Annotated in this window: 64 protein-coding genes (2 of these 64 cut by a window edge); 21 read left to right on the top strand and 43 right to left on the bottom strand. The window is 69.4% G+C overall.

All coding sequences use genetic code 11. The annotated features are described in order from the left end of the window. A protein-coding gene (locus OO70_RS20530; protein WP_043673211.1) for a methyltransferase domain-containing protein crosses the window boundary here: on the top strand, positions 1–45 show its final stretch. The gene continues 600 nt to the left of window position 1, outside the view; the window shows 45 of its 645 coding nt (coding positions 601–645); its start codon lies off the left edge, out of view; the stop codon is at positions 43–45. 1 nt (position 46) lies between these two features. Here OO70_RS20530 and OO70_RS20525 read toward each other — a convergent pair whose 3' ends face one another. The 4 genes from OO70_RS20525 to OO70_RS20510 form a co-directional block, all read right to left on the bottom strand. Further along, entirely contained in the window at positions 47–1,684 is a 1,638-nt protein-coding gene (locus OO70_RS20525) for a glycosyl hydrolase family 28-related protein (protein ID WP_043673208.1), read from the bottom strand. Between the two features lie 110 nt (positions 1,685–1,794). Beyond that, on the bottom strand, positions 1,795–2,307 hold the full coding sequence (locus tag OO70_RS20520; protein WP_043673205.1) for a type III secretion system chaperone family protein: 513 nt from the start codon (positions 2,305–2,307) through the stop codon (positions 1,795–1,797). Next, on the bottom strand, positions 2,300–3,637 hold the full coding sequence (gene mshA, locus OO70_RS20515) for a D-inositol-3-phosphate glycosyltransferase (protein WP_043673202.1): 1,338 nt from the start codon (positions 3,635–3,637) through the stop codon (positions 2,300–2,302). Before mshA ends, OO70_RS20520 begins: the two co-directional genes overlap by 8 nt. 176 nt (positions 3,638–3,813) lie before the next feature. Next, complete coding sequence (locus OO70_RS20510; RefSeq protein ID WP_043673199.1) at positions 3,814–4,338, bottom strand: hypothetical protein; 525 nt, start codon at positions 4,336–4,338, stop codon at positions 3,814–3,816. A gap of 131 nt (positions 4,339–4,469) precedes the next feature. On the opposite strand from OO70_RS20510, the gene OO70_RS20505 reads away from it, so the two are divergent. The 3 genes from OO70_RS20505 to OO70_RS20495 all read left to right on the top strand — a co-directional run bounded on the left by OO70_RS20505 (position 4,470) and on the right by OO70_RS20495 (position 8,289). After that, complete coding sequence (locus OO70_RS20505; protein ID WP_051741445.1) at positions 4,470–5,282, top strand: class I SAM-dependent methyltransferase; 813 nt, start codon at positions 4,470–4,472, stop codon at positions 5,280–5,282. Between the two features lie 243 nt (positions 5,283–5,525). After that, complete coding sequence (locus tag OO70_RS20500) at positions 5,526–6,617, top strand: C40 family peptidase (protein WP_043673193.1); 1,092 nt, start codon at positions 5,526–5,528, stop codon at positions 6,615–6,617. Positions 6,618–6,885: 268 nt separating this feature from the next. After that, on the top strand, positions 6,886–8,289 hold the full coding sequence (locus tag OO70_RS20495) for a PP2C family protein-serine/threonine phosphatase (protein ID WP_043673188.1): 1,404 nt from the start codon (positions 6,886–6,888) through the stop codon (positions 8,287–8,289). A 101-nt stretch (positions 8,290–8,390) separates the two neighbouring features. On the opposite strand, the gene OO70_RS20490 is transcribed toward OO70_RS20495, so the two are convergent. The 4 genes from OO70_RS20490 to OO70_RS20475 form a co-directional block, all read right to left on the bottom strand. Beyond that, positions 8,391–8,726 (bottom strand): DUF2516 family protein, encoded by a 336-nt coding sequence (locus tag OO70_RS20490; RefSeq protein ID WP_078651503.1) that lies wholly within the window; start codon positions 8,724–8,726, stop codon positions 8,391–8,393. A 131-nt stretch (positions 8,727–8,857) separates the two neighbouring features. Continuing rightward, positions 8,858–9,517, bottom strand: coding sequence for a hypothetical protein (locus OO70_RS20485; protein WP_043673184.1), 660 nt, complete (start codon positions 9,515–9,517; stop codon positions 8,858–8,860). Between the two features lie 92 nt (positions 9,518–9,609). Continuing rightward, the gene (locus OO70_RS20480; protein ID WP_043673181.1) at positions 9,610–10,050 is read right to left on the bottom strand and encodes a helix-turn-helix domain-containing protein; all 441 of its coding nucleotides are present in this window, start codon (positions 10,048–10,050) and stop codon (positions 9,610–9,612) included. 112 nt (positions 10,051–10,162) lie between these two features. Then, positions 10,163–11,353 (bottom strand): FAD-dependent oxidoreductase, encoded by a 1,191-nt coding sequence (locus OO70_RS20475; RefSeq protein ID WP_051741443.1) that lies wholly within the window; start codon positions 11,351–11,353, stop codon positions 10,163–10,165. 69 nt (positions 11,354–11,422) lie between these two features. Between OO70_RS20475 and OO70_RS20470 the strand changes: the two genes are divergently transcribed. Then, the gene (locus OO70_RS20470) at positions 11,423–12,115 is read left to right on the top strand and encodes a TetR/AcrR family transcriptional regulator (RefSeq protein WP_043673178.1); all 693 of its coding nucleotides are present in this window, start codon (positions 11,423–11,425) and stop codon (positions 12,113–12,115) included. Positions 12,116–12,128: 13 nt separating this feature from the next. Here OO70_RS20470 and OO70_RS20465 read toward each other — a convergent pair whose 3' ends face one another. Next, on the bottom strand, positions 12,129–12,680 hold the full coding sequence (locus tag OO70_RS20465; protein WP_043673175.1) for a DUF6817 domain-containing protein: 552 nt from the start codon (positions 12,678–12,680) through the stop codon (positions 12,129–12,131). A gap of 186 nt (positions 12,681–12,866) precedes the next feature. Here OO70_RS20465 and OO70_RS20460 point away from each other — a divergent pair, with 186 nt between their 5' ends. The 3 genes from OO70_RS20460 (at position 12,867) to OO70_RS20450 (ending at position 14,734) form a co-directional block, all read left to right on the top strand. Beyond that, positions 12,867–13,772 carry a LysR family transcriptional regulator gene (locus OO70_RS20460; RefSeq protein ID WP_043673173.1) on the top strand — a complete coding sequence of 302 codons (906 nt, stop codon included), beginning with the start codon at positions 12,867–12,869 and terminating at the stop codon, positions 13,770–13,772. A 33-nt stretch (positions 13,773–13,805) separates the two neighbouring features. Then, entirely contained in the window at positions 13,806–14,126 is a 321-nt protein-coding gene (locus OO70_RS20455) for a hypothetical protein (RefSeq protein ID WP_199827357.1), read from the top strand. Positions 14,127–14,212: 86 nt separating this feature from the next. After that, complete coding sequence (locus tag OO70_RS20450) at positions 14,213–14,734, top strand: ATP-binding protein (protein WP_043673172.1); 522 nt, start codon at positions 14,213–14,215, stop codon at positions 14,732–14,734. A gap of 49 nt (positions 14,735–14,783) precedes the next feature. Here the strand turns inward: OO70_RS20450 and OO70_RS20445 are convergent, their stop codons facing one another. Next, the gene (locus OO70_RS20445; RefSeq protein WP_043673170.1) at positions 14,784–15,398 is read right to left on the bottom strand and encodes a TetR/AcrR family transcriptional regulator; all 615 of its coding nucleotides are present in this window, start codon (positions 15,396–15,398) and stop codon (positions 14,784–14,786) included. 76 nt (positions 15,399–15,474) lie between these two features. Between OO70_RS20445 and OO70_RS20440 the strand changes: the two genes are divergently transcribed. Further along, positions 15,475–15,903, top strand: a complete 429-nt coding sequence (locus OO70_RS20440; protein ID WP_051741441.1) for a hypothetical protein — start codon at positions 15,475–15,477, stop codon at positions 15,901–15,903. 68 nt (positions 15,904–15,971) lie between these two features. Here OO70_RS20440 and OO70_RS20435 read toward each other — a convergent pair whose 3' ends face one another. The 5 genes from OO70_RS20435 to OO70_RS20415 form a co-directional block, all read right to left on the bottom strand. Then, on the bottom strand, positions 15,972–17,153 hold the full coding sequence (locus OO70_RS20435; RefSeq protein ID WP_267881224.1) for an NAD(P)/FAD-dependent oxidoreductase: 1,182 nt from the start codon (positions 17,151–17,153) through the stop codon (positions 15,972–15,974). A gap of 77 nt (positions 17,154–17,230) precedes the next feature. Beyond that, positions 17,231–18,124, bottom strand: a complete 894-nt coding sequence (gene sigJ, locus OO70_RS20430) for an RNA polymerase sigma factor SigJ (RefSeq protein WP_043673163.1) — start codon at positions 18,122–18,124, stop codon at positions 17,231–17,233. 89 nt (positions 18,125–18,213) lie between these two features. Beyond that, positions 18,214–19,038: an SDR family oxidoreductase gene (locus OO70_RS20425; RefSeq protein ID WP_234336891.1), complete on the bottom strand. Its 825-nt coding sequence runs from the start codon at positions 19,036–19,038 to the stop codon at positions 18,214–18,216. After that, on the bottom strand, positions 19,035–19,463 hold the full coding sequence (locus OO70_RS20420; RefSeq protein WP_043673160.1) for a hypothetical protein: 429 nt from the start codon (positions 19,461–19,463) through the stop codon (positions 19,035–19,037). Before OO70_RS20420 ends, OO70_RS20425 begins: the two co-directional genes overlap by 4 nt. A 114-nt stretch (positions 19,464–19,577) precedes the next feature. Then, positions 19,578–20,042, bottom strand: a complete 465-nt coding sequence (locus OO70_RS20415) for a GNAT family N-acetyltransferase (protein WP_043673951.1) — start codon at positions 20,040–20,042, stop codon at positions 19,578–19,580. A 63-nt stretch (positions 20,043–20,105) separates the two neighbouring features. Between OO70_RS20415 and OO70_RS20410 the strand changes: the two genes are divergently transcribed. Then, positions 20,106–21,167: a phosphotransferase gene (locus OO70_RS20410; RefSeq protein ID WP_106971717.1), complete on the top strand. Its 1,062-nt coding sequence runs from the start codon at positions 20,106–20,108 to the stop codon at positions 21,165–21,167. Positions 21,168–21,207: 40 nt separating this feature from the next. On the opposite strand, the gene OO70_RS20405 is transcribed toward OO70_RS20410, so the two are convergent. Both OO70_RS20405 and OO70_RS20400 read right to left on the bottom strand, forming a co-directional pair. Beyond that, complete coding sequence (locus tag OO70_RS20405; protein WP_043673157.1) at positions 21,208–21,696, bottom strand: HAD domain-containing protein; 489 nt, start codon at positions 21,694–21,696, stop codon at positions 21,208–21,210. A gap of 90 nt (positions 21,697–21,786) precedes the next feature. Beyond that, positions 21,787–22,434 carry an RraA family protein gene (locus OO70_RS20400; protein WP_051741439.1) on the bottom strand — a complete coding sequence of 216 codons (648 nt, stop codon included), beginning with the start codon at positions 22,432–22,434 and terminating at the stop codon, positions 21,787–21,789. A 216-nt stretch (positions 22,435–22,650) separates the two neighbouring features. On the opposite strand from OO70_RS20400, the gene OO70_RS20395 reads away from it, so the two are divergent. Together OO70_RS20395 and OO70_RS20390 are read left to right on the top strand one after the other, a co-directional pair. Then, complete coding sequence (locus tag OO70_RS20395; RefSeq protein ID WP_043673154.1) at positions 22,651–23,493, top strand: nitroreductase/quinone reductase family protein; 843 nt, start codon at positions 22,651–22,653, stop codon at positions 23,491–23,493. Positions 23,494–23,566: 73 nt separating this feature from the next. Continuing rightward, positions 23,567–24,529 carry a zinc-binding dehydrogenase gene (locus OO70_RS20390; RefSeq protein WP_043673152.1) on the top strand — a complete coding sequence of 321 codons (963 nt, stop codon included), beginning with the start codon at positions 23,567–23,569 and terminating at the stop codon, positions 24,527–24,529. 6 nt (positions 24,530–24,535) lie between these two features. Here the strand turns inward: OO70_RS20390 and OO70_RS20385 are convergent, their stop codons facing one another. The 3 genes from OO70_RS20385 to OO70_RS20375 form a co-directional block, all read right to left on the bottom strand. Next, positions 24,536–25,390, bottom strand: a complete 855-nt coding sequence (locus OO70_RS20385; RefSeq protein ID WP_234336890.1) for a hypothetical protein — start codon at positions 25,388–25,390, stop codon at positions 24,536–24,538. 75 nt (positions 25,391–25,465) lie between these two features. Then, a complete protein-coding gene (locus OO70_RS20380) occupies positions 25,466–27,688 on the bottom strand; it encodes a phosphotransferase family protein (protein WP_043673146.1) in 2,223 nt (740 codons plus the stop codon). Between the two features lie 159 nt (positions 27,689–27,847). Continuing rightward, positions 27,848–28,759 (bottom strand): GntR family transcriptional regulator, encoded by a 912-nt coding sequence (locus tag OO70_RS20375; protein ID WP_043673143.1) that lies wholly within the window; start codon positions 28,757–28,759, stop codon positions 27,848–27,850. A 244-nt stretch (positions 28,760–29,003) separates the two neighbouring features. Here OO70_RS20375 and OO70_RS20370 point away from each other — a divergent pair, with 244 nt between their 5' ends. Beyond that, entirely contained in the window at positions 29,004–29,156 is a 153-nt protein-coding gene (locus tag OO70_RS20370) for a hypothetical protein (protein ID WP_234336889.1), read from the top strand. Here OO70_RS20370 and OO70_RS20365 read toward each other — a convergent pair. Continuing rightward, positions 29,147–29,884, bottom strand: a complete 738-nt coding sequence (locus tag OO70_RS20365) for an HAD family hydrolase (protein ID WP_106971716.1) — start codon at positions 29,882–29,884, stop codon at positions 29,147–29,149. The genes OO70_RS20370 and OO70_RS20365 overlap by 10 nt on opposite strands. Then, complete coding sequence (locus tag OO70_RS20360; RefSeq protein WP_078651472.1) at positions 29,884–30,765, bottom strand: GntR family transcriptional regulator; 882 nt, start codon at positions 30,763–30,765, stop codon at positions 29,884–29,886. Before OO70_RS20360 ends, OO70_RS20365 begins: the two co-directional genes overlap by 1 nt. A gap of 179 nt (positions 30,766–30,944) precedes the next feature. Here OO70_RS20360 and OO70_RS20355 point away from each other — a divergent pair, with 179 nt between their 5' ends. Next, on the top strand, positions 30,945–31,133 hold the full coding sequence (locus OO70_RS20355) for a hypothetical protein (RefSeq protein WP_043673132.1): 189 nt from the start codon (positions 30,945–30,947) through the stop codon (positions 31,131–31,133). 40 nt (positions 31,134–31,173) lie between these two features. On the opposite strand, the gene OO70_RS20350 is transcribed toward OO70_RS20355, so the two are convergent. The 4 genes from OO70_RS20350 to OO70_RS20335 form a co-directional block, all read right to left on the bottom strand. After that, positions 31,174–32,082, bottom strand: a complete 909-nt coding sequence (locus tag OO70_RS20350) for a winged helix-turn-helix domain-containing protein (protein WP_043673130.1) — start codon at positions 32,080–32,082, stop codon at positions 31,174–31,176. 270 nt (positions 32,083–32,352) lie between these two features. Further along, positions 32,353–33,612, bottom strand: coding sequence for a GNAT family N-acetyltransferase (locus OO70_RS20345; RefSeq protein ID WP_043673127.1), 1,260 nt, complete (start codon positions 33,610–33,612; stop codon positions 32,353–32,355). Between the two features lie 170 nt (positions 33,613–33,782). After that, on the bottom strand, positions 33,783–34,718 hold the full coding sequence (locus OO70_RS20340; RefSeq protein WP_407702815.1) for an asparaginase: 936 nt from the start codon (positions 34,716–34,718) through the stop codon (positions 33,783–33,785). Between the two features lie 40 nt (positions 34,719–34,758). Continuing rightward, entirely contained in the window at positions 34,759–35,361 is a 603-nt protein-coding gene (locus OO70_RS20335; protein ID WP_043673117.1) for an RsiG family protein, read from the bottom strand. Between the two features lie 160 nt (positions 35,362–35,521). Between OO70_RS20335 and dtd the strand changes: the two genes are divergently transcribed. Next, positions 35,522–35,947 carry a D-aminoacyl-tRNA deacylase gene (gene dtd, locus OO70_RS20330; protein WP_043673114.1) on the top strand — a complete coding sequence of 142 codons (426 nt, stop codon included), beginning with the start codon at positions 35,522–35,524 and terminating at the stop codon, positions 35,945–35,947. 22 nt (positions 35,948–35,969) lie between these two features. Here the strand turns inward: dtd and ygfZ are convergent, their stop codons facing one another. Genes ygfZ through OO70_RS20315 form a run of 3 tightly spaced genes read right to left on the bottom strand, consistent with a single transcriptional unit; the run spans position 35,970 to position 38,047 of the window. Beyond that, entirely contained in the window at positions 35,970–36,935 is a 966-nt protein-coding gene (ygfZ, locus tag OO70_RS20325; protein ID WP_043673107.1) for a CAF17-like 4Fe-4S cluster assembly/insertion protein YgfZ, read from the bottom strand. Positions 36,936–36,945: 10 nt separating this feature from the next. Beyond that, positions 36,946–37,437, bottom strand: a complete 492-nt coding sequence (locus OO70_RS20320) for a Fur family transcriptional regulator (protein ID WP_043673104.1) — start codon at positions 37,435–37,437, stop codon at positions 36,946–36,948. Positions 37,438–37,471: 34 nt separating this feature from the next. Beyond that, positions 37,472–38,047, bottom strand: a complete 576-nt coding sequence (locus OO70_RS20315) for an FABP family protein (protein ID WP_043673101.1) — start codon at positions 38,045–38,047, stop codon at positions 37,472–37,474. Positions 38,048–38,307: 260 nt separating this feature from the next. Between OO70_RS20315 and OO70_RS20310 the strand changes: the two genes are divergently transcribed. Next, complete coding sequence (locus tag OO70_RS20310; RefSeq protein ID WP_234336888.1) at positions 38,308–39,885, top strand: transposase; 1,578 nt, start codon at positions 38,308–38,310, stop codon at positions 39,883–39,885. 217 nt (positions 39,886–40,102) lie between these two features. Here the strand turns inward: OO70_RS20310 and OO70_RS20300 are convergent, their stop codons facing one another. The 3 genes from OO70_RS20300 to OO70_RS20290 all read right to left on the bottom strand — a co-directional run bounded on the left by OO70_RS20300 (position 40,103) and on the right by OO70_RS20290 (position 42,800). Beyond that, on the bottom strand, positions 40,103–41,017 hold the full coding sequence (locus OO70_RS20300; RefSeq protein WP_078651500.1) for a hypothetical protein: 915 nt from the start codon (positions 41,015–41,017) through the stop codon (positions 40,103–40,105). Positions 41,018–41,181: 164 nt separating this feature from the next. Continuing rightward, on the bottom strand, positions 41,182–42,006 hold the full coding sequence (locus OO70_RS20295; RefSeq protein WP_234336887.1) for a hypothetical protein: 825 nt from the start codon (positions 42,004–42,006) through the stop codon (positions 41,182–41,184). Beyond that, a complete protein-coding gene (locus tag OO70_RS20290) occupies positions 42,003–42,800 on the bottom strand; it encodes a hypothetical protein (protein WP_234336886.1) in 798 nt (265 codons plus the stop codon). Before OO70_RS20290 ends, OO70_RS20295 begins: the two co-directional genes overlap by 4 nt. Before the next feature lie 99 nt (positions 42,801–42,899). On the opposite strand from OO70_RS20290, the gene OO70_RS20285 reads away from it, so the two are divergent. Next, positions 42,900–43,262: a DsrE family protein gene (locus OO70_RS20285; protein ID WP_043673093.1), complete on the top strand. Its 363-nt coding sequence runs from the start codon at positions 42,900–42,902 to the stop codon at positions 43,260–43,262. On the opposite strand, the gene OO70_RS20280 is transcribed toward OO70_RS20285, so the two are convergent. Together OO70_RS20280 and OO70_RS20275 are read right to left on the bottom strand one after the other, a co-directional pair. Continuing rightward, on the bottom strand, positions 43,256–43,450 hold the full coding sequence (locus OO70_RS20280; RefSeq protein WP_043673091.1) for a DUF397 domain-containing protein: 195 nt from the start codon (positions 43,448–43,450) through the stop codon (positions 43,256–43,258). The two genes, OO70_RS20285 and OO70_RS20280, sit on opposite strands and share 7 nt — an antisense overlap. Next, positions 43,432–44,274 carry a helix-turn-helix domain-containing protein gene (locus OO70_RS20275; protein ID WP_043673089.1) on the bottom strand — a complete coding sequence of 281 codons (843 nt, stop codon included), beginning with the start codon at positions 44,272–44,274 and terminating at the stop codon, positions 43,432–43,434. The genes OO70_RS20280 and OO70_RS20275 overlap by 19 nt, the downstream gene beginning before the upstream one ends. Before the next feature lie 169 nt (positions 44,275–44,443). Here OO70_RS20275 and OO70_RS20270 point away from each other — a divergent pair, with 169 nt between their 5' ends. Beyond that, positions 44,444–44,809: a hypothetical protein gene (locus OO70_RS20270; RefSeq protein WP_043673086.1), complete on the top strand. Its 366-nt coding sequence runs from the start codon at positions 44,444–44,446 to the stop codon at positions 44,807–44,809. A 93-nt stretch (positions 44,810–44,902) separates the two neighbouring features. Here OO70_RS20270 and OO70_RS20265 read toward each other — a convergent pair whose 3' ends face one another. From OO70_RS20265 to OO70_RS20230, 9 genes are all read right to left on the bottom strand, one after another. After that, the gene (locus tag OO70_RS20265) at positions 44,903–45,277 is read right to left on the bottom strand and encodes a VOC family protein (protein ID WP_043673071.1); all 375 of its coding nucleotides are present in this window, start codon (positions 45,275–45,277) and stop codon (positions 44,903–44,905) included. Positions 45,278–45,306: 29 nt separating this feature from the next. Beyond that, complete coding sequence (locus OO70_RS20260; protein ID WP_043673068.1) at positions 45,307–45,567, bottom strand: DUF3099 domain-containing protein; 261 nt, start codon at positions 45,565–45,567, stop codon at positions 45,307–45,309. A gap of 76 nt (positions 45,568–45,643) precedes the next feature. Further along, positions 45,644–45,931: a DUF1416 domain-containing protein gene (locus OO70_RS20255; protein ID WP_019064558.1), complete on the bottom strand. Its 288-nt coding sequence runs from the start codon at positions 45,929–45,931 to the stop codon at positions 45,644–45,646. Between the two features lie 47 nt (positions 45,932–45,978). Then, on the bottom strand, positions 45,979–46,818 hold the full coding sequence (locus tag OO70_RS20250) for a sulfurtransferase (protein WP_043673064.1): 840 nt from the start codon (positions 46,816–46,818) through the stop codon (positions 45,979–45,981). A gap of 113 nt (positions 46,819–46,931) precedes the next feature. Next, a complete protein-coding gene (locus OO70_RS57055) occupies positions 46,932–47,012 on the bottom strand; it encodes a putative leader peptide (RefSeq protein ID WP_353963781.1) in 81 nt (26 codons plus the stop codon). A gap of 210 nt (positions 47,013–47,222) precedes the next feature. Then, positions 47,223–47,963: an LmeA family phospholipid-binding protein gene (locus tag OO70_RS20245; RefSeq protein WP_043673061.1), complete on the bottom strand. Its 741-nt coding sequence runs from the start codon at positions 47,961–47,963 to the stop codon at positions 47,223–47,225. A gap of 243 nt (positions 47,964–48,206) precedes the next feature. Continuing rightward, on the bottom strand, positions 48,207–49,313 hold the full coding sequence (locus OO70_RS20240) for a hypothetical protein (protein WP_043673059.1): 1,107 nt from the start codon (positions 49,311–49,313) through the stop codon (positions 48,207–48,209). A gap of 8 nt (positions 49,314–49,321) precedes the next feature. Beyond that, positions 49,322–49,576, bottom strand: a complete 255-nt coding sequence (locus tag OO70_RS20235) for a MoaD/ThiS family protein (RefSeq protein ID WP_019064554.1) — start codon at positions 49,574–49,576, stop codon at positions 49,322–49,324. Positions 49,577–49,636: 60 nt separating this feature from the next. Then, the gene (locus tag OO70_RS20230) at positions 49,637–50,539 is read right to left on the bottom strand and encodes an alpha/beta hydrolase (protein ID WP_199827355.1); all 903 of its coding nucleotides are present in this window, start codon (positions 50,537–50,539) and stop codon (positions 49,637–49,639) included. A 204-nt stretch (positions 50,540–50,743) separates the two neighbouring features. On the opposite strand from OO70_RS20230, the gene OO70_RS20225 reads away from it, so the two are divergent. The 3 genes from OO70_RS20225 to OO70_RS20215 all read left to right on the top strand — a co-directional run. Then, the gene (locus tag OO70_RS20225) at positions 50,744–51,544 is read left to right on the top strand and encodes a winged helix-turn-helix transcriptional regulator (RefSeq protein ID WP_043673052.1); all 801 of its coding nucleotides are present in this window, start codon (positions 50,744–50,746) and stop codon (positions 51,542–51,544) included. 107 nt (positions 51,545–51,651) lie between these two features. Continuing rightward, positions 51,652–52,677, top strand: a complete 1,026-nt coding sequence (locus OO70_RS20220) for a LacI family DNA-binding transcriptional regulator (protein WP_043673049.1) — start codon at positions 51,652–51,654, stop codon at positions 52,675–52,677. A gap of 134 nt (positions 52,678–52,811) precedes the next feature. After that, positions 52,812–52,857, top strand: partial view of a S1C family serine protease gene (locus tag OO70_RS20215; protein ID WP_043673046.1) — the 5' portion only. 1,259 nt of this gene lie beyond the right edge of the window; only the first 46 of its 1,305 coding nucleotides appear in the window; it begins with the start codon at positions 52,812–52,814; its stop codon lies off the right edge, out of view.

Raw genomic sequence — 52,857 nt, 5'->3', positions numbered from 1 at the left:
CGCATGTTCGACTTCATCGGCTACGACACCCTGTGGCGCACCTGAGTCACAGCTCCCGCTGCGCCTCGTACAGATTCCGCGGCCGTACGACATCCGTCGTGCCGTAGAGCTCCAGCCGGGAGTGCAGGTCGCCGGTGAAGTCGGGGACGTCGATCTGGTCGGACTCGGTGACCGTGTTGACGCCCACCGTCGCGCTGTACGGCGCCAGTTGGTCGATCTTCATCAGGCCCGCGCGGCCGTTCGTGACGCGGATGTTCCAGTGGGTGAAGCGGGCGCCGAACAGCGGTCCGGCGCTCGCGTCGCCGCCGTGGCGGCCGTTGTTGTTCACCGTGATGTCGGTGCGGACGTCGGCGAAGGGCAGTCCGCGGTGGCTGTCGAAGGTGCCCATGCGCATGTCGCCGCGCGACCAGACGTTGTACGACGACAGGCCCTCGACGTTGATGCCGTGGAGCTGGGTGTTCGCCGGCGCCGGGACCGTGCGCTCCTCGATCGTGAAGTCCTCGATGAGGTTGTCGTGCGAACCCTCGCGACAGAAGTAGGGGTGGTGCGAGCCACGGCCCGACACCGTCGTACCGCGCAGGGTGCACGCCGAGGCCGCCACCAGGCCGAAGCCGTTGTCGACATGACGGACCGTCACGTCGTCCACCCAGCAGTCGTACGCGCATTGGAGGACGACGCCGTTGTAGCCCTTGTCGAGGAGGTGCGGTTGCTGGGGGGTCTCGACGGCCTCCAGGGTGAGCCCTTCCACTCCCGAGCCCATCAACTCCTCTACATGGGTGGTGAATTGGGGGTTCCACTCGGGGCGGAGGTCGAGGGGCAGCGGGCGTTCGAGAGTCACCCTGCGGCCATGGACGTGTGCGATGCGGACGGGCCATTCGTAGGGGACGTACGACAGCAGCTTCGTCTTGTCGTCCCAGTAGTACGCCTCGGGGCCGGGGCCGCCGCCCGCCATGTGCTGGAGGAGGGTGTGGCCGGTGTCGTCGGCGAGGCGGAGCAACACCAGTTCGCCCGGCCTCAGTTGCGAGGCGTCCGCGACCGTCACCGTCCAGGAGCCCTGGCGGGCCGGCTCGATGGTCGTCAACTGCCGCCATTCGTCACGCTTGTTGCCGGTCCAGCCCTCGAAGGGCCAGGCCTTCGCCCTGATCGCGGCGACCAGTGAGTCCCAACGGGCCGTCGGGGCAAGCCAGATGAGGCCGCCCGCCCAGGACCAGGCCGACTTGTCGCCGCCGTAGCGGGAGCCGTAGACGCCGATGAGTTCGGTGAGGTTCTTGGTCGCCCAGAGCTTCGTACGGTCGCTGCCGGCGCCCCTGACCACCACGTTCGAGTGGCCGACGCGGATCACGTCGTCGATGCGGAAGGTGCCGGGCGGGATGAGCACCGTGCCACCGCCGGCCCTGCCGGCAGCGGCGATGGCACGGTTGATCGCGGGGGCGGAGTCGGTCGTGCCGTCCGCGACGGCGCCGTAGCGACGGACGTCGAGCACCCGGGAGTGGCGGGGGTGGCGCTGTGCGCCCGCCCGGCCGATGTAGGGGATCTGCGGGTGGGTGAAGGGGGTGCGGGTGAACTCCCGCCAGAGGGACGGGACTTGATCTTTCGATCCTTGCGATCCCCGTTTCGGCAAGGGGACCGCCAAGGCCAGCGTGCTTCCGAGCAGGGTTCGTCTGGTGAGACGGGTGTGGCTCATGTACGTACGTCCTCCCACGCGGCTCTTCATGGATGTGAACGACGTTCAGAAATGTGCTGGCGGTGAGCATGCCACGACGCCCGGTGGCAACGAAAGGGGTTGGTGCTAGATCAGTCGGTCGGCCGCTGGGTCAGATTCGTGAACGCGTCCAGATTCCGCGTCGACTCCCCGCGCGACACCCGCCACGCGTACTCCTTGCGGATCGCGGAGGCGAAGCCCAGTTCCAGGAGGGTGTTGAAGCTGCCGTCGGCGGCCTCCAGGACCTGGCCGAGGAGGCGGTCGATCTCGGCCTCGGTGACGGCGGACAGCGGCAGCCGGCCGGTGACGTACACGTCACCGAGCTGGTCGACGGCGTAACTCACGCCGTACAGCTTGAGGTTGCGCTCCAGGAGCCAGCGGTGGACGGCCGTCTCGTTCTCGTCGGGGTGACGGATGACGAAGGCGTTGAGCGAGAGGGAGTGGCGGCCGACGAGGAGGGAGAGGGTCGTCGACAGCTTGCGGGTGCCGGGGAGTTTGACGACGAACGTGCCGAACTCCGGGCTCTCCCAGTCGAGTTCGGCGCCCTTGAGGAAACCCTCGATGACCTGCGCCGCCCGGTCCTGATCCGCCGCTGCCTCACCCATGGTGCGAGCGTACGTGACGGCGGTGGGCCTGCGCGGCGGCCGTGTAGACGTCGGCCGTGGCGGCGGCGGCCGTGTCCCAGCCGAAGGACTGGGCGTGCCGGGCGGCGGCCTCGCCCATGCGGGGCGCGAGGTGCGGGTCGTCGGCGAGACGGCGCAGGACGTGGGCGTAGGCGACGGGATCGTGGCCCTGCACCAGGAAGCCGGTCTCGCCGTCGCGCACGGCGACCGGGAGGCCGCCGACCGAGGCCGCGAGCACCGGCGTACCGGCCGCCTGCGCCTCTATGGCGACCAGCCCGAAGGACTCGCTGTACGACGGCATGACCAGCACGGACGCGGCCCGGAACCAGTCCGCGAGCTGCTCCTGGCCGACCGGCGGCCGGAACCGTACGACATCCGCGATGCCCAGCCGCGCGGCCAGCTTCTGCAGGCCCTCGGGCTTGGCGAGCCCGCTGCCGCTGGGGCCGCCGACGACGGGGACGACGATGTTCGAGCGCAGCTCGGGCCGCTCGTCGAGGAGCACGGCGACCGCGCGCAGCAGAACGTCCGGCGCCTTCAGGGGCTGGATGCGGCCGGCGAAGAGCGGGATCAGGGCGTCCTGGGGGAGGCCGAGGCGGGCGCGGGCCGCCGCTCGGCCGTCCGCCGGGCGGAAGCGTTCGAGGTTCACGCCGGGGTGGACCACGGCGACCTTGGCGGGGTCTGCCGCGTAGTGCCGTACGAGTTCGTCGGCCTCCTCCGCCGTGTTGGCGATGAGGCGGTCGGCGGCGGCGACGATCTGGGTCTCGCCGATGACGCGGGCGGCGGGCTCGGGGGTGTCGCCGTCGGCCAGGCTGGCGTTCTTGACCTTGGCCATGGTGTGCATGGCGTGCACGAGGGGGACGCCCCAGCGCTGGGCGGCGAGCCAGCCGACGTGGCCGGAGAGCCAGTAGTGCGAGTGGACGAGGTCGTAGTAGCCGGGGCGGTGGCCGGCCCATGCCTGCATCACGCCGTGCGTGAACGCGCAGAGCTGGGCGGGGAGTTCCTCCTTGGCGAGACCTTCGTACGGGCCCGCGTCGACGTGCCGGACGAGGACGCCGGGGGCGAGCTCGACGGTCGGAGGGAGGACCGCCGTGGTCGCGCGCGTGAAGATCTCCACCTCGATGTTGATCGCGGCGAGGCGCTGCGCGAGCTCCACGATGTAGACGTTCATACCGCCGGCGTCGCCCGTGCCGGGCTGGTGCAGCGGTGACGTGTGCACGGACAGCATGGCGACACGACGGGGCTTACGGTGCAGCCGCAGCCGGGCGGACGCGGCCGGGGAACGCCGTCCGAGCCTGCTGGCGTACTGGCTCACGTGGCGCTCCTCCTTGCTGCGGGCATGCCTCAGGGAGGGTGTGCGGAGCCCTCCAAGGGGGTGCAACATCGGGGGGCGGGATTCTCATTCCGGCGCATGGGGATTTTACCGAGGCATTACCCCGTGTCGCTCAACCGTTCGAGGTGAAGGTGCGTTGGCCACGTCCGTTCAGGGCGTCAGCCCACGGGCGCCGTGGCGAAGGCGTGCCAGTACGCGGCCGCGCCGCCGGTCTGCTTGAGCAGCCGGGCCGGCTCGGGCGCGGCGGGCCATATCTGCAGCAGATACCGGTCGTCGGTCGCGGGCTCGTCGTCCTCCCGCACGTTCTTGCTCCGGCCGGCGTCCATGGCGATGGCGGAGTACCGCACGCGGTAGTCGCGCTCCTCCAGTCCCAGCTCCCACGAGTTCTTCCAGTTCCACTGCCGCAGCTTCGTCTCCTGCGACACCGGCCGGAACGGGACCTCGACGATCTCCTCCCACGTCTCGTCCACCTCAGGCCGGCTGTCGTGCAGCTCGGCGGTGAAGTCGACGCCGCCGATGTGCAGACCGGTCAGCAGAAGCAGCGTCCCGGCCGTCCCGCCCCCGCAGAGCCCGACGCCCTCCTGCCCGGCGAAGGCGTCGTACAGGTCGCATTCGTCCCCGCCGCTCTCCACGAACATCTGGCCGTAGTCGACGTGGACTTCGTCCGTGACAAGCACCTTCATCGGTCCCACCCTCACCTCGGCGACTTGATCTCCGATCCTGCCAGGCGGCACTGACAACGGGACGGGAAGCGACAGCTTCGGCCGGTGCCCGGTGCGCCGCCCCTCGTCCCGCGCCGCCTACCCTCGTAGGTATGACAGCCCGCGCGACCACCCGCCCCGTAGGAACGGTGACCCGCGGCACCACCAACCCCAACCGCCTGCGCCGTATGGACCGCTGGATCGTGGCGACGCACGGCGCGGAGTTCCGCCGGGCGGAGGATCCCGTCGCCGTCGACCTCGGGTACGGTGCCGCGCCCTGGACGGCCGTGGAACTGCTGCAGCGCCTCCGTACCGTCGCCCCGCACGCGCGCGTGGTCGGTGTCGAGATCGAACCGGCCCGGGTCGCGGCGGCGAAACCGTACGAGCGGGAGGGGCTGGTCTTCCGGCACGGCGGGTTCGAGGTGCCCGTCGCGCGGCGGCCGGTGTTGATCCGCGCGGCGAACGTGCTGCGGCAGTACGACGAGGCGCAGGTCGCCGAGGTCTGGGCGCGGTTGTGCGGGCGGCTCGCCCCGGCGTCGGAGCGTTCGCGGGGCGGGCTGCTCGTCGAGGGGACCTGTGACGAGATCGGGCGACGGCACGTGTGGGTCGCGCTGGGGCCGGAGGGGCCGCGCACCGTCACCTTCGCGACCCGGCTCGGTTCCCTGGAACGGCCGTCCGATCTCGCCGAGCGCCTCCCGAAGGCACTCATCCACCGCAATGTGCCCGGCGAACCGGTGCACTCCTTCCTCCGCGACTTCGACCGCGCGTGGGCCGCCGCCGCGCCCTACGCCTCCTACGGCGCCCGACAGCGCTGGATGCGGGCCGTGCGGGACCTCGCGGCCGACTGGCCGGTGACGGACGGGCCGGTGCGGTGGCGGCAGGGCGAAGTGACCGTGGCGTGGGGGGCGTTGGCCCCGCGCGGGTGAACCTCGGCGCGCCCGCGCCCCGTGCCGGGCGGTCGGGGAACGATCTCCGGCGGCCGTTCGTCACAACGGGCGGGGAGATCGCCACGACAGGTCGTGCCAGGTCACGACAGGTCATGACCTGGAAGGAAAGGGAAGAAGTACGGGAAGTACTACCTCTGTCGTTTTGTGTCCGGGCATGGCACGATCCCCCAGGCGTCCGTAAGTTACTGACGGTCAATCAGATGTGGATGTGGGGGCAGGGGTATGGGAGCGGGCAGGCGAGCCCTGATCACGACGGCCATCACGGTCGTCTGCGCGGTCACCGTACTCGCGGCACCCGGCACCGCCTTCGCGAGCCCGACGCCGACGTCCACGCCGACATCGACCCCTTCGGCGACCGCGTCCCCGACTCCCGTGACCAACAAGGACCTTGAGGCCGTACGCGAGAAGCTCGACGCGCTGTACCACGACGCCGCCGTCGCCACGGACGCCTACAACGCGGCCGAGGAGCAGTCCCAGAAGCAGTCCGCCGAGATCGTCGAGCTGGCCAAGAAGATCGTCAAGGGCCAGGAGAAGCTGGACGAGTTGAAGGACCGCGCCGGTGCTGCGGCCCGCGCCCAGTACCGCACGGGCGGGCTCCCGGACGAGGCGCAGCTGATGCTGAGCGACAACCCGCAGGAGTTCCTCGACGGTGCCGGGCGGGTGCTCCAGGGCGAGCGCGCCACCAAGGGCCTGATCGCGGAACTGACCCGCGCCCAGCAGGACTTGCGGCAGTACACCGCCGACGCCTCCGCGCAGTGGCAGCAGTTGGAGAAGAACCGCCAGGCCAAGGCCGCCGCCAAGAAGAAGGTCACGACCCAGATCGCGGCGGCCGAGAAGCTGGAGTCCCAGCTGGAGAAGCAGGAGAAGGAGCGCCTGGCCAAGCTGGAGCAGCAGGCCGCGCTGAAGGCACAGACCGCCTGGCTCGACTCCGGCGTCGTCAAGGACATCAGCACCAAGGCCTCCACCGAGGGCAAGGCGGCGGTGGCCTACGCGACGGCCCAGCTCGGCAAGCCGTACGAGTGGGGCGCCGAGGGCCCGAAGTCGTACGACTGCTCGGGGCTGACCTCGCAGGCCTGGGCGAGCGCCGGCGACCCGATCCCGCGCACCTCGCAGGAGCAGTGGAAGCAGCTGAAGCACGTCGACGTGAAGGACATGCGCCCCGGCGACCTGATCATCTACTTCGACGACGCCAGCCATGTCGCGATGTACATCGGCGACGGCGCGATCATCCACGCCCCGCGGCCGGGGCGGACGGTGACGATCGCGGGGGCGGGTTCGATGCCGATATTGGGTGTTGTGCGGCCGGATGCGTGATATGCCCGTATCGAGTCGGCGCCCCCGACCGCGTGACCTGGCACACGCCCCGTCCGCGCGAAACGCCCTCCGGGCGTGACCTTCGTCATCCCCGGGTAGCGGGCACCCTGCCCAACTGCGGTACGGATCACGGCATATGACACTGGCCGCCTGCCAAGCGACCTGCCTCACACCATTCCTTTACGGCGCCGACTACCGCTATGGTCCCCGTCGGTGGGTTGAGGTCCCTCGCCCCGCCGCCCTCGGGGGGAGGGAAGGAATCAGGACGATGCCCGCACCCATACCGCGGCAGAGAGCGATCCCGGCCGTGGAGAGTGGTCAGGCGCAGGCCGCAGTCGACAGCCCCTCCGGAGTCACGGAGGCCCCGCGCACGCAGGACACGGTCAACGACGACACGGTCACCGAGAACGGCAACAAGGCCGCCGACGAGCCGACCGACGCCACGCCGCGCCCGGCCGAAGCCACGCCCCGCGCTGCCCACGGCACCCCGGCCGGTCACCTCACCCTGCTGATGATCGAGGACGACCCCGGCGGTTCGCCGATCGTGCCCGAGCTGCTCGACCCGACCGGCAAGCCGATCCGGGTCCGCACCGCCCGCAACCTCACCGAGGCCGAGCGGCTGCTCACCGACGACGTCCACTGCATCCTGCTCGACCTCGCGCTGCCCGCCCCCGGCCGGTCCGTGGACGGCGCCGACGACGAGCTGGCCGTACTGAAGCACGTCCTGAGGATCGCGCCCCACCACGCCGTCCTCGCCCTCACCGCGTCCGGCGACACCGAGCGCGGCGCGGAAGCGGTCCGGGTCGGCGCCCAGGACTACCTCTTCCGCGACGAGCTGGACGGCCGGCTGCTCAGCCGCGCGATCCGCTACGCCGTGGCGAGGAAACGTTCCGACAGGGCGGAGCGCAAGCTCACCGAGTCCAAGCTGCGCGCCCAGGAGAACGCCCGCCTCGAACGCGGCCTCCTGCCCACACCCCTCCTCGAAGGCTCCCCGCTGCGCTTCGCCGCCCGCTACCGCCCCGGCCGCTCCCGCGCGCTGCTCGGCGGCGACTTCTACGACACCGTGCGCACCCCCGACGGCACCGTGCACGCCATGATCGGCGACGTCTGCGGCCACGGCCCCGACGAGGCCGCGCTCGGCGTGGAACTGCGCATCGCCTGGCGCGCGCTCACCCTCGCGGGCCTGTGCGGCGACCAACTCCTCGGCACGCTGCAACAGGTCCTGGAGCACGAGCGCGCCGACGACGAGATCTTCGCGACGCTCTGCACGGTCGACATCGCCCCCGACGGCCGCCGCGCGGGTCTGTGCCTCGCCGGCCACCCGTCCCCGCTGCTCGCCTGCCCCGGCCGCCCGGCCGAACTTCTCCCCTACGACAACAACGGCCCCGCCCTCGGCCTGCTCCCCGGCGCCCGCTGGCCCCGGATGCAGGTGGAACTGGGCGCCGAGTGGAGCCTGATGCTCTACACCGACGGCCTGATCGAGGGCCGGACCGGCGCGGGCCGCCGCGAACGGCTCGGCCAGGACGGCATGGTGGCCATGATCCGCCGCCAGCTCGCCGAGGGCCTGCGGGGCGAGGAACTGCTCCGCGCGGCGGTGAACGAGGTCCGCGACCTCAACGGCGGCGAGCTGACGGACGACGTGGCGGTGCTGATGCTGGACCGGGCGCCGTAGCCGTAGCCGTAGCCGTTACGGGGAACGCGGGGCGCCGCCGTCGCCGTAGGACTGGCGCCGCAGCTCCTCATGCGGCGGGGCACCCCGCCTGTCGTACGAGGTCAGCGGCCGCCGTTGTACGGGCCGTAGGGGCCGTCGCTGCTGGAGCCGCCTCTGCGGCTGCGGCCGCCGCCGGGGAGGCCGCGGAGGGCCGGGCGCACGTCGACCATGTACACGATGGTCGCGACGAGGCCGATGATCGGCAGGAACGACAGGATGTTGAAGATCAGGTTCACCACGAAGGCGAGCCCGAGGACGATCAGCCAGAACGGCTTGGTCTTCTTGTCAGCCGCGCGATAGGCGTCCTCGCGGCGCGTGGCCGCGTCGACCAGCGCGAAGCCGCTGAAAACGATCAGGGCGGTACTCAACAACCACATGAACCCCGTGAAGCCCTGCATCAGCACTACGTCCACCACCCGACTCGACTCGTCCGTACGCGGTCACCGTACCCGCAACAGGATCCCCGCTACCCGAAGAACGGGCCGGGCACTCATGGAGTGCCCGGCCCGTCACTGATCACCCGTTCGTGTCACTTCGCGGGCGGCGTGGTCTTCTTCGCGGTGGTCTTGCGGGCCGGAGCCTTCTTCGCGACGGGCTTCTTCGCCGGCGCGGGCGCGGCAGCGGCGGGAGCCGGGGCGGGCTCGTCGGCCTTCACGACGACGGGCTCGGCAGCGGGCGCGGGGTCGGGCTCGACCGCGACGGCCAGTTCCTCGATCTCGTCGGCGGCCTCGCCGCGCCAGGTGCGCACGGCCTGCTCGCCGTGCTCGGCGACCTTCTCGTACGTCTCACGGGCCTTGACGGCGTACTCGGCGGCGACACCGACACCGCGCAGCGCGAAGTCCTGGGCGGACTCGCCGAACTTCTTCAGGTCGGCGTCGAACGTGCTGCCGAGCTTCTTGAGGTCGCCGTCGAGGCTGGTGATGAAGTCATTGACCTTGGTCTGGAAGGTCTCCTGCGCCTCCTTGGCCTTGGCACCGGCCTCCTTGGCACGGGCCGCGGCCTTCTCCTGCACGGCCTTCGGGTCGGTGCCGCGCACGGCGTCGATCCGGGCCGGAGCCTCGGCACGCAGCTGCTCGACCAGGCCGGGAACCTTCTTGGCCTGCTGGAGCGCGAGGTCGGCGGTACCGGCGGCGAAGTAGAGGGGGGTGGGGTCGCTCAGGGTCTTGCGCAGGTCATCGGTGATGGCCATGGTGATGGTCCTTCCCGGTTGCTATCAGCTGAGGGTTTTTGTTGCTTCCGCGATGAGCGGACAGGCGGTGTCGTCAACAGGCTGTGTCGTCGTCAACCGGCCGTCTGCTCCTGCGGGTCGGCGTCGCTGCCGTCGGCACCGTCGCTCACGTCAGGACCGCTCTCATCGCCCCCGTCGGCGATCTCGAATCCGTTCTCCTTGCGGAAGGACTCGTAGATCTGAAGCAGCACCTGCTTCTGCCGCTCGGTGAGCGTGGGATCGGCGAGGATGACCGCACGTGTCTCGACCTCGTCCCGGTCCCGCTCGGCGTCGAGGATGCCGGCCCGCACGTACAGCGTCTCGGCGGAGATCCGCAGCGCCTTGGCTACCTGCTGCAACACCTCCGCGCTCGGCTTGCGCAGCCCGCGCTCGATCTGGCTCAGATACGGATTCGACACCCCGGCGGCGTCGGCGAGCTGCCGCAGTGACAGCTGCGCGTTGCGCCGCTGTTCACGCAGATACTCACCGAGATTGCCGACGTTGAGCGTTGCCATGCCCCCACCTTGCACCACCCGCGCTAACTATTGCAAGCACCTGCTTGCAAAAGTGCGCCACGCCACTCGCTGTGACCGGGTGCGGACGGCAGAGGCTGCGGTCAGGTTGCGGTCAGGACGGCTGGACTTGGTCGAAGACGGCGAGGGCTTCGGCGGGGTCCGGGCTCACCAGGCGTTCCAGACCGGCCGTCGTGATCTCCGCCCACCTGCCGGCGCGTGCCCACATCCGTTCCTCGAAGGCGCGGACGGTCTCGTCGAGATCCCCTCCGGGACCGGTGGCGGTGGCGGTGGCGGCGATGGTGGCGATGGCCTCGGCGAGTTCGGCGCCTTCCAGCATCGCGAGGTTCGCGCCCACCCCCAGTGGGGGCATCAGGTGGGCGGCGTCGCCCAGGAGCGTCGCTCCGGAGACGTGGGGCCAGGTGTGGGACACGGGCAGGACGTGGAAGGGGCGGTGGACGAACGCGGTGCCGTGGCGGAGGAGGTCGAGGACGGGAGCGGCCCAGCCGTCGAACAGGGCCAGCAGACTCGATCGCACGGCCTCGGCGTCGGCCAGGTCCAGATGCGCGTGCCAGTCCAGCGGCGCGCGGAATTTCGTGTACACCTTCACGTGGCCGCCGCTGTTGCGCTGGGCGACGAGGCTTCGGTTCACGCCGTACACGGCCACGGAACCGTCGCCGATCAGCCGGGCGAGGTCGGGATGCCGGGTGTCGACGTCGTCGAGGGAGGTCTCGACCGAGGTGACGCCGGTGTAGTGCGGCACCACCGACGAGAGTGCCGGGCGGACCCGGGACCATGCGCCGTCCGCGCCGACCACGAGGTCGTACGTCTCCTGTCGCCCGTCCGCGAAATCGACCCGTACGCCGTCCCGGGCCCCCGGCACCACCCGCGTCACGCCCCGCCCCCACCGGACGTCGAGAGGGCCGAGCAGCAGGTCACGGAGTTGCCCGCGGTCGATCTCGGGATTGGCCCGGTCGTCCGGACGGGGTCGCCAGTCGCGCAGGACGGTCCCGTCCACGTCCAGGATGCGCATCGCCTGCCCCTCGGGGCGCGACAGCTCCTGGAACTCCGCCAGCAACCCCGCCTTGTCGAGGGCGAGTTGGCCCAGCCCTTCGCGCAGGTCCAGCGTGCCGCCCGGGGGACGGGCGTCGGGGCCGGGGTCGCGTTCGAGGACGGTGACGGGGTGGTCGTACCGGTGCAGGACGCGGGCGAAGGTCAGACCGGCAGGACCGCCCCCGACGACTGCGATGCGATGCCTGGCGACGTGAGGTTTGGCGATGCGATGGTTGGCGATGCGATGTCTCATGTCGATACATTGTATTTTCTCAATACGCTGTATCGCAACAGTGCGAGGGGACGATGCGACGATGAGGCCATGACTGTGTGGGACCGGCCGGAGCCGCCGACTCGCCCCGTGCCGCTCGACCGGGAGCGGATCGTCGCCGCCGCCGTCGCGCTGGCCGACGAGGGCGGGCTGGAGGCGGTGTCGTTGCGCAAGGTCGCCGCCCGGCTGGACGCCGGCCCGATGCGGCTGTACGGATACATCTCCACCAAGGAGGAGCTGTTCGACCTCATGGTGGACGAGGTCCAGGCCGAGATCCTCCCCGAGGAGCAACCCGGTGACTGGCGGGAGGCGCTGCGCGTCCTCGCCCACCGCACCAGGCAGGCAGCCCTCCGCCACGAATGGCTGGCCGACCTGCTCGGCGGCCGTCCGACCCTGGGCCCGAACGGCCTCGCCGTCACCGAGGCCACGCTGGCCGCGCTCGACGGCCTCGCCGACATCGACACCGTCATGCGCGCCGTGGAGACCGTCAGCGCCTACTTCACCGGCGCGATCAGACGCGAGATCGCGAACCTGCGCGCCGAGCGCGCCACGGGCCTGACCAAGCTCGACTGGCAGCGCGCCTCCGGCCCGCATGTGACGCGAATGCTGGCCACGGGCCGCTTCCCGGCGCTGGCCAAGGCGGTGTACGACGGCACGGACGTGGACGCCGAGACGTCCTTCGCGACCGGCCTGGACTGGGTCCTCGACGCCGTCGCCGCCAGACTCACCGGGCCGGCGGCCTGACGTTCGGCTCGGCTCAACCGGCCGCGAGCACCGCCCGGCAGTCCGACCAGGCGGGTTCGCTCAGCAAGGGCCGGAATCGGGTGAACAGGGCGAGGAGTTCGGGCCCCCGCTTCTCGCGGAAGGCGGGGTCGACGCGGGCGAGGTCGAGTTCGTTGGCGGCGGACAACTCGGCGAAGTCCCGGCGCAGTTGGGGCTCCGGGATACGGGCACGGCCGGTGAACCGGTCCTGGAAGGTGCCGTCGACATCCGCGAGGGTCGGATAGGTGGCCTTCCGGTCGCACGACGCGTAGACGTACACGAGGTCTTCCGCCTCGACGCCGATCACCGCCGCGAGTTCGTCACGGCGATCCAGGGACAGCAGAGCGACGGGGAAGCCGTCGGTGCCGTAGAACGCATGGCAGAGGCCCGCGAGTTGGAGGGCCGGGCGGGCGTCCCATGCGGCGAGTTGCTCTTGGACGCGCTGGAGGTGGGCGAGGAGTGTGCCGCCCGGGTGCGCGGTCTCCGCGGCGCCGAGCTCGCGCAGGAGCGCGACGGCCCGGCCGACGGCGGGAGGGGGAGCAGGCACGGGGCGAGGTCCTTACGTCGCTATGTCACTTGAGGTCGGCACCCGTCCGCGCCTTCGCCTGTGGTCCGGACACTGCGAAGGCGCGGACGGGTTGCCGCCGGGGCCCTGCACCGAGTCTTCCTGGACCTCGTAACCCCAGTCAATCCTATGGATTTCTAGCCAACTCCAAGCTGTAGCTTGGGGGTTATGACTTTGGAGGATCTACGCGTCTTCGTGGCCGTGTGCAGGGCGGGGAGCCTCAGTGCCGTCGCCCGGGAGTTGGGCTGCACGCAGTCGGCGGTGAGCCAGCATGTGAAGCGGTTGGAGCGGGAGGCAGGTGTGAGCCTCCTGGAGCGTCAGCCGCGAGGCGTCGTGCCGACAGACGCCGGGCGCGTCCTGCGCGATGCCGCCTCGGACAGCATCGCCGGACTGGATCTGGCACTACGGCGTCTCGGCGACCTCGTCAACGGCGACAGCGGCTCCGTCCGCGTCACCACAGGCGGAACGACCGTGCGGCACTTCATGTCCGAGGCCATCGTCGACTTCCGCCGGCGCCACCCGAAGGTCAGCCTGGAGTTTCGGACGGAGACCTCCAGCCGTGACTGCTTCGACGCCCTCACCGCCGGCAACCTGGACCTCGCCTGGGTCACGATCTCCGGCCCGGTGCGCGGTATCGAGCAGCGCCCCGTCGTCGCCCTGCCCTGGGTACTGGCCGTCCGCACCGACGATCCGCTCGCGACCCGGCCCCGCATCGACACGGCCGAACTCACCGACATCAGCCTCATCCGACTCCCCCAGAACTCCACCTCGGGCGCCCACCTCGACGCCGCGTTCGCCCAACTCGGTGTCCGGAGCAGCTCCGACACCAGCGTCGCCGACTGGGACACCGCCCTCCTGCTGGCAGAACTCGGCCTCGGCCACGCCGTCGTACCCGTCCTGCCCGGCCGGCAGATACCCGACGACGGCCCCCTGCGTCTCGTCCCCCTCCCCGACCTGCCCCCGCTCCCGGTCGGCTGGGCCGTCCGCCGCTGGGACGCCCTCACCCCACTCGCCCGGGCGTTCGCCGACACGGTCGCCCGCAGTTGTACGGGCGGTCGGGCGGGGCAGTCGTAGGGAGATGGCGGCGAACCGAGCAACGCAGCCCGCGTGTCAGACCGCCCCTCCACTCTCCCCTGCGGCACGCCCGGACACCCGGGTCTCATCGGGGTGATCAGCACCGATCACGCCTGGGGACCTGCCGAGATCAGCGGCAACGCCGTTCGCGATCTCGCGGCCCTCCACAAGCGGGAGATGCTGCCCTGGGACGAGTGGGGCCGGACGACCGAGGCCTACGAGGGCAGCACCGGCCCCGACTACGACCGGCTCAGCGACACCGTCGCCGACACCTGCGCCGGAGACGACCCGACGGCTCTGGCTCGGCTGTTCACCGACGAGGACTTGCTGGTCCCGCAGCACATGATCACCTGAGGTCCACGGCGTCCACCGCATCCACCCCTTCCCCTGTCCCCCGTTCCCGCTTCTCCACGACCCGCGCACCGCTAGCGTCGTATCCCATGATCGTATGGCTCAACGGCACGCACGGCGCGGGCAAGACGACGACCAGCGCACTCGTGCAGCAACTGATCCCGGATTCAAGGGTGTTCGATGCCGAGAAGGTCGGTGTGACGCTCATGGACATCACGCCACCTCTGCCGTCGACGGGCAACTTCCAGGACTGGCCGCCGTGGCGCCCGCTCGTCGTCGAGACCGCCCGCCGCGTGCTCGACTACACCGGCGGCACCCTGGTGATGCCGATGACCGTCCTGGTCGAGCAGTACTGGCGCGAGATCAGCGCGGGCCTGGCCCAACACTCCATCCCGGTACGGCACTTCGTCCTGCACGCCGACCAGGCCACCCTCCGCGGACGCATCGAGGGGGACACCGTCATGGGCCCCTCCTCATTCCGCCTCCGCTACCTCGAGCCCTACGCCGAGGCGGCCCGCACATGGCTGCACAGCGAGGCCGAGGTCGTCGACACCACCCACCTGACGCCTGCGCAGGCCGCCCTGCGGATCGCGGAAGCGGTCAAGAGCTGAGACCCGCCCCCACGTCGACCACGCCACCGACGCATCACAGACCAGCGCGTCATGCGGCGTGGTCGATGAGGGAAACGTCGGACGCCAGAGCCCGGGCGGTGTCGGCGAAGTACTGCTCGTCGGCATCAGGGGCGAGGCCCAGCGTGACGCCCTGGCTGAGGCCGACGAACAGTGCCCTGAGTGCGGTGGTCAGACGGTGCGCCTGATGTGACGTCACGACGCTCCCGTTGTGCGACCTGCCGGTGAACAGCGCGATCAGGTGGTCCTCCTGCGCCCGGACGGACGTGGCGAGTTGGGACCCCAGGTCCGGGTCGTGCAGAGCCATGTCCAGCAAGGTGATCTGGAGCGACAGGCGCGGCAGCGCGTCGGGGGCATCACAACTGCGCCTGTAGTGCCGAGCGAAGACATCGACCGCTTCCAACAGATCCAGTCCGGCTGGGACTTCCTTCTCGATCTCTTCGTAGTACGGCCGCAGATAGTCGGCGACCAAGGCGACCACCAGGCCGTTCTTGCTCCCGAACAGCGAGTAGACGGCGCCGGTGGTCAGTCCGGCGCGTTCGGCGATCTCGTCGAGCTTGGCCCGGTACCCGTCCCGGGACACGACCTGGAACGCGGCGTCCAGCAAGGCTCGGCGGTTGCGTTCCCTGGCCTCCGCTCTCGTCATTCTCATAGTTTGATTATTACCGTAATCTGATTACGGAACCAGCCGAACGTCCGGCGCACTTCAGGGAGGAACACGCATGACCCAGATCGCGGCACGGCCAGTGACACCCTGGACGGTGGGGATCATCGCCGACGGCGCCTTCAAGGTGTTGCTCGCCGCTGTCTACGTCGTCGGTTCCGCCCCGCTGGGCCGACTGCTCGGCGTGCCCGTCTGGCTGATGGTCGTCGCCGGCGTGACCCTGCTGATCGGGGGCGGGATCGAGATCGGATATGTGCGCAGCCGATCGATGCGCACCTACACGCGCCTCATGGTCGCTTACGACAGCGGCTGGGTACTGACGGCTCTCGCCGGCGTCCTGATGGCGTGGCAGGGTGGCACCGCCGGGGGTGAGGTGTGGATCGGGTACCAGGCAGCGGCCCCGGTCGTGTTCGCCGCGCTGCTGGCCGCCGCCACCTCCACGCAGACGGCCTCGGACCTGAAATCCCGTTCAGAATGCGCTGGTTGACCACTCCCAGCAGCACAGGGAGACGCGCGCCCGCCTGGTCGCCGTAGTGATCGCGCTCACCCGCACCATCACGAAAAAGGCAAGCGCTCCGGGCGAAAGTCCGCCAGCAGCTCGTCCCTCTCCCCGCTGAGGATCTCCGAAGCGAGCAGCCGTCCGATCACCGGCCCGAGCGTGATGCCGCTGTGGGAGACGGCCTCGTAGTAGCCGGGCACGGACGGCACCGCTCCCACCGAGGGGAATCCGTCGGCCGGGATCGGCCGGTTGACCACCCGTGTCTGTGCGATGCGGGAGGTGTCGAGCTCGGGGACGACGCGCCGCGCCAACTCGTGGAGCAGCCGCGCGAGTTGGGCCGGCTCGTCGCCGGCGTCGATGAGCGCACCTGGGTCGGTAAGGGCGCCCGCGTCGACGGGCGCGTCCGCGTCGATGAGCGCGTCGATCTCCCGGCTATGGAGAACCATCGAGGCGTCTCCGTCAGGCCGGATCTCTATGTGCGGTGCGTGCATGACCCGGTGAATCGGGACCCGCGCACAGTCGATCCGGGTGACGACCCCGGGTTCCCGGCGCATCGGCAGGTGTCGTCCGACGAGGCCGGCGACGTGGGAGGCGCTGGGGCCCGCCGCGTTCACGACGACGTCGACGTCGAGGCGGCTCCCGTCGGACAGGGCGACGGTCCGGATGCTTCCGTCGGAACCGGTGTCGATGCCAACGACACCGGTGCCGAACCGGAGTTGGGCCCCGAACGCGACGGCCTGGTCGACGAGACGGCCGACGAGATGACGTCCGTGCACCCAGGCTTCGTCGGGGTAGAACACGACGGGAGCCTCGTCGGGCAGCGTGAGGGCGGGTTCGAGGCGGCGGCGCACCTCGGCCCCCGTGTGCACCTCGACCCGGTAGTCCCAGCCGGCCAGCAGCTCGACCGTCTCCAGGAGCTTCGCTTCCGCCGCGGGATCGTCCGTCCAGCGCAGATGGCCGCTGGGATGCCACCAGGAATCCGGCCCGATGACGCCGGCGAGTTCGCGGTGCGCCGCCAGGCCCGCGACGTTCAGGTCGAAGTAGGCCTTGCTGACGGTCTTGTTGCTGGCGTTGGCCCACGAGAAGGACCAGTTGGTGACGCCTTCACCCGGCCGGCCCGCGTCGACGAGGACCACCTCGGCACCGCGCCGGGCCAGATTCCAGCCCACGCTCGCCCCAAGGACACCCACTCCGACGACAGCAACACGCCCAGGCCGCTTCCCGGACCCGATCCTCACGAACGCCCCCTGTCCCCACTCACCTGTCCCAGATCACCGGCCAACTCCCGCTTCCAGCATGCGAGTACGAGGGACGGTCAGGAAACCCCACCCCCGCTCCCCCCGTTCCACGCCCCCAACTTGTCCGGATTGACCACCAGCCACAGCTCGGTGATCAACCCGCCCCGCACCTCCATCGCCAGCACGGCGAGCGTCGTCCCGCCCATCCGCACCGCCACCCCGGGCATGCCGTTGACGTCGTCCTCGACGAGTTCCACCTCGGGTTCCCGGCGCATGAGGCCGAGGAAGAGGCGGGCCACCTTGTCGCGACCGACGACCGGTCGCAGAGCCGCCCGCACCTTGCCGCCGCCGTCGCTGCGCGACTCGACATCGGGGTCGAGGAGGGCGACGAGCGTGTCGAGGTCCCCGGTCTCGCAGGCCCCGCGGAACGCGGAGACGACACGGCCGTGCTCCTCCGCCGTAGCGCTGCCGGGTGCCCGGTGGGCCAGTCGTCGGCGTGCGGAGGAGGCGAGTTGGCGACAGGCGGCCGGCGTACGGCCCACCGTCTCGGCGATCTCCGTGAACGGCATGCCGAACACGTCGTGGAGGACGAAGGCGACGCGCTCCGCGGGAGTGATCGAGTCGAGCAGCACCAGCATCCCCATGCTGACCGACTCGTCGAGGGTGATCCGGTCGGCGGGATCGTCCGCGCCCGCACTCCCCGTACTGGTCCACCCGGCACCGTGCCGCACCGGCTCCGGCAGCCACTCCCCGGTGTACCGCTCCCGCCGGGCCCGCGCCGAGCCCAGCTGGTCGAGGCAGATCCGCGAGGCGACCCGGGTCAGCCACGCCATCGGCACGTCGATCGCCCGCTGCGCCTCCTCGGACAGGGCGTACCAACGGGCGTACGTCTCCTGTACGACGTCTTCGGCGTCCTGCACCGAACCGAGCATCCGGTAACCGAGGTTGAGTAGTCGGCGGCGCTCGGCCATGAGGGAACCGAGGGTGGGATCGCCGCCCGGTCCGGACGGTGGCGATGACGGTGGCGGTGACGGTGACGGGGGTGTGGGCACGCCGGCGATCATCCTCTCCGCCCGTCCCCGCCCGCGCTCCCGCCACTCACCCCATGCTGCACACGCTGCACATGCTGCGCGAGCCATGCGTCGAACGTCTGACCGCCCCGCGGCCCGACCGCCCCGGCGACCGGCAACTGCCCGTCCCCCGTCATCGCCGCCCCGACCGCCCCCGGCATCCGCACCGGCAGCACCAGCCGCCGCTCGTGCCGGGCCCGCAGCAACCGCCGCACCATGTCGACGAGTTGCTCGACGCGCGGCCCGGCGAGGTCCGGGGCCATTCCTTGAGCAGGGCCCAGCGCAAGCTTCACCAGATGCTGAGCGACCTCACCCGCCGCAACCGGCTGGGTCCGCATCCTCGGCACCACCGCGAGGGGTTTCGGCACCCGGTCGAGGGTCTGCTCCGCGAACTCGTGGAACTGCGTCGCGCGCAGCACCGACCACGGCACCGGGCCGCCCCTCACCACGTCCTCCTGGCGGAGTTTGCCCCGGTAGTAGCCGAGGCCGACCCGGTCGATGCCGACGATCGACAGCACCACGTGATGTCGTACGCCGGCCCGAGCGCCCGCGTCCAGCAGGTTGCGGCCGACGGCGTCGAAGAACGCGACCGCCTTCCGCGCGCTCGTGGTCGTCACGTTGCTCACGTCGACGACAGCGTCCACACCGTCCAGGGCCGCGTCGAGCCCGGCGCCGCCCGCGACGAGGTCCACGCCCCGCGACCGGCTCAGCACCACCGGTTCCTGCCCGGCCGCGACCAGCTCCTCGACCACGTACCGGCCGACCAGCCCGGTACCGCCCGCCACCGCCACCCGCATGCCGACCCTCTCCTTCATCGGGGATCACCGTGCCGACCGGACGAGCCGGACGAGGCCGACACCGGGACCAGCAGCCCCGCCGCCAGCAGCACGAGCACGGCCAGGAACACCACGTTCAGCACCTGGTCACGGGTCCCGTACATGTCGAGATGCTGCACGTGATAGCTGAAGTGCAGCACGTTGAAGACCAGCCACACCGCACCCGTCGTCTGCACCAGCCTGGTGTTCCGCACCTGGCGCAGCGCGACGAGCGTGAGGACGGCCAGCGCGAGGAACATCGCCCCCGCGTCCTTGGCGAGGTGCTCGTTGTAGGGCCCCAGTTGGGGCAGCCAACTCAGTCCGAGCCCGGGGAAGTTCGCGTACCACCCCGCCGGCGAGAAATAGGCCCAGCCACCCGTGTACAGCCCGACCACGGCCAGGAGACCGAGACTGCCGTATCGCATTCTTGTGCCCAGACCTGCCACACCTGCCACGCCCGCCGTCATGCCTGCATCTGTCGTACCCGTACCTGTACCTGTATCTGTCATACCTGTACGACGACACAGCCCCCGCGGATGTCAGGGCGAGCGTCGGGCGGGCGCCTCACGCACCATGAACACGTCCACCGGATCCTCGGCCTCGACGACGAACCCGTACCGCTCGTACAACCGCCGCGCCGGACTCCCCCGCAGCACATTCAGCCGTACGACGGCGACACCGTCCCGGTCGCACCGCTCCAGCAGCTCCCGCAGCACACCGGAACCGATCCCTCCGCCCTGAAGACGCGCGGCCAGATAGAAATGCTCCAGCCAGTGGCAACGGCCGTCCGCGTCCGGCCGTAGCGCCACGCACCCGGCGAACTCCCCGCCCACCTCGATCACCCACGTGCACGCCGGCTCGAACCCGTCACGCAACCGCTGCCGCACCCGTCGCGCGTCGTACCGCCCGAGCCGCTCCAGATCGCCCCGCAGCACGACGGCACGCAGCTCGGCGATCGCCTCGACGTCCGCCGCCGACGCGGGCCGCATCTCCCAGTCCGCCATGATCGGCACGCTACCGCGCGGAATTCGGTGGAACCCGGGCGCCCCCGCTGCTGGAATGAGGCGATGGAGGACGACGCATCGGCGATCCTGGACCGGGGCCAGTACGAGGACGCCAAAACGCCCTGGGATCAAGCGACTTGGCGGGACGCGGCCCTGGGCTGGGCCGGCCGCGAGCTCGCGTCGAGGGGCCTGCGCGAGGCAGGCAGACGGGGTGTGCGACTACGCCCGTGGTCGGTCCTGGTCCGAATCCCCGTGGAAGCCCCTGGCGCTTCCACCGCTTCCACCGCCCCAACTGCCGTATGGCTGAAGGCAAATCCGCCCGGGAGCGCCTTCGAGGCCCCGCTCACCGCCGCACTCGCCCGCTGGGTGCCGGAGTACGTCCTGGAACCTCTCGCCGTGGACGCCGACCGCGGCTGGTCGTTGCTCCCCGACGGCGGCGAACTCTTCTGGCAGGTCCTCAACCGCGGCCCCGCCGACCCCCGCGCCTGGGAAGAACCACTGCGCCAGTACGCCACGATGCAGCGCACGCTCGTCCCGTACACCAAGGACCTGGAACAACTCGGCGTTCCCAGCGCCCGCACCACGGCGCTCCCCGAAGTCTTCGACCGGACAGTGGAGTTCATCCGCTCCGTCCTCACGGACAACACCACGCCGCTACGACAGCCCGACCCCGCGCAGCTGTCCGCCCTACGCCCGCGCCTGCTCAACTGGTGCGAAGAACTTGCCGAGTTGGGCATCCCCGACTCGCTCGACCACTCCGACCTGCACGACGGCCAACTGTTCAACCCGGAGCCCGGTCGCTTCACCTTCTTCGACTGGGGCGACGCGGCCGTCTCGCACCCGTTCTGCAGCTTCCTGGTCCCCGCCGGCCGCATCACCGACCGCTACGGCCCCGAAGCGCTGCCCCGCCTCCGGGACGCCTACCTGGAACCCTGGACCGGAGACGGCCGCACCACCGCGGAACTGCGCCGCGCCCTGAGCCTCGCGGGACGGCTCGGCGCCATCGGCCGCGCGGTCTCCTGGGGCCGGCACTTCCCGGGCGCGTCCGACGCGACACGTGCGGCGGGCGCGACGGCGAGCGCGGAGTGGCTGCTGGAGCTGGCGTCCGACGAGCCCCCGTTCTGAAGGATCCCAAAAGAAGTCACCCTCAACTACCCACCCTCGCCTACCGGTTGACCGCCAACCACGCCTCCATGGCATCGAAGTCCGCACCCGTCACCCCGTACCGATGATCGACGCGCTGCAACAGAGCCCGCTCGGGATGATGGGCGGCCACCCAGTCGCGATCGGCGTCCCCGATCTCGTCGTCCACCCACACGAAGGCCCGCCCGGCGGCCCAGGCGACGAGCGGCCGGGTCTTCCAGTGCAGGCCACCCCCCAAGCCCCCCTCAGCGGGATCGGGCCAGTCCACCAAGGGGAGTTGGGGCAACCCGAGCCAGGGCGCGACGCACGTGTTCGCGTCGTCCATCCAGGTCGTCGCCCACACCAACTCGCACCGCAGCGCGGTGAGTCGAGGCCCGAGCGAGGGGTCGATCCGGGTCAGCAGCGGTGGGGCGGCGACCGTGGGCGGCGCGAAGCGCGGCGCGTACACCGGGTAGGACCGCGACGCGCCGAAGGGAATCAACGTCCCGTCGACATCGAGAAAGAGAAGCATCAGACCCCTTCGCCTACGCCACGCAGCTCCCGCAAGCCACGCGACTCGGGCGCGCCACGCGCGCCACACACGCCACACAACTCACGCACGTCACGCCTCGAACCCACCCGCACCCAGAAGCTCATCCACCCGAGCCCGATGTGCCGCCTCCCAGTCGTCAAGACTCTCGGCAGCCTCCTGGGCCAGCCGTACCCGCGCCCCGGCAAGCACCTCAGCCCGCCGCCCACCCGGCACCACCACGACCCCGTCCTCGTCGGCCACCACGACATCCCCGGCGTCGACGGCCACGCCCCCGCACCGCACCCGCTCGTTCAACGGCAGTACGGCCTTCTTGACGCCCGGGATCGGCACGACGCCCCGCGCGAACACGGGGAACCCCGCCTCCCGCACCTCCCCCACGTCACGGATCACCCCGTCGAGCACGAACCCGGCGATGCCGCGCCGCTGCGCGACGGCGCAGACGTTCCCGCCGGCCAGCGCGTACTGCGCGTCCCCGGACTCCACGACGACGACCGAGCCGGGCTCGGCGCGGTAGATGGCGGCGTGCAGCATGAGGTTGTCGCCGGGCGGGCACCGCACGGTGAAGGCCGGCCCGGCGAGACGCGGCATCGGACCCCACAGCGCCCGGATGCCGAGGTCCATGACCTGCTCGTGGCCGAGCAGATCGGCCAGGGTGGTCGTGGGGATGTCCTGGAACTCGAACTCGGAGATGTCCTGGAACTCGGTGGCGTCAGTCATACGACGGACGCTACCGTCCCTCCCATGACTGCCGGGTCGGCCTTGTGCCGTGAGCGAGTCGGGTACCCGGCCTCTGAGTGAGGCCGTGGCGGGCCAGGGGCCCGCCGTCTGTCACTGCGTCCAAGCCAAGTCGCCACACCAGCGCGATCGTCAGCACGATCGCCGGCGCCATCCACGGACCAGCAGCGACAGAGAACAGGGAGCCACCACCACCCCATGCCCCATGACTTCAACCAGCAGATCATCGACGAGTTCCGCGCCAACAGGGGCCGCATGAGCGGCTACTTCGAGGGCGCCCGCCTACTCCTCCTCACCACCACCGGCGCCCGCACCGGCACCCCGCACACCACCCCCGTCGGCTACCTCCCCGACGGCGGCGACCGGGTCCTCGTCATCGCCTCGGCAGGCGGCTCGGACCGGCACCCGGACTGGTTCCGCAACCTCGTCGCCCACCCCCAAGTCACCGTCGAGAGCGGCGTGTTCACTTACGAGGCACGAGCCGTGGTCCTCACCGGCGAGGAACGCGACGAGGTCTTCGCCCGAGCCGTGGAGGCGGACGCCGGCTGGGCGGCGTACCAGGAGAAGACCACCCGTGTCCTCCCGGTCGTGGCCCTCCACAGCCTGGCGCAGGGCGGCCCGGGGAACATCAACGCGACCTCCTTCGGCGAGGTCATCAAGGTGGTGCACGACGCGTTCCGCCGCGAACTGACCCTGATCCGGGCGGAATTGCGCACCGGCACCACAACACTCGGCGCCCAACTCCGCGTCAACTGCCTGACGTTCTGCCAGGGCCTGCACAACCACCACACCGGCGAAGACACCGCGATGTTCCCGCTCATCGCCGAGCACCACCCCCACTCCGCCCCGGCCCTGGCCCGCCTGCACGAGGAACACGAGCAGATCGCGGCGCTGGTGGACGACCTGCGCAGGGCACTCACCACCAACGACACGAACCCGGTAGCCGTCCGCGCCGATGTGGACCGCCTGACGACAGCCCTGGAAGCCCATCTCACTTACGAGGAAGAGGAGTTGATCCCCCTCTTCGACACCGCCTCTTGACCTCAAGTCCGCTAGAGGTCGAAGACTGCACGCACATCCCGATGTTGTTGTCCCGATGCGGTGGAGGTCGGCCATGCGTGCAGCGCAGGTACAGAAGTTCGGCGGCCCGGAGGTCCTGGTCCCGGTGGTCCTACCGGACCCGGTCCCCGGCCCCGGCGAGGTACTGATCGACGTCGCCTACATCGACACGATCTTCGTAGAGACCCAGGTCCGGACGGGTTGGGGCCGAGAGTTCTTCCCGGAGACACCGCCGTACGTCCCGGGCGGCGGTGTCTCCGGCGTGGTCGCGGCACTCGGCCCGGGGGTCCCGGAGGAGTGGCTGGGTCGCCGGGTGACGTCATTCGTCCGGGGCGGCTACGCGTCGCGAGCGGTGGCGGCGGTGGCGGCCCTGACGGTCGTACCGGACGGCCTTGACCTGCTCCCAGCGGCGGCCCTGGTCCACGACGGCGTCACGGCGGCCGGCCTCATCGAGTTGACCGCCGTGTCTCCCGGCGACCGCGTCCTGATCCTGGGCGCGTCGGGCGGCATGGGCACGGTCCTGGTCCAACTGGCCCGGGCGCGGGGTGCGTTGGCCGTAGGGCTGGCTCGGGGCGCCGAAAAGCTGGCCCTGGTGAAGGAGTTGGGCGCCGACGCAGCGGTGGACGTGTCGGCGGCCGACTGGCCGGAGCGTGCGCGTACCGCCCTGGGCGGCGCGGCCGACGTGGTCTTGGACGGCGTGGGCGGGCAACTAGGCGCCGCCGCCCTCCCGTTGACTGCGGAAGGTGGGCGCTTCTCGGCGCACGGCGCCCCGTCGGGCGGCTTCGCCACCCTCGACACGGAGGAGGCCGCCCGGCGTGGCATCAAGCTGTTCGGGATCGCCGATGTGCAGTTTCCTGCGGCGGAGTTGCGGCGGTTGACGTCGTACGCCTTTGAGGAGGCGGTGGTGGGGCGGGTGCGGGTGGTGATCGGGGAGGTGTTCGGGTTGGAGCGGGCCGCCGACGCGCATGCGGCGATTGAGGGGCGCGGGGTACTGGGGAAGGTGGTGCTCAAGAGCTGAGCGCGTTCAGGTCAGCGGCGCGCCTCGGCGCCAGGGTGGCTTTGCCGCCAACTCCCACAGGCCGTCGAAGTGCTTGTTCCAGGTCGCGACAGCGGCCCTGACGTCGTCGGTGTCCTCCCGCGACCAGATGTTGAGGTCGGTGCGATATCCCTGGGGGTCGTAGTAGTCCGGTTCCGGGCTGAAGCCCATGGTGCGGGCGGACACGTCGTAGAGGCCGTGGAGGACCAGTTCCCGGTTGAAGATGCAGATCTTGTCGCGCGGTATGCCCGGGTAGAAGCGGTACTCGCACGCAGCTGTCACCCGACCTACCGATGTCAGCCGTTGCGCGATGGCCGACAGTCTCTGGTCGAACTCCTTGCACTTGAGCTCCAGCCGCTTGCGGAACTCCTCGTCATCGACCGGCGCGCCCTCTTCACCCACCCTGGAGGGCACGGTCATAGGAGCACGGAAATCCGGGACCAGGAATCTGACCACCACGTGCCGCGTCGGACCAGGATCGTCCTTCAAGCCCTCCAGACGGTGATAGAGCTCGTTGTAGAGCGTCTCGCCGGTGTAGCCGAGGAAGCTGATCTCCACCGTCCGGGCACGGAATGCCTCGGTCACGAAGGTGCCCAACTCCCGTGACTTCACCTGGGCGCGGGACGGCAGCCGAAGTGATGCGTCGAGGTCGTTGACCTTGTCGTACAGCAGATATGCCACCACGCTGAGGAAGGCACTGCCGAGGAACACCTTGCCCTGGAGGGCGTCGCCCACCGGCTTCACGAACTGCGCGATCAGCCCGATGACGAAGACGGAGAGGAGCAGAATCCGCGTGACCGTCGGCTGGTACCGGGTCTGGAGACGCTTTACCCGCTCGCCCAAGGTGTTTTCGGGTATAGCGCTTCGGCCGCCGGACATCCCAGTCCCCTCCCCCGTCGCGCGACGCACAGCTGCGTGTCACATTTCTGCGGGGTACTCGTCCATCCACGCCTGTCCATGGTCGGCCCGGGGCAGCGCCAAAGCAAGATAGGGGTTGGCCGTAGATCTGTCCTTGAGCCCGAGTGACGCGGTCGCAGTCTTCAGGGTCATGGCATATGTATCCACCGCCCGGCGGACGTTGGGAGCTTCGAGGCTGTCTCCGGTGACCAGGCGGTCGAGGTCCACGTAAGCGGAACGCACGGATTCGATCCAACGGTAGACACGCCAGTCCTCGCGCCAGCCCTTGGTGTACTCCTCGGGCATCTTCTTGCCCCATCGGGCGAACAGGCGCTCGCGAATGTCCGGGAGTGTCGGGGTCAGATGCATGTGGCGGATCAGGTCATAGAGGGGATCGCCCACCATCGCCATTTCCCAGTCGATGAGGGTCAGCCCTGTGCCGTCCTCGCGGCGCACCATGTTCCAGGGGTTGAGGTCACCGTGCAGAAGGACGGAACGGCGCGGGGTCAGCATGTACCGGTCCAGGATCTCTCCCAGCCGGACGATTCCGGGCAGGCCCAACTCCCTGGCCAGAGCGAGTGTCTCCGCGGGGAGCACGGACACCATGCGCAGCAGTTCGAAGCGCAGTCCCCGGTAGAAATCCTGGCCCAGGGTGTCCGAGCCCAACTCCTCGCAGTCGACTTTCGTCAACTCACAGAGCTGGTCGACGAGATCGTCCGCCTCGTGCGGCAGCAGCCCCTCAGCAGGATGGTCAGGATGCCGGATCTCGCCCTTCGGCCCCTCGTACGAGTGGATGGTGAACTGGTCCTTCAGATGGGGACCGCTGGTGCCCAGTGCCAGCACCCGCGGGGCGCGGACCCTCACGCCAGATGCCTCGATCACCCCCAGAACGGCATGCTCGTTCAGGAACCTCTTCTCCCGCGGGTTCGCCGATCCCACCTTCCGCCGCACCATGACCGGGAGGGGGATGCCCCGTACCCGAACCGCCGTGCTGAGATGGGCCGTTCCCTTGAACACGTGGTCCGCGGGAGCCGCGCCCTCCGCGAACAGAGCGTCCCGCACCGCCCACGCCGGAAACTCCCGGTGTTCGGGAACCCTGGGATCCCGCCGCCAAGGGATGTGCAGCTTGATCTGGTCCTTGCTGTGCTGCTTTCCGTTGGACACGTTCCAGCGGAAGAGAATCCCCTCGATGGACTTCTCGTCCGGCACACTCTTGAGCCGCAGGGGAGCCTCGGCCAACAACAGGGCCCGGCGCACGGCGTGCGTCGCGGCATCCAGTTCTCGTTGGTCGAACTTGTCGCCGAGCGAAGTCACCGCGCGCATCACATCCGGGTAGACCGACTGGGCGCGTTCGAAGTCGACGTAGTGCTTCAGATCCCGCTCGGCGCCCTTGACCGCCTCGCCGCACCGCAGCTCCATGGCCGCACGCCAGGCATCCATCACCTCGGCCCACTGCTCAGCGGGGTAGTCCATCCGCACGAGATGGGTGGCGAGGTCGTGCACCGGGTCACCGAAGGTCGCCAGCTCCCAGTCGACGCAGATCAGGGGTGGGTCGCCGTGGTACGAGACGATCACGTTGTCGCGGTGCAGATCGGTGTGGAGAAGGCTGAAAGGGCGGCTGATCATCGCGGGAACCCGCTCGGCGAATCGCACCATGGCGTCCCCGGGGATACCCAATGTGGCGAACAGTCCGCCGAACTTCGGCCAGTTGCGCTTCCTGATCTGTTCCTCCGTTGCCATGGCCAGAGCCCGGAGAAACGCGCGGCTGTCCCGGTTGTGCCGTGGCCAGGACGGCGGCAGCGGAGGCAGATCCTTTCTGCGTACCTGTGTCATGTCTGCGAGCAGGCCGGCGAGGGCGGAAATCAGATCGGACTCCACCCGCTTGCCATTGGGGCAGACGATCGACAGCGGAACGCCCTGCACATAACTCAGAACGGTCATGTCCTCGCGCCTGACCAGGCACTGCGGCACATGGGGCAGAACGCCACGGACAGCGTCGAGGATCTCCGCCTCGTCCTGCCACGTCCTGATGACGACGGGCAGCGCATCACGGATCCGCCGGCGGATGGTGACCCGCTCATGTCCCCTCAGCGCAGGCAGCCGGACACCGACGGACTCCGGTGGTCGCACGACATAGTTCAGGTTGTGGTGGCCACGGCTGAACTCCCCCTCGCCCATGGCCCACGCCACGAGTTCGTCGAAAGCGCCGCCCGCGTCCCTCGCCCTGGGGGGAGTTCCGGGCATTGGTGGACCACCCAAGGTCACTCCTGAATAGCTGTACGTCGCCACCGATGTTCATGCAGCGAGTGTTGAGTGGGCACACCCTAGTGCCAATTGCCCAAGCGTGTGGGGCAACATCGCCAATACGCAACACACTTGATGACATGGCACTTGCCACTGGCCTCAGAACGTCCCGGCGAGATGCTCCCAGCAGGAGTCGAACCAGGTCTGCATGCTCTCCATGAACACGGATCCGGTGGAGTTGGGATCACCGTCGTCGTTGACATGCCGGGTCAGGGTCGACCCGAAGCCCAGGACGTCCAGGGCCTCTGTCTCCGTTCCGTCATCGAGCAGGATCGAGCGCTCCACGACCTCGTAGGGGCCGAACAACGCCTCGGTGCCCCGGCGGAGGTACAGCTTGAAGGACGGGACCAGGGGGACACTCCTGACCTCCACGGCCACGGACGGCACCAAGCCCTCCGTCTCCAGGTCCCGCAGGGCCGAGCGCAACGAGGTTGTGTGCCGACGAGTGATGTCCCTGAGCCGTTCCGACATCCGTTCCTGCAACCGGTCCAATTGACCGGATTCAGCGAGCTCCCCGACCGGCGTCTTCGCCCGGGGATACGGCAGTTCGAGCGAGTCGGAGGGCAACAGCATCCTCAGTTCGATGCGTTGAGGAGCATCGATCTCTCCGGTGCGGATCTTCTCGGCCTGCAACCGGACATGCGCGTCCAGGCTCTCGGACGTCAGCGTGAAGACATCCAGCCGTACCGTCGGCTGGGCGAAGGCCCGGGCGATGAACGGGCCGAGCGCCGCCCGCAGCCGTGGTGTCTCCTGTGGCTCCTTGCCCAGGTGTATCGGGCTTCTCACGACCTTCGACCCGCTGCCTTGACGGGTTTCGATCCACCCCTCGCTCTTCAGCTCGTTCAGGACGCGCTGGACGGTGTCGCGGGAGAGGCCGGCCTCTTCGGCGAGCAAGCGCTGCGGAGGCAGCAACCCGCCCACTGGATATGTCCCGTTGGCGATGCGAGCGCGCAGTTCCTCCAGAAGGGAGTTGAACTCCTTGCCGCCGCCCTCGCCACGTTCTGCGCTCACATCGCGACCGTACCTCTTCGACCGGGCGAGCAAACCACTTCCAGTCATATTGGCGGCCAGATTTGATGGTTCCCGCCGACAAATCCGTTGGCGACGTTAACGGATCAACCAGCCAGGGCACATCCAATTCAAGGCAAGCAGTCCAATTGGGCGGATTGTTGATCAGTTGTCAGGCAAGAACGCTGTCCGAGAGAAACAGAGGGGGTGGGGTCCCGTGGTCGTCGCCGAGTTACTGCGAGATGTCATGGCACTCGAAATCAAACAGCTGATGCAGTCGCGGTACGGGGCCCCCGGCCTCCTCTGCTTCTTCTTGCTCGCCGTAGGCCTCAAGGCCCGCAACGCCACCTGCATGTCCGCCGGAGCCGTCATCTTCGTGCTCCTGATGACTCAGGCCTGATCCCGCAACACCTGCAACACCGTGTCCAGGGAGCCGACCACATGCTCGGCTCCCGCGTCCCGCAGCACCTTCTCCTTGCGGTCATTACGCGCGTAGCCGAGGAACGACACACCGGCTCCTTCCGCCGCTTCGAGGTCCGTAGGCGTGTCGCCGATCATCAAGGTGGCCGACGGTGCCGCGCCCAGCCCGTTCAACGCCCGGATGAGGCAGTGCGGGTCGGGCTTGAGGAGGTGGAGGTCCTGGGTGCGGCCGTAGATGTGCGGGGCGAAGCAGGGGACGAGTCCGCGGCCGGCCAGGTAAGTGCGCACCACCCGGGGGGAGTTGTTGGTGGCGATGGCCAGTCGTGAGCCCACTGCGGACCAGGTGCGGATCAACGGGTCGGCGTAGGCCGTGGGCATCGCCGAGGACGTGGCCCGGAGTTCCTCCTGGGTGAGACGTTCCTCCAACTCCGCGACCAGGTCGCTGCCGGGGTGCCGGCGGTCGACGGCACGCAGGACCATGTGCGGGTCCAGGGAATCCCGTTCGCTCTCCGTCAACAGCCCGTGCAGTCCCCGCCCTTCGAGCCACTCGACCAGTTCGCCCGCCACCCGCTCCGCCGTGTGCCCCGCGAACAGCCGACAGATCGGGCCGTCGAAGTCGAACAGGACATGGCGGGCCTTGGTGATCAGTTCTCGCAGGTTCTCTGTCTCTACTGTCACCTGTTCAGTCTGCGCTGTATCAGGAGTCACTAGGAGAGTGTCAGGTCCGTCGTGATGGTTTCCCAGAGGGCGTTGAACCACTTCTGGGATTCCTCCACAAACGCCGCGTCGCGCTGGCCCGCCTGCTTGAGGAAGGCGAAGAGGACGGACTGGGAGCCGAGGGCGTCGTACATCTCCAGTGTCTGGCTCTCGTACTCCTCCTCTCGCTCGTCGAGCACGTAGTACCCGAGCAGCGCTTCCTTCTCATTGAGCAGGTACAGCTTGATCGGCGGTGTGAAGGGCAGCGCACGGAAGCTGATCTGGACGTCTATGCCGTGCGTGGACCGCAGGGACCCCAGGTTGTACTCGAGTACCTGCGCCTGGGCGTTGCGCATCTTCAGCCAGCGCTGGTGGACCGGGTCGTCGTCGCCTCGACCCTCAACCGAGACCGGGAAGGCGAGGGTGATCTTCCGAGAGGGAAGCAGCACACGGACGTTGATCGACTCGGGGCGGGCCCGCCCCTCGTGGATCAGCCGAACCGACTCTCCCATCGCCAGCATGAGGCTCTGAGCCGTCAGACAGGCCGCGTCGATCCGTACGTTCTGCTCCGCGAACGCCTCGGCCAGCCGCGGTGCCAACCCCACCATCGTCCGCTGAGGCTCATCCCGCCCAGGCCCCACCGGCTCCGCGATCCGCGGCGGACTCCCCTTGCTCACATTCGTCAGCAGTCCCGCCTCCTGAAGAACCCGCAGAGCCTGCCGCACCGCCCCCCGCTCCACCCCGAACTCCTCCGCCAGGTCGGCCTGGGTGGGCAGGCGGTCTCCTGCCCTGAGTTCGCCGGTGCGGATGCGGTCGCGCAGGGCGTCGGCGATCTCCTGGGGCGAGAAGCTTCTGCTGCCGTTCACTGCCACGTTCTCCTGGGTCACGACCAAACGGTATAACTCTGCCCCATCTTAGGGGAGTTGTTTGGAACTTGATTGTGAGTAGGTGTGAGTAGGTGCCAAGAGGGAACAACTTAAGCAGAGTTGGCAACCAACTTAGCTAAGTTGGCGGAAGGTTTGCTTCCTCACCCCCACGCCCGTCCGCCCGGAAGCCCGAAGGGGGAACCACCGTGCCTGCCATCGCCCTCCTCTCCGCCGTCTTCGTCGTCGGCTTCGAGCAGATCGTCCAGGTGAAGTACGGCGCCACCGGCATCGTCGGCCTGCTCCTGCTCAGCATCGGCATCAAGGCCAAGAGCCCGGCCATCAGCTCCATCGGGGCCGTGGTGCTGGCCCTCCTGGTCACCGGACCGGCTCTATGACCCGAAGGACTCCCTCCGGGTCGGCCACTGCGGGAGGCGATCAGCTCGTCAGCGTCAGCTCCGAACTGATCGTCTCCCACAGTGCGTTGAACCACAGTTGTGACTGCTCCACGAACGTCGTGTCCCGTAGCCCCGCCCCCTGCTCGAAGGCGAACAGCATCGACTGGGTGCCCTCCGCGTCGTACATCTCCACCTGCTCGTGGCCGATCTCCGCCTCGCGCTGGGTCAGCGTGTAGTAGGCGAAGAGCGCCTCCGAGCCGTTGAGCAGGTACAGCTTCACGGGTGGGGTGAAGGGGAGCGCGCGGAACGTGATGTGCACGTCGATGCCGTGCGTCGCGCGTAAAGCGAGCAGGTTGTGCTTCAGGACCTGGCCCTGGGCGTTGCGCTGGGCCAGCCAGCGGCGTTGCAGCAGGCCGTCGGCCGGGGCGTCCACGCGGGAGGGGAAGGCGAGTTCGATGTCGCTGCTCGGCAGCAGCACCCGGACGTCGACCTTGGCCGGTTTCAGACGTCCGGCGTGGATCTGGCGCAGCGGTTCGCCCATGGCCAGCGTGAGCGAGACGGCCGTCAGGCACAGGGCCTCGATCTCCACGTGCGGCTGTGCGAAGGCCTCCGCTATGCGCGGCGCGAGGCCCACCATCGTGGGCTGCGGCGGGGCTCCGGGGCCGGTCAGGGCCAGGGTGAGGTCGGGGGCCACGGTCGCCGGGCTGCCCTTGGTCACATTGGTGAGCAGACGCTCGGACTGCAGGATGCGCAGTGCCTGTCGTACGGCCCCGCGCTCGACGCCGAACTCGTCCGCCAGCTTGGCCTGGGTGGGCATGCGCTGGCCGGGCCGCAGCACACCGGACCTGATCCGGGTGCGCAACTCGTCGGCCAGCTCGTGGTGTGACCACTGTGGCCGTGGTGACCTCGTCCGCCCATTGACGGTGGCGTGTTCCTGGTCCACGACCAAACCCTACAACTTCCCGCCATCTTTGGGCACTTCAAGGAAAGGTGGTTATGAGACGTATCCAAGTGGAGATAAGTAGAGAAGAGTTGGTAACCAACTTGAGCAACATGGCCGACCTTTCCCAGGGTTGGCCCTACCGCTCGCACAGTCCGGCTGGCCGGGTCTCTCTCCTGGAGGGGAGCCGAGAGCCCGGTCAGTCAGCACCACCGGTTCAACAACCACAACTGAACAGCTACGGATGAGTCCATCAACAGGCACCAGCGGAAGGGTCGTTCAGAAGATGTCCGGGCACCAAGGCCGCCTGGACGTACGCAGCAGGGCGTCGGCCACTCGGGCGGCGCCCGCTCGTTCTTCCCGCACCCGGCCCAGCGCCGCGAGCCGCTCGGCCGACTCGTCGCCCAGCCACAGCGTCCCCAACTCCCGCACATCCAGCGTGAGTTCCGCGCTCTCCGTGGTCGGCACGCACGACGCCCCCTGCGCCGAAGCCGCCAACCGATAGCGCCCGCCCGCCAGTCCGGCCGCGTCGGCCACCTCGAACACCAACGTGCCCTCCCCCTCGTACGACCGCGCCTCCATGGCCCGTACGACATCCAGGACCCGCACCCACAACCAGTCCGCCTGTGTCGTGATCGTGGCCGCCCTCGGGTCCGGCAGGAGGAGCGGCAGCAGGTCGTCGGGGGCACGCCCGCCCGACTTCACCTTCGCCACCCAGTCGATCGAGCAGAGGTGGTACCACAGGGCGCGTTCGGCGGCCGGGGTGGTCGCGATCAGCCCCTTCACCGTGGCCGTGTCCTGCGGCTGCTTGGCGTCGGTCCACGTGTCGTCGCAGGTGTACGCGGCCAGGCCCTCGACCTCGCCGCCGGGCGCGCGGTAGACGGCGTAGAAGGGCTCGGTCCATGACGCGCGCGACAAGCTGATGGCACCCGTGTTGACCTGCCACCAGCGGTCGTCGCGGGTGATCGCGCCGGGCCGGGTGCGGCGGAGCCGCTCGTGCAGTTCGGGGCCGAGCTTGCGTACGTCCTCGCCGTCCACCAGGTCGATACGGCCGCCGTCCTCCGGGGCCGACCAGCGGGGGTCCAGGCCGGCCCGCGTGACGTCGATCTCCCACTCGGTGATCGAGGTGGCGGGGCCGAAGCCGTAGCGGCCGTAGATCCGGTACTCGGCGGCGATGAGGGTGGCTACGACGTCGCCCCGTTCCTTCGCCGCGGCCAGATCCTGGGCCATCATGCGGGTCAGGAGGCCTCGGCGGCGGTGGGTGGCCGTGACCGTGACGTTCGAGATGGCGTCTGCGGGGACGGGGGTGCCGCCCACCGCCGTGAGTTCCTGCGGGAAGGATCTGAAGGTTGCCACGCAGCGGCCCGCGTCGAAGGCGCCGAGGGTTCTGGACGGGTCGATGTAGGTGCTGCGGTCTGCGAGTTCCGCGTCGGAGACGGTCGGGGTGCGGAGGAAGCCCGTGTTCAGGGCGCGGATCCAGTCGGGGATCTCGGGGGTGGTGATGGGGCGGACGGGGAGGTCGGGTTCGCGGCGGGTCATGGGGTCACGGTAGGGCGGTGGGGGTGGGTGTCACCGGGATTTTTTTCGCCCCCGCCGCCCCTACCCGTCCCATCCCTGGGGGCTGCGCCCCCAGACCCCCCTTCGGCCTGGACGGCCTCGTCCTCAAACGCCGGACGGGCTGATTGTTGCCCCCCCTCGAACAGTCACCCTCAAAACACCGCCCGGATCTCCCCCACCTCGCGTCCCCCACCCAGGACCGCGACCCGCCCGATGCCCTCCGGCGTGTCCACGCCCATCAAATCCAGCGCCCGCCCCAGCACAGGCTTCAACGCCCGCCCCGCCCCGTCCTCCACCTTGAACGCCAGCGCCCGCCCGTCCGGCAGGGCCACCGCCTGTACCGCCTCCGCGCCCATCTTCGACAACAGACCCGGCACCGCCCGCATCAGCCACGTATCCGGGCGGCGCGTGCCGGCGACGTACTCGGGGTGGGTGCGCATGGCGTCGGCCACTCGGCGTTCCGGGGAACCCGGGGTGGCCAGGACGAAGGAGCGGAAGGCTCGGGCGAGGCCCGTCAGGCTGATCGCCAGGAGAGGGGCGCCGCAGCCGTCCGTGCCGACGGCGGTGACCGGCTCGCCCGCCGCTTCCTCCACAACCCTGTGGATGAGTTGGTGGAGTTCGTTTGCCGGGTCGAGGTAGGAATCCAGCGGCCAGCCTCGGCTCGCGCATGCCGCCAGCATTGCCGTGTGCTTGCCGGAGCAGTTCATGGCGACGCGGTCGCGTACGGCGCCCGACGCCAGGTACGTCTCCTGCTCGACCGGGTCCAGTGGGAGGTCCGGCGGGCACTGCAACTGGCCCGCGTCCAGGCCGTGTTCGGCGAGGAGGCGGCGTACGAGATCGCGGTGGAAGAGTTCGCCGGAGTGGCTCGCGGCGGCGATCGCGAGGCGTTCGCCGGTGAGGTCCAGGCCTGCGTGGAGGACTCCCGCCGCCTGCATCGGCTTGTTGGAGGAGCGGGGGAAGACGGGGGTCGTCGCGTCGCCCAGGGACAGTTCCACCGAACCGTCCGTCGCCAGTATCACCAGGCTTCCCCGATGTCGGCTCTCGACGAAGCCGGAGCGGACGACCTCCGCGAGCACCGGAGGGGACATATCGGCAATCCCCGCACCCTCAGCCGTCATGTCGGGCCCCTCACGTCAGCAGGTCGTCCACCTGTGCCTCTCCCTCACGGTACCTGCGGGCGATCTCCGCGCTGCAGCCGTCGGCCGTGTGTTGGAGGACCTGACGGCGCCGGGACACCTGTTGTTCGTAGCGCACCAGGCGGCCCATCGCGGTGGTCAGCTCCAGGTCGGTGCGTGCCTCCAGGTCCGAGAGTTCGACCTCGGCGAGCATCTCGGCGGCCAGCAGCCGGTACTCCTCGCTGTGCGGGGTGCCCAGCGTGACGTGCCGGGCCGACGAGCGGTGCCGGGCGGGTGCGTCGGTGAGGATCTCCGAGAGACGGTCCACCACCGAGGCCGCGCCCGCCGGGGAGCGGCGGGCCAGTTCCGCGCGCAGGATGTCGATCCGGCCCTGGAGCAGCCGTCGTACGTAACTCAGGTCGGCCTCGTCGCGCTGCGCGTCGCGGCGCAGCGCCCGCAGCTCCGGGAGCCGTAGCGCGGTCAGGTCGGGTGCGGTCGGTTCGGCGGGCAGCAGCGGGCTGTCGACGCGCTGCACGGGCGGGCGGCGGGTGGCCGGTCCTCCCGCGCGGATCAGCGAGACAGGCCCGGGGGACTGCCCGGTACTCGGTGTGCTCATGTGCCTCTACCCGTCCCCTCGACCGGCGTGTGGACAGCATCGTGCCACCCCAAGTGGCCGCTATGTGACCGAGTGCCCCCGAACGGCCCCAGATGGGGGGTTAAGGAGCAAAAATAGGCCCGCCGTCAGTCGTTCTCGCCCGCACGGCATCATGGAGCCCATGCGAGCAGTGGTGCAGCGGGTGGACGGCGCGAGCGTCGTCGTGGGCGGCGAGACGGTCGGGGCGATCGAGGGCGAGGGTCTGTGCGTCCTCGTCGGCGTCACGCACGAGGACACGAAGGAGAAAGCGGCCCAACTGGCCCGCAAACTCTGGTCGATCCGCATGCTGCACGACGAGAAGTCGTGCAGCGACATCGACGCCCCGCTCCTCGTCATCAGCCAGTTCACGCTCTACGGCGACGCCCGCAAGGGCCGCCGCCCCACCTGGAACGCGGCCGCCCCCGGCGATGTCGCGGAGCCGTTGGTCGACGAGGTGGTGGCCCAACTCCGCTCGCTGGGCGCGACGGTGGCGACGGGCCGCTTCGGCGCGCAGATGCGCGTCTCCCTGACGAACGACGGCCCGTTCACCGTGGTGATCGACCTCTAAAGGCTCCTGGGGGCCCAGGGGCCTAGGGTTCTACGACTACTTCCTGGGCCGCCGCCGTGCTGTCGGCCAGCAGGGGCGCGTCCAACGGCACGTTCCGCTTCACCAGAGCCAGGGCGATCGGCCCCAGCTCGTGGTGGCGTACCGAGGTGGTGATGAAGCCGATCTTCCGCCCTTCCTCCCCCTCCTCCGCGAGCCTCAACTCCGTGCCGTGGCCGGGGAGATGGACCTCGCTGCCGTCGAGGTGGAGGAAGACGAGCCGACGCGGCGGCTTGCCCAGGTTCTCCACTCGCGCCACCGTCTCCTGGCCCCGGTAGCAGCCCTTCTGCAGATGCACGGCCGTGCCGATCCAGCCCAACTCGTGCGGGATGGTGCGGTGGTCGGTCTCGAAGCCGAGGCGGGGGCGGTGGTGTTCGACGCGCAGCGCCTCGTAGGCGAGGATGCCGGCCGGCGGACCGGACTTCTCGGCGTACGACTCCAGGTCCACGCGCGGGAGGAAGAGGTCACGGCCGTACGGTGTCTCGCGTACGACGGCGCCGTCCGGGACCTCGGCGATGGAACCGGCGGGGACGTACACGACCGCGAACTCACTTGTGCGGTCGGTGACTTCGACCCGGTAGAAGAACTTCATCGACTCCAGGTAGGCGATCAACGCGTCCTGGGTGTCGGGTTCGGTGTGCATCCACACCGTGGTGCCGTCGTCGACGAGGTACAGGGCGTGCTCGATGTGGCCGTGCGCGGAGAGGATCAGCGCCTCGGTGGCCACGCCGACGGGCAGCTCGCTGACGTGCTGGGTGAGCAGGAGGTGCAGCCAGCTCAGCCGGTCGTCGCCGGTGACGGCGACCACACCGCGGTGCGAGAGGTCCACGAAACCGGTGCCGTCGGCGAGGGTGCGCTGCTCACGGAACAGATCGCCGTAGTGGGCGGCGACGCCTTCGTCCACTCCTTCGGCGGGGACGGCGCCGGGCAGGGACAACAGGGGGCTCTTCATACGGGTAAGCCTACGACTCGGTAATTGAAGACTCAGCCGACGTCTTGGCCGACGTCTCAGCCGACGTCTTACCGGTCGCTTTCTTGGCCGCGCAGTCCTTGCAGCGCCCGAAGATCGCGAAGTGCTTCATGTCCGTCTCGAAGCCGAAGGTGTCGCGCAGCTTGGCCCGGAACTCGGCCGCGACCTCGACATCGGCCTCGATGACGTTCGTGCAGTCACGGCAGACCAGGTGGATGTGGTGGTGCCGGTCGGCGAGGTGATACGTCGGTGCCCCGTGCCCGAGGTGGGCATGGCTGACCAGCCCGAGCTCCTCGAGAAGCTCCAGCGTTCGGTACACCGTGGAGATGTTGACCCCCGACGCGGTCTTCCTCACCTCGATGAGGATGTCGTCGGGGGTCGCGTGCTCCAGGGTGTCCACGGCTTCGAGCACGAGCTGCCGCTGCGGGGTCAGCCGGTAGCCGCGCTGCCGCAGATCGCTTTTCCAGTCGGTGCCTGGATCCATGCCTTGGGTGCTCACCACACCTCAGAGTCTAGGTCTACTTGAAGAAAGCGATCCCGTCGTCCGGCATGTCGTCCGGGAGGGCCTTCGCCCAGCGTTCGACGTCGTCCGGGGTGACGATCTTCTTCAGGTGGGCGGACATGTAGGGGCGGAGTTCGACCTCGGGGGTCTGCTTCTCGCCGACCCACATGAGGTCGCTCTTGACGTAGCCGTAGAGGCGCTTGCCGCCGGTGTAGGGGCCGGAGGCGGCCGTGCGGGCGACGGCGTCCGTGACGAGGTCGATCTGGGGCTTCTGCTTGGCCAGCTCGCCGTACCAGATCTCGACGACTCCGTCGTCGCGGGTCATCGTGACCTCGACCTTGCGGTCGGCGTCGATGCGCCAGAAGCCGGACTCGGTCTCCAGGGGGCGGACCTTGTTCCCGTCGTTGTCCAGGACCCAGGTGTGGGAGCGGTACTCGAGGAAGTCACGGCCGTCGTGGCTGAAGGTGACCTCCTGGCCGAAGTTGCACTTCTCGGAGCCCGGGAAGTCGTGCACCCCCGCGCCGGCCCAGTCGCCGAGCAGGAAGACGAGGGGGACCAGGTCCTTGTGGAGGTCGGACGGGATCTCGATCATGAGGTCGAAAGTTCCTTGACAAGGGTTGGGAACTGCTGGGGTTTAACTGAGTTTAAGTGTGTAAGTGAGCGTGGGGATCCCCACGGCTGGGTCCTGGGTGTCCCGGGAGGGGAATCAGAGTTCGTTCGTCGAACGTGTGACCTTTCCAGATGGTGCTCGTTGGGTGTGATGAGCAGGTTTTCGAGGGGCCGTATGGGGGGTGGAGAGTGGGCGGGTTGCGGATGCTTGCGGCGTCGTTTGTCGTGCCCGGGCCGTCGGGGGTGGCGGTCCGGACTCGTCTCAAGCAGCTCACGCCCGCCGATGAGAAGGTGCTCGCGCTGGTGGGTGCGCACCTCGGTGCGCTCGCCTCCCGGGACTTGAAGGTGCGGTGCGCGGAAGGTCTGGGACACTCCGCGGAGACGTGGGCGGCCCGAAAGCGGGGCCTGACGCCAGTGTCGTCGTCCCGGTGGGCCGGTTCGATCACCAAGGCCACGCATGATCAGTGGGCGCTCGCCCGCCGTGGCCAGCTTGCCCACATCCAGTCCTTGGAGACGGGCATCCGTACCATCGGGCACCGCCTGTCGCTGCCGATCGGGGCAAAGGGCTCGAAGCACGCTCCGGGCGGCTACCGAAGCAAGCGGGAGTGGCACGCCAAGACCCGCCGCCTGCACGTGCTTGAAGACCGGCTGGAGCGCGAGCGAGCCGACCGCGAGGCCGGGACCGTGCATGTGGTGCGGGGCGGGAAACGGCTGGCCCGCACCCGCCACCAACTGTCTGACGCGCAGCTCACCGAGGCCAAGTGGCGGGAGTGGTGGGAAGCGTCGCGCTGGTTCCTGCAGGCCGACGGCGAGTCCGGGAAGCGGTACGGCAATGAGACCCTCCGTATCAGCCCGGACGGCGAGGTGAGCATCAAGCTCCCGGCCCCGCTCGTCGGGCTGGCCAATGCCCCGCACGGCCGGTATTTCCTCGCCTGCCGGGTCGCCTTCCCGCACCGCGGGCAGGAGTGGGCGGACCGGGTAGCGGCGAACCGTGGGGTGGCCTACCGCATCCACCTCGACGTGGCACGGGGGCGCTGGTATGTGACGGCCTCCTGGCAGATCCCGGTCTCCCGGACCATCCCGGTCACCGCCGCCCTCGCGCACGGCGTGATCGGCGTCGACATGAACGCCGATCACCTCGCCGCCTGGCGCCTCGACGCCCACGGCAACCCGACCGGCAACCCGCACCGGTTCTTCTACAACCTCACGGGCATGGCACAGCACCGCGACGCCCAGGTTCGCCACGCCCTGACCCGACTGCTGCACTGGGCGAAGACCTGCGGGGTGAAGGCCATCGCGGTCGAGAACCTGGACTTCGGCGCGGAGAAGACCCGCGAGAAACACGGCCACCGCAAGCGGTTCCGGCAGCTGATTTCCGGCATACCCACCGGCAAGCTCCGCGCCCGGCTGACCTCGATGGCCGACCAGACGGGCATCACGATCATTGCCGTAGACCCGGCCTACACCTCGAAGTGGGGCGCCCAGCACTGGCAGAAGCCCCTCACCCACGAAAACAGGAAGACGACTCGCCACGACGCTGCCGCCGTGGCGATCGGACGGCGCGCCCAAGGACACCCGATCCGGCGACGGACGACACCGCCCCGTGCACACCAGAGCGATGTGCATGGGCATCGGACCGTCCAGGCCGACCGGCGTGCCCCCGGGCGCGAGGAACCCCGCCCTCTCCTTCCCGGACCACGGACACGATCCGTGCCGCCGGATCGCGGAGCGAACGCGGGCAACCAGAACGCCCAACACCGTTCGGGGCGTTCGGCTGAGAATGAATCCTGGCAACAGGACTCACTCCCGCTCAGTCTCTAGGAACGGTCAGCGCTGGCCCTGGTACAGCTTCTTCACGGTCAGTCCGGCGAAGGCGAGGACGCCGACGCAGACCAGGACCAGCAGGGTTTCGAAGAAGATCTCCAACACGGGTGCTCCTCGGATGAGCGTGGTGCGATGCGTGTACATGTACGTAAGGCCGGGCCCCAGCTTAGTCGGCCGGGGCCCGGTGCTCTCCGCGAGGTACGGCAGGCGGATGTCAGGCGAGCAGCTGGCTCTGCAGGGTCACCGTCTGCTGGAACGGGACGGCCTCCGCCTCGCCCTTCCTCGACTGCACGATCACCGCGACGGTGTCGCCGGCCGTGACGAACGCCTGCCGGACCTGTTCGGCGCCGTACGGCTTCGTCTCGGCGTACGCGCGGAGCGAGATGTTCGTGACCTTGGCCGCGTCCGGGAAGTCCTCGTCCTCCTCGTAGCTGTCGGCGCCGCGTACCGGGTACGTGGGGGCCGCGTATCCGGTCAGGTTCCCCGAGGCCAGGCCGTCGGCGACCGTGGCCGTGTCGAACTGGAGCAGGTAGATCCGGGTGTGCGTGCCGTCCGGGGTGGTCCAGCCGCGCGCGGCGATGTGCCGCAGGCCGTCGTCGGTCAGCTTCTGCGCGAGCTCGGTCCGGTCGTCGCCGGACGAGAACTCGGCGAGGAACACCTTCGTGGCCAGCCAGCCGTCACTGCCGTCGAGTGCCTTGTCGCCCGCGGCTCCCTCGGGCGCTGGCAGCACCAGCGCCCGCAGGTCCGCGGCGTGGACCCCCGCCGGGTTCGCCGAGGCGAACGGTCCCGGGCTGCCCGCCGGCAGCGGCGGCTTGCTGAGCACGGGATACGCCCACCGCCCGTCCGACTCCGTCCCGAGCCCGGGCACGTCCGACCGCTTCATATCGGTGATCCCGTACGCCGTCCCGGCCCCGACCACCGCGAACACCACGACGGCGGCAGTCCAACGGAGGACTGCGCGCAGGGCACGGCGGTCATTCTTGGCGGGGGTGAGCGGTGCGGTGGTGGGCGGGAGGAGCGGGGGTTCGGGGGTGCCGGGGGTGAGTGACGGTTCGGGGGTGGCGTGGGTGAGCGGGGGTTCCGTGGCCGCCGGGGAGACCGGAAGCTCGGCGGCAGCCGGACGCTCCACCGCCGCTGGGGTGGCCGCAGGCTCGGAGGCGGCCGGGGCCGTCAGGTGGTCTGTGGACGTCGGAGCGGTCGAGGGTTCGGAGGCATCCGGGACGACCGGAAGCTCGGAGGCGGCCGGGGTGGCCGGGGTGGGTGTCGGTGCCGTGTTCTCCTGCTGCTGGTCGGTCATACCGCCTCCCCCGGGTCCTTGATGCGGTCGAGTTGTTCCTGGAGCAGACGGCCGATGGCGTACGTCTGCATCGGCCTGACGGACTGCGCCGTGAGGGTGACCAGGACTTCCCCCTGGTAGGCGGAGCAGTAGATCGTGTCGAGCTTTTCGTCGGCGCTCTTCGGGGACAGGAAGCACTTGGCGTCCTTGTAACCGGTGATCGCCGGGCCGGGCCGGTAGACGCCGAGGCCGTCGAGGAGCTCGTTCTGGTAGCGGGACGCGCGCCGTACCGCCGCCTTGTCCGCGATCTGGGCCAGCACGATGCTCACCGTCGACGCCTTGTTCGTGTAGACGGACGTCTGCGCGTCGGTGCTGACATAGCTGCGCATCACCAGGCCCTTGGTGTGCTGCTTGTCGATGGCCTTCTCCAACGACTTGCGCTGCTTGAGCGGCAGCTCCTTCAACGCCTCCTTGCGCAGCGCCGTCGCCTGCGCCCCGGTGAAGGCCACGTCATGGCCGTACTCCGCGATGTCCGGCCCCTGGCTCCAGCCGTCCGCGCCGTACGGCACGAGCGCCGCGGAGAGCTGGGTCGCCGTCCTGGCCGTGCCCTCCGCCTTCTCCGCGGACACCTTCGGGAACTTCCATACGGCGTCGCCCGCGTCCCGGTCCGCGCCGTTCACGGTCACGACGGTGTACCCGACCCCGCCGACCTCGGCGACGACGAGCAGCACGGCTCCGGCGACCGCGGCGATACGGCCCTTGCGCACCGGCTTCTTGACGATGCCAACAGCGGGGGTCAACTCCTCGGAACTGCCGACCAGTTCAGGGTCCTCAATGGTCACAGCCGCTCCATCTGCCGCTTGGCCAGATCCATGATCTTCTTCTTGGAGACGGGCTTCGCGGACGAGACCCAGACCTGCATCTCGACGTCACCGCGCCAGGCATGCGCCTCGGCGTTGTAGACGTCCGTGTAACCGGTCTTGCGGTCCGGCGAGTTGTGGACATACGCCATCCCGTCGCCCGTGCCCGGGATGGGCCAGCTGTCGGTGTGCGCCTTCTTCTCGGCCCAGTAGTAGGCGTCGTCCGCGTCGTCGGCGACCACGAGCTCGTCGTCCTGGCGGAACTGCACGAGCCGGATCTCCACGAAGAGCGAGCTGCCCTCCCGCCAGTTGACGACAGCCGCGCGGCGGAAGTCTTCGGCGACGAGGTCGCCGAAGGCGTCGGCCGGCTTCTCGAACGTCTCCGCGTACTCGGCCAGGTCCATCCACCCGTCCGTCCCGACGGCGTAGCCCGCGTCCCGCGCCCCGCTCGGCTTCTTCAGCAGCAGCTTGCGCAGGTCGCCGTCCGTCTTGACCCTGCGGTCCTGGGCGGCGGACAGCGGCTCGGGAGCGGGACCCTTCGCCTGCGTCAGCGTGGCCTGCGAGAGCGACGGCAGCGCGTCGGGTGCGCGGTCGGCCTGGACGACGAAACCCGTGCAGGTACCGGCGACGACACCGAGTACGGCTGCGACGGCGATCAGGAGTGTGGTGCGGCCACGGCGGCGCGGGCGGGACTCGGGCCCCGGCTCCGGCTCCGGTGCCTCTTCAACTGTCTCTTCGGTTGGTTCTTTTTCGGTTGGTTCTTCGGGTACTTCCACAACGTCCCCCACGGAACATGGCATGCGCATTCCATATGCGCGCACAGAAGACCCATGGCTAATGCAGGGAGTTGTAAGGGAGTTGATTACGATTCGGTCATGTCGAAGAAGCTCGTGATCAAGGTGACCGCGGGGGCCGACGCCCCCGAACGCTGCTCACAGGCGTTTACGGTGGCCGCAGTCGCCGTTGCCAGCGGGGTCGACGTCTCCCTGTGGCTGACCGGCGAGTCCGCGTGGTTCGCGTTGCCGGGTCGCGCCGCCGAGTTCCAACTCCCGCATGCCGCACCGCTGCCCGACCTGCTCGACTCGATCCTCGCGGCCGGCCGCGTCACCCTGTGCACGCAGTGCGCGGCGCGGCGGGACATCACGGAGAAGGACGTCATCGAGGGCGTCCGCATCGCCGGGGCGCAGCTGTTCGTGCAGGAAGCGATGGCCGACGAGACGCAGGCCCTCGTCTACTGACCCTTGACCGAGCCTACGAACTCCGACCAGGCGTCGGTGCCGAAGATCAGGGTGCCGTGGGTGGGGTTCTTGCTGTCGCGGACGGGGACGAGGGAGAGGTCGGGGGCGATCTCGATGCAGTCGCCGCCACTCGTGTTGCTGTAGCTGCTCTTGCGCCACGTCACACCGCTCAAGTCGAGGGCTCGCACGGGACTTCCTCCAACATCCGCAGGATGAACTTTCGTGACTCGGCCGGGGACAGCGCCTGGTCACGCACCGAATCGTACCTACGTTGCAGTTCCTCAACTGAGGCGTTTTCTTCGATCAGTTCACCGCGCAGATCGTTCTCGGTGTAGGCGACCGTGCGACCGTCCAGCAGCCGGAGGAACTTCACGGCGGTGTTCATCAGGCCGTGCGGGCCAACGCTGAACGGCAGCACCTGGATGGTGATGTTCGGGCGTTTCGGCATCTCCGCCAAGTGCTCCAACTGTTCCCGCCACGCCCGCACATCGCGTAGGGGCGTCCGCAGTACCGCCTCGGAGAGGACGGCTCGGAACGAGGGCGCATCCTCCCCTTCCAGCAACTTTCTCCGTCCTCCGCGTGCCTCGACCTGCTGGTCCAGCTCGTGGCTCTTGATCCAGCCCACCGCGAGCGCTTCACGCACGTACCCGTCCGTCTGGAGCAGACCGGGCGGCGCGCTCACCGAGTAGTGCCACAGGCTCACCGCCTCGGCCTCCAACATCATGTACCGCCGGTACTGCTCCTTGAACTGCGTCGGATCACCAACTGCCAACTCCCACAAGGTGAGCAACAACGGCCCCGTCCCGTAATGCTGGTCCAACGCCTGTACCACCTCGGGCCCGCCCAGCGTCCCCCCGCTCTCCATCTTGCTGAACAGGGACGAGTCCCACCCCACCTCCCTCTCCAACTCACGCAGGCTCAGGCCACGTTCGCCCCTCAGACGCCGTAGCTCCTCGGCGAATCGCTTCCTGGGCTCGTGACTGCGCTCCGTGATCACCAGCCGTTGCGGCATCCCGCTCTCCTGTTGAATTTGTTGAATTTGGCGTGCCCGGCGTTGAAGTTGAGCCCGTCGGCGCTGTATTCGCCTCCGACCTGGGTCATCCTCGTAACACCCAGGAATGCACAGAGTATTTCAACTGTCGCATTCTGTATGGAAGTTGCACAAAAAGGAGGACGAGCCGATGGAACCCGGAACGCTGCTCTACGACCCCGCCACCAGCAAGGTCGGCGAGTACCAGGACACGGCGGGCCCCTACGCCCTGTTGCGCCCGGTCGGCGGTGGGCGCGAATGGCAGGCCGACCCCGAGTCGTTGCGGCCCGCGACGGACCAGGAACGTCTCAGCGCCGGGGTCCGCGCGGCGAACAACCGCGCGCGGACCGACGCCCCGTTCCTCGTCACCGTCCCGCCCCAGCCGGCCCCCGACTGCGCGACCTGCGCCGAACTCGCCGGACTCCGGACCACCGCGCAGAACGAACGCGACCACAGCGCCGAGACCGACGCGAACGTGCTGCTGCGCAAGCACCGGAGTGAGGCACACCCCGCATGAATGGCCCGCGCCCCCATCAGCCGTACCGGCTCTCGTACCCGCACCGGCCCCCCTGCCCGTACCCGCGCCGCGAGCGACCCCAGGCGATCATCGCTACGACCTGACCCACAGGCAGAAGGGATGGCCGGAGGGGTCCAGCAGGACCCGTACGTCGTCCTGCGGCTGGTGGGCGTGGAGCGTGGCCCCCTCGCGCACGGCCCTCTCGACCTCGCCCTCCAGGTCGTCGACCTCGATGTCGAGGTGCAGCATCATCTGCTGCTCGCCGGGGTTGCGGGTGGGCCACACCGGCGGGACGTACTCCGGCTCGGTCTGGAAGGAGAGGCCGGTGCCGCCGTCGGGTGGGCCGATGAGGACCCAGTCGGGTTCCTCGGCCCGGATCTCGTAGCCGAGGAGGCGGAGGTAGAAGCCGGCCAGCTCGTGCGCGTCCCGCGCGTCGAGCACCACGGTGGACAGTCTCGTAGGCGACATGCCCGCCCTCTACCCGCTCGCCGCCGCCCCTACGGCCTGCGCTTCTTGCCGTCCAGCTCGTCCCACCACTCGTCGGACTTGGGGTCGCCGGACGGGTCGTCCCACCAGCGGTCGTCGGGGCCCCGGCGGTTGGCGACCATCGCGGCGACCGGGGGGATCAGCATCGCGACCACACACATGCCGACGGCCGCGGGCACGGACCAGATCCGCACGACTCCCCAGGCCAGGACGAAGAGTCCGATGCAGATGCCCATCATGACGAAGTACGTGCGACGGCGACGTGCCAGCATGCTTCAAGGGTAGGCCTGGGCACGCGAAAGGGCCGCACCCGGGAAAAGGTGCGGCCCTTCGGCAGTGAATCGGCGATCAGACCGCGATCGCCACCTCCGCCAGCCCGCCCGTCTGGGCGACGACCGTGCGGTCGGCGGTGGCGCCCGGAACGAGGGCTCGGACGGTCCAGGTGCCCTCGGCCGCGTAGAAGCGGAACTGGCCCGTGGCGGAGGTCGGGACCTCCGCGGTGAACTCGCCGGTCGAGTCCAGGAGACGGACGTAGCCCGTCACCGGCTCGCCGTTGCGGGTCACCTGGCCCTGGATGGTGGTCTCACCGGGCTTGATCGTCGAGGCGTCGGGGCCGCCGGCCTTCGCTCCACACATGGTCTGTCCTTACGGGTTAGGGCTTGGGGCTTGGGCTTGGTCGGGGCTTACTTGTTGGCGCCGAGCTCGATCGGAACGCCGACCAGGGAGCCGTACTCGGTCCAGGAACCGTCGTAGTTCTTGACGTTCTCGACACCGAGCAGCTCGTGCAGCACGAACCAGGTCAGGGCCGAGCGCTCGCCGATACGGCAGTACGCGATGGTGTCCTTCGCCAGGTCGACCTGCTCCTCGGCGTAGAGCTCCTTGAGCTCGTCGTCCGACTTGAAGGTGCCGTCGTCGTTGGCGTTCTTCGACCACGGGATGTTGCGCGCGGACGGGACGTGGCCCGGACGCTGCGACTGCTCCTGCGGAAGGTGCGCCGGCGCGAGCAGCTTGCCGCTGAACTCGTCGGGCGAACGGACGTCGACCAGGTTCTGCGCACCGATGGCCGCCACGACGTCGTCGCGGAACGCGCGGATCGCGGTGTTCTGCGGCTTCGCCTTGTAGTCGGTGGTGGGGCGCGAGGGCACCTCTTCCACCAGCTCGCGGGCGTCCAGCTCCCACTTCTTGCGGCCACCGTCGAGGAGCTTGACGTTGTCGTGGCCGTACAGCTTGAAGTACCAGTAGGCGTACGAGGCGAACCAGTTGTTGTTGCCGCCGTAGAGGATCACCAGCGTGTCGTTGGCGATGCCCTTGCCGGACAGGAGCTTCTCGAAGCCCTCCTGGTCGACGAAGTCACGGCGTACCGGGTCCTGGAGGTCCTTGGTCCAGTCGATCCGGATCGCGTTCTTGATGTGGTTCTTCTCGTACGCGGACGTGTCCTCGTCGACCTCGACGACGGCCACGCTCGGGTTGTCGAGGTTTGCCTCGACCCAGTCGGCGTCGACCAGGACGTCGCTGCGGCTCATGCTTTTCTCCTCCGGGGCAGTTACGGCGGTGCGGTGCGTGAGAGAGGGGTGCGCGCTCGGGCGCGGGTGCCCTGATCAAGGGCACGGGGAAAGACGGAAGCCTGCGCTTCCGCTCAGAAAGTGCGACAGAGCATGGCGGCGACGCGGCACAGGTCCACTGCCCGCCGCTTCGTGAGATCCGCCTGTTGCCTCATAGGGTCGATCGTAGGGACGGACAGCCGGACATGTCACCGGTGTGTCGTATTTTGAGACGCGATCGTCCGTGATGTGAGACGAGAAAGCCACCCGAGGCCCTACGACAGGGGATCCGGGCCCTCGCGGCCGTTAACTTCCCTGCCGCACGGACACCGCCGTCTCGCCCCTCGGACACTCACCGTCCACCCGGAACGGCACCGCCCCTCGTCCTACCCGGCCAGCCGGACGTTCGAACCCTTCACCTTGATCTCCACACCGCTCTGCGCGGCCTGCACACTGTCCAGCTTCACGCCGCCCGGCAGTTCGTCGATCGTCTGCTGGAAGTCGGTGATCGAGCGGATCCGGGAGTCGGCGAGGTCGACGACCAGCTTGGGGAGGTTGTCGGCGTGCACCTTCACGGTGTCGCCGTCGACCGTGACCGTGCTGAGCACCGGGTACGTCGTCACCTGGCCGGCGACCGAGATCTTGACGTCGACCTTGATCTTGCCGTCACCGCCGTCGGAGAGGTCGACGACCTGGGCCGTGACCCCGGTGAAGATGTCCGTCGGCTCGGACTTGGCGGCCTTGAGCAGCTGGTCGTAGGAGATGCTCGCGGAGCCGGTCGCGGTGGCCGCCGTCGCGGAGCTGTAGTCGCCGGAGAACTTGACGTCCTTCATGTCGGCCTTGAGGTCGTCGATACGGACCGTGGAGGCGCCGGCGCCGCCCGTGTTGCCCGTGGGCGCCTCGTAGGTCTTGATGTTCAGCTCGACGTCGTCCAGCTCACCGGAGGCGACCTGGGTGAGGAAGGGGAAGCCCTTGATGGAGACGTCGGGGGTGGTGGCCAGGTTCTCGGTGGTCTTCACCTTGGACGCCGCCTCGTCCTCCGCGAAGTAGACCGCGACCCGGTCCACGACCACGAACAGGATGCCCAGCACCACCACGACGACCAGAAGTATTCGTAGCCCACGCATGAACGGAGTTCCCCCACCTGGTGATCGTCGACAACTGCGGTACGACTACCGGGTAGCCGCCGAGCGCGAGCGTAGTCCTGCGAGATGCGCGCGGCGGAGGATTGTCGATCACCTGTGACAAGGCGGGCGGTGTTGGTGTGGGCGTCTTCTGGGGGCTGCGCCCCCAGGCCCCCGCGTCGGCCCCGAAAGGGCCTCGTCCTCAAACGCCGGACGGGCTGAGTGCAGCCACCCCGCGTCCAGAAGTCACCCCAGCGCCCTGCCCAGCACGTACACCACCGGGGCCGCCGCCGCGAGCGGCAGGGCCACACCGGCCGTGAAGTGGACGAAGCGGGACGGGTAGTCGTAGCTCGCCACACGGTGGCCGATGAGGGCGCAGACAGCCGCGCCCGCGCCGAGCAACGCGCCCTTCGCGCCCATGCCGGTCATCCCGCCGACCGCGATGCCCGCACCGGCGGCGGCGAGCAGCGAGACGACGACCGACGCCACGGTCGGCAGCGGAAGCGCGCGGGCCAGGATCGCGACCGCGACCGCCGCCGCGCCCACGGTGACCGCGTCCGGGTCGGCCGCGAGGTGGCCGGCCGCGACGATGGCCAGGGCCGCCGAGGCGACCGTCGCCATCAGGCTCGTGATCCGGGTGTCCGGGTCGGCGTGCGAACGCAGCTGCATGACGAGGGAGAGCAGGACCCAGACTCCCAGGGTGCCGAGGATCGCGGCGGGGCCGTTCTCCCGGCCGGCCGCGAGCAGTGCCACGTCCGCGACGAGCGCGCCCGCGAAGGCCAGCGCGATGCCCTGCCGGGCGGGCCACATCCCGTTCAGCCGGAACCAGCCCGCGGCCGTGACCGCCTGCAGCACGACGAGCGGTACGACGAGGGCGTACGACCCGACCTGCGCGGTGACGGCGAGCAGGAGTGCCAGTACGGCGGTGAGGCCGGCGGGCTGCATCCCGGGTTCGATGATCGGCGAACGGCCTTCGAGGCGGGCCCGCTGAGCGTCGGTGATGCGGGCGTTGCCGGCGAGGGAGGGGGGGCCGTAGCCCTCTTCGGCGGAGGGAGCGGCGGGGGGCGCGGTCATGGGAGCCTGCGCGTGGGGGTCGTAACTCGGCGTCGGCGCTTGGTAGTTCTGCGGCGGGAAGTACGCCAGGTCGGACGCGGAGGGTCTCGACTGCTGGACCTGGGTGTCCCAGGTCTGGCCCTGCCACTGCTGGGTGTACTGCTGCGCGGCCTGCGGGTCGTCGTACGCCTGCTGCTGCCCGGGCCAGACCTGCGGTTGCGGTTCCTGTGCCTGCTGCGGCTGCTGCTGGGCGTAGGGGGTGTAACCCTCGCCGTAGCCCTCGTACGGTTGGTTGCTCATCGCTTCGCTCATCCTCCTGCGAACGGCGGGAGCACCTCGACCGTGCCGCCCTCGGCCAGCCGTACCGTCTCATGTCCACGCGTGCCCACGGGGTCACCGTCGACGAGGAACGAGCATCGCAGCAGTACGCGGGCGAGTTCCCCGGGGTGTCGCTCGCGCACCGCGGTGAGGGCTTCGGCGAGGGTGGCCGCGTCGTACGGCTCCTCGGCGATCCCGGCCGCGGCCTTCGCGGCGGCCCAGTAGCGCACCGTGACCTTTGGCATGTGCTTCCTCGGTCGAGACGGTCGGTCGATCGGTTTCTGATCGGTTTTGCAAGCGCCAGGCTAGCTCTCCTGTGAACTGCCCCAGTGCCCGATGCGGGCCAGCAGGTCGTCGGCGGAGGCGTGCTCGGCGTGGCCCATGCCCGGCTCCAGCCAGAGTTCGGCGTGGTCACCGGCGGCGTCCGCCAGCATGCGGGGATGGTCCACGGGGAAGTAGCCGTCGCGGTCGCCGTGGACTATGAGGAGGGGCGTGGGCGCGATGCGCGGGACCGCCTGGACCGGGGAGAGCGGGACCGGGTCCCAACCGCCGCGCTCGATACGGGTGTTGAGGCCGTAGCGGCCGACGAGCCGGCCCTCGGGGCGGGTCACCAGCCAGTGGACCTTCCGCATCGGGGCGGTGCCCCGGTAGTACCAGCGGGCCGGCGCACTCACTGAAACCACCGCGTCCGTGTGCGCTTCCGTGCGCCCCTCGCGCCCCGAACCCCCGGATTCACCCGGTGAACTTCCGGAACGACCCGTTCCGTACAGCGCCGCGTGCCGGAGCACCACCGAACCGCCCATCGAGAAGCCGACGGTGACCACGCGCGCGTGCCCCTGTTCACGGGCCCAGGCGACCGCCGCCGCCAGATCGAGCACCTCGCGGTCGCCGACGGTGGACCGTCCGCCGGAGGCGCCGTGGCCCCGGAAGGAGAAGGTGACCACGGCCCCGTACTGGGCGAACGCCTCGGCCACCCGACGCACATGCGGCTTGTCCACATCGCCCGTGAAACCGTGCGCCACGACGAACACCGGATCACCGGAAGGTGACCGGGAGGCGTCGTATACGGCCGCCCCCTGTTCGTATACGGAATCGATCGTCACCCCATCGTCGGTGTACAGAAACGTCCGCAAAGGTGTACGTCTGATCGTCTCAGAGTTCGGACGAACGGTGGATCGTGCCACATGACCTGCCGTACCAGCGCTCATGTGGGCTATTCTGCTGGACAGAGGACTCGGGCAGCGAAGCCCCCGGGTCCTTTTGTGCTTTCGGGAGCGTTGTATACGAAGCGGGAAACCTCGGGAAACCACAGGTGGACGCGGGAAATACAGGGCCCCCGGGATCACAGAAGCAGTGCCGCAATGCCGCAGTGCCGCAAACGTCCTCGCAGGGACCGAGGAGGAACCAGACATATGAGTTCTCTGCTGCTCCTGACCAATGCCCTCCAGCCGTCGACGGAGGTGCTTCCGGCCCTTGGCCTGCTGCTGCACAACGTGCGCGTGGCACCGGCGGAAGGCCCCGCTCTCGTCGACACCCCCGGTGCCGACGTCATCCTGATCGACGGCCGCCGTGACCTGCCCCAGGTGCGCAGCCTGTGCCAGCTCCTGAGGTCCACCGGACCCGGCTGTCCGCTCATCCTCGTCGTCACCGAGGGCGGCCTCGCCGCCGTCACCGCCGACTGGGGCATCGACGACGTGCTGCTCGACACGGCCGGTCCGGCCGAGGTCGAGGCACGGCTGCGGCTCGCCATGGGCCGCCAGCAGATCGTCAACGACGACTCCCCCATGGAGATCCGCAACGGCGATCTCTCCGTGGACGAGGCGACGTACTCCGCGAAGCTGAAGGGCCGGGTCCTCGACCTGACCTTCAAGGAGTTCGAGCTCCTCAAGTACCTCGCGCAGCACCCGGGCCGCGTCTTCACGCGCGCCCAGCTGCTGCAGGAGGTCTGGGGCTACGACTACTTCGGTGGTACGCGGACGGTCGACGTCCACGTACGACGCCTGCGCGCGAAGCTCGGCCCCGAGCACGAGTCGCTGATCGGGACCGTCCGGAACGTCGGTTATCGATTCGTGACCCCGGAGAAGGGTGACCGGGGCGGCGAGGAGGCCAAGCTGAAGGCAAGCGCGGCTCTCGCCGGCGCAAAGCCGGAGGATGCGGACGAGACGGCCGACTCGGCCGCCCTGGACGCGGCCGAGATCCCGGCCGAGGCGTAACCCGCGTCCGGGCAGGGCATTGCTTCCCCACAGGGAAGCTGTGCGGAAGCTCAGAGAAGCTTCGAAACGCCCTGCCCAGAGCGGGTCCATCCGCGTAGACTCCGCGCGTGGCCAAGGTGACTCGGGATGATGTAGCGCGACTGGCAGGGACGTCGACTGCCGTCGTCAGCTATGTCATCAACAACGGACCCCGGCCGGTTGCCCCGGCCACGCGCGAGCGTGTCCTCGCCGCGATCAAGGAGCTGGGGTACCGACCCGACCGGGTGGCCCAGGCCATGGCGTCGCGTCGTACGGACCTCATAGGCCTGATCGTGCCGGACGCGCGCCAGCCCTTCTTCGGGGAGATGGCGCACGCGGTGGAACAGGCCGCGTCCGAGCGCGGAAAGATGGTGCTGGTCGGGAACTCCGACTACGTGGGCGAGCGCGAGGTCCACTACCTGCGCGCGTTCCTCGGGATGCGCGTCTCCGGCCTGATCCTCGTCAGCCACGCGCTGAACGACAACGCCGCCGCCGAGATCGAGGCCTGGGACGCCCGGGTCGTCCTGCTCCACGAACGCCCCGAGGCCATCGACGACGTCGCCGTCGTCACGGACGACCTCGGTGGCGCCCAGCTCGCCGTCCGCCACCTCCTGGAGCACGGCTACGAGTACGTCGCCTGTATGGGCGGTACGGCGGAGACGCCGGCCGTCGGTGACCCGGTCTCCGACCACGTGGAGGGCTGGCGGCGCGCGATGACCGAGGCCGGCCTGCCGACCGAGGGCCGTCTCTTCGAGGCGCCGTACAACCGCTACGACGCCTATCAGGTCGCCCTCGGCATCCTCTCCGGGCCCCGGCGCCCACCCGCGATCTTCTGCTCCACCGACGACCAGGCGATCGGCCTGCTGCGGGCCGCGCGCGAGCTGCGCATCGACGTACCGCGCGAGCTGGGGGTCATCGGCTTCGACGACATCAAGGAAGCGGCCCTCGCCGACCCGAAGCTGACAACGATCGCATCGGACCGCCCGGCGATGGCCCGCGCGGCCGTGGACCTCGTCCTCGACGACGGCCTGCGGGTGGCGGGCTCGCGGCGCGAGCGGCTGAAGGTGTTCCCGTCGCGGCTGGTGATACGGCAGTCCTGCGGCTGCGAGGGCTAAGACCCCGCTGGATTCCCGAAGGATTCCCTGTATTTCCGGGGCTCCGGCGTCTTTATATCGGGCATACGAGGTTCTGTCGGGCTTCTCAGCAGGCACTCAGGTACCTCTCATGATCACGCGACAGTCTCTTTTCCATGACCGAGAGCTTCCGCCGCAGCGGCGAGTACGAGACCCCCCAGG

The sequence above is a fragment of the Streptomyces xylophagus genome (assembly GCF_000716435.1).
GTDB classification, from domain to species: Bacteria; Actinomycetota; Actinomycetes; order Streptomycetales; family Streptomycetaceae; genus Streptomyces; species Streptomyces xylophagus.
Note: the sequence above shows the minus strand (reverse complement) of the source record. Positions and strands in the feature narration are given on the sequence as shown.

Excerpts from the sequence above, each read along its gene's own strand:
- OO70_RS20370 (WP_234336889.1), top strand. The coding sequence starts at position 29,004 with ATGGCACTCGAAATCAAACAGCTGATGCAGTCGCGGTACGGGGCCCCC.
- OO70_RS20245 (WP_043673061.1), bottom strand. The coding sequence starts at position 47,963 with ATGCGTGGGCTACGAATACTTCTGGTCGTCGTGGTGGTGCTGGGCATC.
- OO70_RS20320 (WP_043673104.1), bottom strand. The coding sequence starts at position 37,437 with ATGGATCCAGGCACCGACTGGAAAAGCGATCTGCGGCAGCGCGGCTAC.
- OO70_RS20500 (WP_043673193.1), top strand. The coding sequence starts at position 5,526 with ATGGGAGCGGGCAGGCGAGCCCTGATCACGACGGCCATCACGGTCGTC.
- OO70_RS20405 (WP_043673157.1), bottom strand. The coding sequence starts at position 21,696 with ATGCTTCTCTTTCTCGATGTCGACGGGACGTTGATTCCCTTCGGCGCG.
- OO70_RS20395 (WP_043673154.1), top strand. The coding sequence starts at position 22,651 with ATGCCCCATGACTTCAACCAGCAGATCATCGACGAGTTCCGCGCCAAC.
- OO70_RS20225 (WP_043673052.1), top strand. The coding sequence starts at position 50,744 with ATGAGTTCTCTGCTGCTCCTGACCAATGCCCTCCAGCCGTCGACGGAG.
- OO70_RS20495 (WP_043673188.1), top strand. The coding sequence starts at position 6,886 with ATGCCCGCACCCATACCGCGGCAGAGAGCGATCCCGGCCGTGGAGAGT.
- OO70_RS20525 (WP_043673208.1), bottom strand. The coding sequence starts at position 1,684 with ATGAGCCACACCCGTCTCACCAGACGAACCCTGCTCGGAAGCACGCTG.
- OO70_RS20510 (WP_043673199.1), bottom strand. The coding sequence starts at position 4,338 with ATGAAGGTGCTTGTCACGGACGAAGTCCACGTCGACTACGGCCAGATG.
- OO70_RS20425 (WP_234336891.1), bottom strand. The coding sequence starts at position 19,038 with ATGAAGGAGAGGGTCGGCATGCGGGTGGCGGTGGCGGGCGGTACCGGG.
- OO70_RS20250 (WP_043673064.1), bottom strand. The coding sequence starts at position 46,818 with ATGAGCCGCAGCGACGTCCTGGTCGACGCCGACTGGGTCGAGGCAAAC.
- OO70_RS20335 (WP_043673117.1), bottom strand. The coding sequence starts at position 35,361 with ATGAGCACACCGAGTACCGGGCAGTCCCCCGGGCCTGTCTCGCTGATC.
- OO70_RS20520 (WP_043673205.1), bottom strand. The coding sequence starts at position 2,307 with ATGGGTGAGGCAGCGGCGGATCAGGACCGGGCGGCGCAGGTCATCGAG.
- OO70_RS20475 (WP_051741443.1), bottom strand. The coding sequence starts at position 11,353 with ATGAGACATCGCATCGCCAACCATCGCATCGCCAAACCTCACGTCGCC.
- OO70_RS20420 (WP_043673160.1), bottom strand. The coding sequence starts at position 19,463 with ATGCGATACGGCAGTCTCGGTCTCCTGGCCGTGGTCGGGCTGTACACG.
- OO70_RS20340 (WP_407702815.1), bottom strand. The coding sequence starts at position 34,718 with ATGTCCCCTCCGGTGCTCGCGGAGGTCGTCCGCTCCGGCTTCGTCGAG.
- OO70_RS20485 (WP_043673184.1), bottom strand. The coding sequence starts at position 9,517 with ATGGCCATCACCGATGACCTGCGCAAGACCCTGAGCGACCCCACCCCC.
- OO70_RS20445 (WP_043673170.1), bottom strand. The coding sequence starts at position 15,398 with ATGACGAGAGCGGAGGCCAGGGAACGCAACCGCCGAGCCTTGCTGGAC.
- OO70_RS20230 (WP_199827355.1), bottom strand. The coding sequence starts at position 50,539 with ATGAGCGCTGGTACGGCAGGTCATGTGGCACGATCCACCGTTCGTCCG.
- sigJ (WP_043673163.1), bottom strand. The coding sequence starts at position 18,124 with ATGGCCGAGCGCCGCCGACTACTCAACCTCGGTTACCGGATGCTCGGT.
- OO70_RS20255 (WP_019064558.1), bottom strand. The coding sequence starts at position 45,931 with ATGTGTGGAGCGAAGGCCGGCGGCCCCGACGCCTCGACGATCAAGCCC.
- OO70_RS20460 (WP_043673173.1), top strand. The coding sequence starts at position 12,867 with ATGACTTTGGAGGATCTACGCGTCTTCGTGGCCGTGTGCAGGGCGGGG.
- OO70_RS20470 (WP_043673178.1), top strand. The coding sequence starts at position 11,423 with ATGACTGTGTGGGACCGGCCGGAGCCGCCGACTCGCCCCGTGCCGCTC.
- OO70_RS20415 (WP_043673951.1), bottom strand. The coding sequence starts at position 20,042 with ATGGCGGACTGGGAGATGCGGCCCGCGTCGGCGGCGGACGTCGAGGCG.
- OO70_RS20380 (WP_043673146.1), bottom strand. The coding sequence starts at position 27,688 with ATGCCCGGAACTCCCCCCAGGGCGAGGGACGCGGGCGGCGCTTTCGAC.
- dtd (WP_043673114.1), top strand. The coding sequence starts at position 35,522 with ATGCGAGCAGTGGTGCAGCGGGTGGACGGCGCGAGCGTCGTCGTGGGC.
- OO70_RS20285 (WP_043673093.1), top strand. The coding sequence starts at position 42,900 with ATGTCGAAGAAGCTCGTGATCAAGGTGACCGCGGGGGCCGACGCCCCC.
- OO70_RS20505 (WP_051741445.1), top strand. The coding sequence starts at position 4,470 with ATGACAGCCCGCGCGACCACCCGCCCCGTAGGAACGGTGACCCGCGGC.
- OO70_RS20275 (WP_043673089.1), bottom strand. The coding sequence starts at position 44,274 with ATGCCGCAACGGCTGGTGATCACGGAGCGCAGTCACGAGCCCAGGAAG.
- OO70_RS20490 (WP_078651503.1), bottom strand. The coding sequence starts at position 8,726 with ATGCAGGGCTTCACGGGGTTCATGTGGTTGTTGAGTACCGCCCTGATC.
- OO70_RS20390 (WP_043673152.1), top strand. The coding sequence starts at position 23,567 with ATGCGTGCAGCGCAGGTACAGAAGTTCGGCGGCCCGGAGGTCCTGGTC.
- OO70_RS20480 (WP_043673181.1), bottom strand. The coding sequence starts at position 10,050 with ATGGCAACGCTCAACGTCGGCAATCTCGGTGAGTATCTGCGTGAACAG.
- OO70_RS20450 (WP_043673172.1), top strand. The coding sequence starts at position 14,213 with ATGATCGTATGGCTCAACGGCACGCACGGCGCGGGCAAGACGACGACC.
- OO70_RS20345 (WP_043673127.1), bottom strand. The coding sequence starts at position 33,612 with ATGACCCGCCGCGAACCCGACCTCCCCGTCCGCCCCATCACCACCCCC.
- ygfZ (WP_043673107.1), bottom strand. The coding sequence starts at position 36,935 with ATGAAGAGCCCCCTGTTGTCCCTGCCCGGCGCCGTCCCCGCCGAAGGA.
- OO70_RS20240 (WP_043673059.1), bottom strand. The coding sequence starts at position 49,313 with ATGAGCAACCAACCGTACGAGGGCTACGGCGAGGGTTACACCCCCTAC.
- OO70_RS20440 (WP_051741441.1), top strand. The coding sequence starts at position 15,475 with ATGACCCAGATCGCGGCACGGCCAGTGACACCCTGGACGGTGGGGATC.
- OO70_RS20260 (WP_043673068.1), bottom strand. The coding sequence starts at position 45,567 with ATGCTGGCACGTCGCCGTCGCACGTACTTCGTCATGATGGGCATCTGC.
- OO70_RS20410 (WP_106971717.1), top strand. The coding sequence starts at position 20,106 with ATGGAGGACGACGCATCGGCGATCCTGGACCGGGGCCAGTACGAGGAC.
- OO70_RS20400 (WP_051741439.1), bottom strand. The coding sequence starts at position 22,434 with ATGACTGACGCCACCGAGTTCCAGGACATCTCCGAGTTCGAGTTCCAG.
- OO70_RS20315 (WP_043673101.1), bottom strand. The coding sequence starts at position 38,047 with ATGATCGAGATCCCGTCCGACCTCCACAAGGACCTGGTCCCCCTCGTC.
- OO70_RS20270 (WP_043673086.1), top strand. The coding sequence starts at position 44,444 with ATGGAACCCGGAACGCTGCTCTACGACCCCGCCACCAGCAAGGTCGGC.
- OO70_RS20235 (WP_019064554.1), bottom strand. The coding sequence starts at position 49,576 with ATGCCAAAGGTCACGGTGCGCTACTGGGCCGCCGCGAAGGCCGCGGCC.
- OO70_RS20265 (WP_043673071.1), bottom strand. The coding sequence starts at position 45,277 with ATGTCGCCTACGAGACTGTCCACCGTGGTGCTCGACGCGCGGGACGCG.
- OO70_RS57055 (WP_353963781.1), bottom strand. The coding sequence starts at position 47,012 with ATGAGGCAACAGGCGGATCTCACGAAGCGGCGGGCAGTGGACCTGTGC.